Below are 57,045 nucleotides of genomic sequence, written 5' to 3'. Positions count from 1 at the left end.
CGAGCGAGACTATGAAGTCATCGTCGTCGAAAACCATTCCGACCGTTTGCTGGGCCGTGAGCGCGCCACCCAGCATGCGGGCAACGTGCGGTACTTCCACCGCAACGAAACCGAGCGTACGCCGGTCCATGCGATCAACTTCGGAGCCTCCCAGGCCCGAGGCAGCCACATCGCCATCATGATCGACGGTGCGCGCATGCTCTCTCCCGGTGTCCTGCGCCATGCACTGGACGCCTTCCGTCTCGACGCCGAGGCGGCCGTCTCCGTGCCCGGCTATCACATCGGTCACAAGCTCCAGCAGGTGGCGGTGAACGAGGGCTACAACGAGGATGCCGAGCAGGTCCTGCTGCACGGCATCGAGTGGCCGAGCAACGGCTATCGGCTGTTCGACATCGCGGTGCTCAGTGGCTCCTGCCAGGGTGGATTCTTCCAGGCCAACTACGAGAGCAACTTCATCGGCATGTCGATGCGCAAGTGGAAGGCGCTGGGCGGGGTGAACCCGCGCTACAACGACTTCGGCGGCGGCAACGCCAACCTGGATCTCTACAAGCGCTTGCTGGAGTACCCGAATACGCCGTTCTATCTGCTCTACAGCGAAGGGTCGTTCCACCAGTTCCATGGTGGCGTGACCACCGGCACCCTGCGCGAGGAGCGCGAGCGGGTCTACAAGCTGCTCGATGAACAGGACAAGCAGATTCGCGGAGACAACCGCACACCACCCAGCGTGCGGCCGATTTTGCTCGGTTCGGCGCATCCGCACATTTTCCGTTTCCTCAATCATTCGCTGAGTCGGGTGCAGGCTGTATGACTGCGTACCACGAGAAGCGTCCGCTGCTGTCGATCATCGTCATTGCCTATGACATGCCGCGCCAGGCGCTCAACACTTTGATCAGCCTGGCGCCTGACTACCAGCAGGGCGTCGATGCCGACGATTATGAAGTCATCCTGGTGGAGAACCGCTCCAAGCGAAACATGGATGCGGAGGCCATCGCCCGGCTGCCCGGCAATTTCCGTTACTTCCTGCGTGACGAAGCAGGCGTATCGCCCGCGCCGGCGATCAACTTCGGTTTCGCCCAGGCGCGTGGGCGCTTCATCGGTCTGATGATCGATGGTGCCCGATTGGTGACGCCTGGCGTAGTGAAGTACGCGCTGATGGCCTTCCGTATGACGCCCGATGCCATGGTAGTGGTGCCTGGTTACCATCTGGGGGAGAACGAGCAGCAGTTTCACCTGACCCACGGCTATTCCGAAGAGGCCGAGCAGCAACTGCTGGCGGATATCGGCTGGCCAGAGTCGGCCAATGGCTATCGGTTGTTCGATATTTCCTGCTGGAGCGGTGCCAACCCGAACGGCTATTTCCACCCTTTCATGGAAAGCAACTGCCTGTTCATCAATGCCCAGGTGTTCCGCGATATCGGCCGTGCCGACGAGCGTTTCGACATGCCTGGCGGCGGTGCGCTGAACCTTTATCTCTATCGCAAGGCTGCCATGCACCCACGTACGCAGTCGGTGATGTTGGTCGGAGAAGGTTCATTCCACCAGTTGCATGGCGGCGTCACCACTTCCGAGGTCGACGGACGCGAGGATCTGCTCAAGCGTCAGAGCGATCAGCTCTGCGCGCTGCTGGGGGAGCCCTTCCGCTCGCCGACCGTGGAGCCTATTCTGCTTGGCCAGGCCAAGGCGCCCAGCCTGCGTTATCTCGAACGCTCCGTGCAGCGCGGTATGGATCGCGTGCGCCGCTGCGCCGGGCGCCAGGAAGACCCGTTCGCCGACCAGGCCCTCAAGCCCGAATTTCGCCTCGCCCCGGTGCAGACACCGGTGCGGATCATTGCTTCCCGCCCCCCAGCTTCCGGAGAAGGCCAGATCATGAAGACCCTCTACATGCCCCCGTCGATCAAGCATTTCGAGCCGCTGCACATGGTCTTCAGCACTTGGGTCGATCACTTGCCGTTCGGCTACGACCTGGTCACCGCGCTGCGCCCCAAGATGCTCGTTGAACTGGGCACGCACAAGGGACTGTCCTACTTCACCTTCTGCCAGGCGATGAAGGAGAACGATATCGATGGTGTCTGCTACGCCGTGGATACCTTTGAGGGCGATGCGCACACCGACAAATACGACGAGTCGGTGTTCAACGCAGTCAACAACCATAATCGCCAGCACTACCATGGCTTCTCGTACCTGATGCGGATGTTCTTCGAGGACGCGCTCAAGCACTTCGACGACGACAGCATCGAGTTGCTGCACATCGATGGTTTCCATACCTACGAGGCAGTGAGCGCCGATTTCGCCAACTGGTATCCGAAGGTGAAGCCGGGCGGCATCATCCTGTTCCATGACGTCATGGCCCGCCTGCAGGACTTCGGCGCCTGGAAGTTCTGGGACGAGACACGTGGCCAGCACGAGACCTTCACCTTCAACCACGGCTTCGGCCTGGGAGTGCTGCGCAAGCCCGGCGGTGATCGCAGCAATGACCATCCGCTACTCAAGCTGCTGTTCGAGGATGCCAAGGCCGACGACGGTGCGGGGCTGCGTTCGTTCTACGTGCATGCCAGCAAGCACCTGGAGAACACTCGCAAGCTCAAGCGCCTGACGCAGGGCCAGCCGCAGCAGCAACCGGCCAGCTGAGTCGTGAGTGACGCCAGCGACGTCCGAGCGGGGCTGCGTCAGCCGGCCAGTTACCTGCCCGAACTGGAGTCACTGCGCGGCTGGGCGATCCTGCTGGTAGTGGGTTTTCACTATTTCGGCATCCTCGGCCTGGCCGAACGCTCGGACAATCCGATGTGGATGACTCTGCTGGGTGGCGGCAACACCGGCGTCACGTTGTTCTTCGTGCTCAGTGGTTTCCTGCTGTCGCGGCCCTTCCTGCAGGGGTTGCGTGATGGTCAGCAGGTGAGCATCCAGCGTTTTTACACTGCACGCTTCTTCCGCATCGTGCCGCTGTATTACGCCGCAGTACTGCTGGCCTGGGTGATGACGCAGAAGACGGTCACCTTCAAGGCCCTGCTATTCATTCCCATTGGATTCCAGGCCTTCCCGTTCAGCGTGCCCTGGTGGTCGCTGTGCACCGAAATCCAGTTCTACCTGGTGCTGCCCTGGGTGATGTGGCTGCTGCGCTTTGCCGCCGGGCGCTGGCTGGTGGCGGCTGCGCTGCTGGCATGGGGCGTGGCGCATGTCTGGCTGTTCCATTCACCGGGCTGGTTGGCGCCGACGAATTTTTGGGAAAACTCATTGTTCGGCCGCTTCGGCGCGTTTCTCGCAGGAGCGGCGTGTGCGGGGTTCAGTCTGAGCCGAAGCTACGCCTGGCTGCGCGAGCGTGCACTCGTCTGCTTCCTGTTGCTGATCGGTTGTCTGTTGGGGTTGGGGCGCCTATGGCTGTGGTTCTCCCTGAGTGGGGAGCGCAATGCCCTGCAGGCCCTGCCGATGTACCACAATATCGAGTCGCTGCTCTGGGGGGGAGCGATGCTCGGGCTGCTGGCGTTGAGCTGGCGGATAAAGGCGCTGCTGGCCAACCCGCTGCTGGATCACTTCGGGCGAATCTCCTACTCGCTCTACCTGATCCATGTCCCGGTACAGTTCTACTGCCTTTTCCCTCTGAAGGCCGCAGGAATGACGCTGGAAGCGAATGCCGACGCCTACCTGATGCGGATCGCTTTCAGCCTGTTACTGTCGTGGGGTCTGGCCTGGCTGAGCTATCGCCTGGTGGAGTTGCCCTTCCTGCGCCTGAAGGCACACCTGGCGACCTACTCGCGGCGCGCTCCCTGGGCGCGCCGCGCAGCTGACGCCTGAGGCCGTTCAGGCCGGGACGTCGCGCCAGTGGGTGGCGTAACCGGGCTGTGCTTCGCCCTCCGGGCGACCGTTGGTGTAGTAGTACAGCGCCAGGGAGCGACGGTAGACGCCATCGGGGCAGGTGAGAGGGTGTGGATGGCCGTGGAACGAGCTGGACGTGGTGCTGAATACCACGCAGCGGTTCGCGATCGGCAGCACGCGACGGGGTGGTCCGGCCATCTCCGGGTCCCACAGTTCGAGTTGGCCACCGTAGCTCTCGGGCCACTCCTCGTTGAGGTAGATCAGCACGTTGATCCGACGGTCCAGGCCGAAGTCGCGGTGGGTGGCGAAGTCGGTATGCACCTTGAGGAAGCCGCCGCGGGCAATCTGGTGAATCCCGGCACCGCGCAGGTTGGGGTCGGGAATCAGGTTGGCGATACCGGTCAGTTGCGCGAGATAGTCGAGGAAGGCGTGGGAGTTGAGCTCCCAGAACAGCTGGCGGTAGGTCGGCGGCATGCGCAGCGGGTCGCGGATGTTGCGCTTGTCCTTCTGCACGTACTCGCCGCTGGCCTTGTCGGTGTGCGTTGCGTTGTTCCACAGCGGGTCGTTCTGGTCGTGCGGATATTCCTCCAGCAGCCGGGCGAAGGTCGACGGGGGCAGAAAATCATCGATGACGATATGCGGGAAGGGGGCATTGCCGGCATAGTTCGGTGCCTGATCGGCCACCCTGGCCATCAGGGCGGGATAGTCCAGCAGCAGTCCATGGGACGGAGCGTTGGCCTCGCCGTTGTTCTTGGCGGTGAAAAGGTTCTTAAGCATTTTTCGGGAATTCACTGAATGTTGTTCTTTTCCACGCGAGCGACAGCTGCGCTCACGACCCGACTAGCCATTGCCTGGCTGATTCTGCTTGCCATGGTCCCTGTGAGCAATGCTCAGGATCAACACGCGAAACCGAATATCCTGTTCATCCTGACCGATGACCTGGGCGTCAACGACATCGGCGTCTGGGGCGATGGCAAGGCGCCAACGCCGACTCTGGATCAGCTGAGCAATCAGGCGTTGCGTTTCCGCCAGCACTATACCGACAGCACCTGCTCGGTCAGCCGGGCTGCGCTGATCACTGGCCGAGCGCCGGTCAGCATCGGTTTCGAGCCTAACGGACTGGGACTGTCGCCGGACCTGCAGACCCTGCCGGAATCCTTGAAAGGCCTGGGCTACAGTACCCATCACATTGGCAAGTGGCACGTCGGTGAGGCCATCGAGTACCTGCAGATCCGTCCCAACCACCATGGTTTCGATGATTGGTTCGGCATGCTCAACCACTTCGTGCTGCACGGACCGGACAAGGACGGCAAGCTGGTGAACGGGCCGCCGACCTTCATCAACCCCTGGTTGGAGACCGACGATGGTCCGCCGGTGCAGTATCAGGGGCACCTGGACGACATCCTTACCGACCGCGCCATCGACCTGATCGGCAAGGGTCGGCAAGGTGGCAAGCCCTGGTTCATCAACCTCTGGCTGTTCTCGCCGCACCACCCGTTCCAGCCTTCGGAGACTTTCCGCAGCCAGTTTCCCGATACCGACGAGGGCCGTTACCTTGCGGTGCTGAAACAGCTGGACCACAACGTCGCCCGGCTGCTCGACAGCCTGCGCACCAGCGGCCAGCTGGACAACACACTGGTGGTCTTCACCAGCGACAACGGCAGTCCGAACCTGACCCGCGACAGCAATTGGCCGCTGGCCGGGACCAAGATGACCTACCTCGAAGGCGGCGTGCGCACGCCGCTGCTGGTGCTCTGGCCCGGCCACCGAGGCAACGCCGACGTGACCGGCATCAGCCACATCACCGATCTCTATCCCACCCTGGTCGGCATGGCCGGCGGCAAGGCACCGGCCGGGCTGACCGGGCGTGACCTGTCCGGCTACATTGCCAAGGGCCAGCCATTGCCCAGGGTCGATGCGCTCTACTGGGCGGCGGATGTCATGACCTGGGGCATGACCTACGGCGGCCACCTGACTGGCCGCGGCCTGTTCTACCGGCCCACGCTGGGCAAGCTGGAGAGCCACCCGGTCACCGGCCCGCTGGGGGTGAGCGCGACCAAGGCCGAAGCCTTCGAGGCGATAGGTCGGGATGAAGCCCTGAGCCTGTTGCGCGCGTGGGAGCAGAAATACCGGCCCATCCCGCTGACCTGGCATCCCGCCGCCGGCAAGAAGCCGGCCTTCCTCAGCGGCCGCGACTACCAGCGCGCGCCGGTCCACGGCGCCTACAGCCTGGGGCTGGGTTTGGGCAAGGCACGAGTCGATGGCGCGCGGCAGGTCCTGGTTGAGCAGGAAGGGCTATGGGGCATGGCCATCGACAACGGGCGTGTGGAAGTGTGGCGTGGCCCGCTGCGCCTGCAGAGTGAGCCTGTGGCGCTGGAGGACCAGTGCAATGCTCTGGTGGCCAGCTTCAACGTGAAGCCCTATTCGAAATTTCCCTTCCCGGGGCCGGAAAAGGGCGCCCTGACGGTTTACCTCAACGGCAAGGTCATCCTGCAATCCCAGGAGCCGATGCCGCGGCCGGAAACCGCCGAGCCGCTGGCGCACCCGACCTACATCGGTGCTTCAGCCAGCGGAGGGGATCGTTTCGCCGGCAGGATCGCCAAGCCGCTGCTGGTGGACAAGTTCATGCTGCCGCAGCTCGATGGCTACGGCCTGGACGACATGCAGGCGACGATCTGCCCGGCCAGCACCGCCGCTCGCTGACGGGACTGGAGGCTTAGATGGCCTCCAGCTTCGCGTAACCCATCATCAGCCACTTGCTGCCCTCGCTGTCGAAGTTCACCTGCACCCGTGCCTGGGCGCCGGAGCCTTCGAAGTTGAGGATCACGCCGTCGCCGAACAGCGGGTGGCGCACGGACTGGCCGAGGCTGAACGGGGTGTCCGGCACGCTGGCGCCGCTGAACAGGTTGCCGCTGCGCTGGTTGCCCGAGAGCGGGCGGCTCACCGAGTTGGACAGGCGCACTTCCTGGATCAGGCTCGGCGGGATTTCCCGAACGAAGCGCGACACCTTGTTGTAGGTCTCGCTGCCGTACAGGCGGCGGGTTTCCGCGTAGGTCATGACCAGACGGTGCATGGCGCGGGTGATGCCGACGTAGGCCAGGCGGCGTTCTTCCTCAAGACGGCCGGGTTCTTCCAAGCTCATCTTGTGCGGGAACAGGCCTTCCTCCACGCCGGCGAGGAACACCAGCGGGAACTCCAGGCCCTTGGCGCTGTGCAGCGTCATCAGCTGCACGCTGTCCTCGAAGGCGTCGGCCTGGGTATCGCCGGACTCCAGCGCGGTGTGGTCGAGGAAGGCCACCAGCGGCGGGGTGTCCTCGTCGTCCGGATTCTCGAAGGCGCGGGCGGCGCTGACCAGTTCTTCCAGGTTTTCCACCCGGGCCTGGCCTTTCTCGCCCTTTTCTTCCTTGTGGTAGGTGATCAGGCCGGACTGCTCGATGACGATCTGGGTCATCTGGTGCAGCGGCAGGCCTTCGACCTTCACCGCGAGCAGGTCGACGGTTTCCAGGAAGCCGTTGAGCGCACTGGCGGCGCGGCCGGCCACGGCCTTGGCGGCAATCACGTCGTTGATCGCTCGCCACATGGAGGTGCCGTTCAGGCGCGCGGCATTGCGGATCGCCTCGACGGTCTTCTCGCCGATGCCGCGTGGCGGCACGTTGATCACCCGCTCCAGCGCAGCGTCGTCGTCGCGCAGGCGGATCAGGCGCAGGTAGGCGAGGGCGTTCTTGATCTCGGCCCGCTCGAAGAAGCGCTGGCCGCCGTAGATGCGATAGGGAATCTTCTCGCGCAGCAGCGCCTCTTCCAGTACGCGGGACTGGGCGTTGGAGCGGTAGAGGATGGCGATTTCGCTACGCTTCAAGCCGTCCTTGCGCAGGGCGTCCTCGATGGTCTCGACGATGTAGCGCGCCTCGTCGTGCTCGTTGAAGCCGGAATACAGGGTGATCGGGTCGCCGTCGACGCCGTCGGTCCACAGTTCCTTGCCCAGACGCCCGCTATTGTTGGCGATCAGCGCGTTGGCGGCCTTGAGGATGGTGCCGGTGGAGCGGTAGTTCTGCTCCAGGCGGATGTCCTCGGTGCCGGCGAAGTCATCGCCGAACTGCTGGATGTTCTCGATCTTCGCGCCGCGCCAGCCGTAGATCGACTGGTCGTCGTCGCCCACCACCATCAGGCTCTCGCCGCCCTTGCCGAGGAAGCGCAGCCAGGCGTATTGCACGGCGTTGGTGTCCTGGAACTCGTCCACCAGGATGTGGCGGAAGCGTCGCTGGTAGTGTTCCAGCAGGCTCGGACGGTCGCGCCAGAGGTCCAGCGAACGCAGCAGCAGTTCGGCGAAGTCGACGACGCCGGCACGGGCGCAGGCTTCTTCGTAGGCCTGGTAGACGCTGACCATGGTCGCCAGGTACAGGTCGCCGCCGGCCTGGATGTTCTGCGGGCGGTTGCCCTCGTCCTTCTGGCCGTTGATGAACCACTGCGCCTGGCGCGGCGGCCAGCGCTGCTCGTCGAGGCCCAGCTCGCGCACCACGCGCTTGACAAGGCGCAGCTGGTCGTCGCTGTCGAGGATCTGGAAGTTCTCCGGCAAACCGGCTTCCTGCCAGTGCGCACGCAGCAGGCGGTGCGCCAGGCCGTGGAAGGTGCCGACCCACATGCCGGCCGGGTTGATCCCCAGCAGCTGCTCGATCCGCGCGCGCATCTCGGCGGCGGCCTTGTTGGTGAAGGTCACGGCCAGGATGCTGTGCGGCGAGGCGTTCTCGACCTGGATCAGCCAGGCGATACGGTGTACCAGCACGCGGGTCTTGCCGGACCCGGCACCAGCGAGCACGCGCTGGCGCCCCAGCGGCGCGGCCACGGCCTGGCGCTGCGGGTCATTGAGGGAGTTGAGCAGGTAGGAGATGTCATCGTTCATGGGGCGGCATTCTACCGACGGGCGGTTTTCCCCGGCAAACCCGCCCGCCGTCCGGCGTCTTCCCGACGAAAGTTGGGCGGGCACGGAGCCAATTGCCATCATCCTGCTTGGGTGGGGCTACCTCCTCGGGTATGCTCCGCCGACGCCTAGGCCTGAAACCTACAAGAAAAACGCCTATGACCGCTTATGTAGAGCCTTCGGCGATCCCGGTGAGCCATGCCGAGATCCGCCAGCAGTACGCTCACGAAATTGCTGTCGAACGCACGCGCCTCCTTTATCAGGGCTCGCGCGTGCCGACCCTGCTCATGCTGCTCAATGGCCTGGCCTGCGCCGGGCTGCTGTGGGATTACGTGAAGCCGGGGCTGCTCGCCGGATGGCTGGTCTCGCTGGTCATGCTGGCCGTGCTGCGGCTGATCCAGGTCAGCGCCTTCAATGCCGCTTCCGCCGAACGCCAGGCCAGTCCGCACTGGCAGCGCACCTTCCTGTTCGGTGCTGGCGCTTCGGGGCTGACCCTCGCGTTCGCCGCCATCGCCCTGGTGCCGCCGGATGCCTTCCTCCAGCAATCCCTGGTATTCGGCCTGATCGCCGCGGCCATTCTGTCCGCCAGCGTCGCCTATGCGGTCAGCCTGCCGGCCTTCCTGACCTTCGCCTTGCCCTGCCTGTTTCCGTCAATTGCCTATTTATTGATCAGCGATAACCCGCTGCAGCAAGGCTGGGGCGTGCTCGGGGTTATCCTGCTGGCGGCGCTGCTGGTGGTGGCCTGGCAGATCCACCGGGTGGTGCATGTCGGCCTGCTGCGGCGCTTCCAGGCCCAGGCGCTGGTGGCGCACCTGGAGCGCGCCAAGGCACAGACCGAGGCGCTGAACCAGGACCTGGAACGGGAAGTCGAGCAGCGTCGCCGTGCCGAGCGTGAACTGTGCCGCGCCCGTGACGCCCTGCAGGAGCGGGTCGAGGCCGGCAGCGTGCAACTGACCCATACCGAGGCGCGCCTGGCCCTGGCCCTGGAGGCCAGCGAGCTGGGGCTGTGGGACTGGAACCTGCTGACTGACGAAGTGCACCACTCGCACCTGGAAGAGATCTTCGGGATCACCCAGGAGTCGGTGAAGAGCGTGCGCAACGACCTGCGTCCGCGCCTGCACCCGGATGACGTACCCTTGCTGCGCCGTGCGCTGGTCGAACACCTCAAGGGGCGCACTGACGGTTATCGCATCGAGTACCGCGTGCGCCACGCGGCGGGCCACTGGGTCTGGGTGGAAGACCGTGGCCGGGTGATGGAGCGCGACGGCCGCGGCCAGGTCACACGCATGGTCGGCACCCGCGCCGATATCTCCACCCGCAAGCTGCGCGAGGAAGAACAACGCCTGGCTGCCACGGTGTTCGAGGCGGCCAGCGAAGGCATCATCATCCTCGACCCGGACTACCGCCTGATCGCTATCAACGAGGCCTTCACCTCGCTGACCGGCTACCGCCGCGATGAGCTGCTCGGGCACAACGTCGCGCGGCTGATGGGCTCGGCGGAAAGCCTGCGCCGCTACCAGTCGATCCGTACCGAGCTGGAGCGCCAGGGCACTTGGCAGGGCGAGCTGATCGAGACTCGCAAGAACGGCGAGTTGTACCCGCAGTGGCTGCAACTCAACGTGGTGCGCGACAGCCGGGGAGAGGTGGCCCACGTGGTGGGCTTCTTCGCCGACCTCACCGCTCGTCGCGATGCCGAGGAGCGCTTGCGCTACCTGTCGCACTACGACGAACTCACCGGGCTGGCCAACCGCACGCTGTTCAAGGAGCGCCTGCACGAGGCCAGCCAGCGCGCGCGTCAGGAAGGCCGCACGGCGGCGCTGCTGCTGATCGACCTGGATCGCTTCAAGCTGCTCAATGACAGCCTCGGCCATGAAGTCGCCGACCAACTGCTGCGGCAGATGTCGCGACGCATGACCCAGACGGTACCGGAAGCCGACACCATTGCCCGCCTGTCCGGCGATGAGTTCGCCGTGCTGATCGACTCCTACGCCAGCCTCGCGGCGCTGGCGCGCCTGTCCAGCCGCCTACTGGCCAAGTTGCGCACGCCGATGACCGTGGGCGGCCACGAACTGGTGGTCAGCGCCTCGGTCGGCATCAGCCTGCTGCCGGACAACGCCTGGGAAATCTCTGCGCTGATGAGCCAGGCGAACATGGCCATGCAGCACGCCAAACACCTGGGAGGGAATACCTTCCAGTTCTTCACCGACAACCTGCAGGCCTGCACCCTGGAGCGCCTGCAACTGGAAACCCGACTGCGCAAGGCCATCGACGAGGGCCAGCTGAATGTGCACTACCAGCCCAAGCTGAACCTGGCCAACGAGCGCCTGGACAGTGCCGAGGCGCTGGTACGCTGGCAGCACCCGGAGATGGGCATGGTGCCGCCCAGCGACTTCATCGGCCTGGCCGAGGAAACCGGGCTGATCGGCGCCATCGGTGAGTTCGTCCTGCGCCGGGCCTGCCAGCAGGCCCGTGCCTGGCAACGCCTGGGGCGTGAGCTGCGGGTGTCGGTGAACCTCTCGGTGCACCAGCTGCGCACCGGCAACCTGGTCGATCTGGTGCGCGCAGTGCTGGAGGAAACCGGCCTGCCGTCGCACCTGCTGGAGCTGGAGCTCACCGAAAGCCAGCTGCTGGACAACGTCGAGAGCGTCACCACCACCTTCCGCCAATTGCGCGAGATGGGCGTGAAGCTGGCCATCGACGACTTCGGCACCGGCTATTCCTCGCTCAGCTACCTCAAGCGCTTCCCGGTGGATTACGTGAAGATCGACCAGACCTTCATTCGCGACCTGTCCGAGCGCGGCGAAGACGCGGCCATCACCCGGGCGATCATCGCCATGGCGCACAGCCTGGAACTGAAGGTGGTGGCCGAAGGCGTCGAGCACGCCGAGCAGCTGCGCTTCCTGCGCGCCCACGGCTGCGATGAGATCCAGGGCTACCTGATCAGCCAGCCGGTGCCGGCGGAGGCTTGCCTGGCGCTGCTGGAGAGAAGCGACCGGCTGGCTCAGTGATGCTGGTGGTCGCCGGACACGCCCTGCAGCACGCTCTGGTTGATTTCGCTGAAGCGCAGTACATGCCCTCCTTCGGCCGTGGCCATGCGATCGGCGTCCGCGCGGTCGGCGAAGGATGCGAGCGTGGCGCCCATGGCGCCGGGACGTTTCACGCCTACCACGTAGAAGGCGCTGGTGGCGTCGATCAGGTGGCGGTCATCGGGGTGGTTCCAGTCGCTGCGGGCCATGTCGTGCACGTACAGGTGCGCGCCGCTGTGCTGGTTTTCCGGCTGCAGCCACCAGCCCAGCAGCTCGGCGGTGGAGCAGAACTTGTGCACCGCGCCGGGAGCCACGGCTTCGCCTTTCGGCCCGGCGAAGTCGCTGATGATCATGCCGCACACGTGGCATTCCTCGCCGTTCTGGAACGGCACCGGAGCGAGATTGGCGCTTTGCCGGGCGCCATCGTCGCAGCCGCCGAGCAGCAGGGCGAGGAAGCCGGCGGTGAAACCCAGGCGAAGGGAGCGGGACAGCAGCATGGTGAAACTCCTCGAGTCAGATCGGGCGCCGGCGGAACAGCGCATAGGCCAGCGCCAGCGAGGCCAGGGTCCAGGCGCACAGCGCCAACCAGAGTGCCGCGACGGGAACGGCCAGATCTCGGCCGAGGGTCAGCACGCCGCCCAGTTCGGCACCGAAATCGGGCAGGTTGATCAGCCGGTAAAGGTCGGTCGGGTTGAGCAGCAGTAACCAGGGCAGCAGGTTGGCGCTGAGCTGGCCCTTGCCGATCACCAGCAGGGCGAGCAGCGCGAGGTCGAACAGCAGCACGAAGAAGAACCACACGCCCAGCGCCAGGCCGGCGGCGGTGGACTTCTCGCTGACCCGGCTGCTCGCCGCATAGGCCATGGCCAGGAAAGTCCAGCCGAGCAGGCACGACGACAGAATGAAGCGGGCAAAGGAGCCCAGCAGTTGCCCCAGCGGGATGCCCGGCACCAGCACGGCGATGGCCAGCGCGGCGGCGGAGAAGCCCAGCAACGTCGCCAAGCCGAGGATCAGGCCGTGGCCGAGGAACTTGCCGATCAGCAATTGCCCGCGTCCCAGTGGGTAGGTCAGCAGGAGCAGCAGGGTGCCGCCTTCCTCTTCGCCGACGATGGCGTCGTAGGCCAGCAGGAGGGCGATCAGCGGCATCAGGAAGGTGGCCAGGCTGGTCAGGCTGGCCAGCGTTGCCGGTAGCGAAGTGAAGCCCACCTGGCCACTGGCGGCGGCACCGAGCCAGGCGATGCCCACGGCCAGCAGGGCGAACAGCAGGCTGATGGCGAGCAGCCAGCGATTGCGCAGGCCGTCGGCGAGTTCCTTGCGGGCGATGTTCCAGATCGGCTTCATGCCGGGGCTCCCGCAGGTGTGCTTTGCATGTGGTGCCGATAGAGGTCTTCCAGCGACGGCGGCAACACCTCGAGCTCCTGCGCGTGCTCGGCGAGCAGCACGCTGAGTACTTCGTGCTGGCGCTCTTCGCCGACCCGCAGCTCCAGCCGGCGGCCATCCAGGGCGGTGACGCCATGGCCAGCCTCGCGCCAGTGTTGCGGCCAGTCGCCGTCGAGTCTGCCGGCGTAGCGGATGCGCACTGGCAGCCTGGCATCGCGGCGCAGGTCAGCGAGGCTGCCGGCGGTAAGCAGCCGGCCCTTGGCAAGGATCGCGGCGCGGTCGATGTGCGACTCCACGCCGGGCAGCACATGGGAACAGAGGATGATCCCGGTGCCCTGTGCGCGCAGGCGGTCCAGCCACTGGTAGAGCTCGATGGTGGCCAGCGGGTCGAGGCCGACGGTGGGTTCGTCGAGCAGCAGTAGTTGCGGCTGGCCGAGTAGCGCCTGGGCCAGGCCGAGGCGCTGGCGCATGCCCTTGGAGTAGGTCTTTACGCGGCGCTGCGCGGCGTGGCTGAGGCCGACCTGTTCGAGCAGCTCGTCCACTTCGGCGGGCCGTGCGCCCTTGAGCCGGGCGAAGTGCTGCAACGTCTCGCGGCCGCTGAGCTGCGGGTAAAAGGTCACGTTCTCCGGCAGGAAGCCGATGCGCCGACGCACCGCCGGGTCTCCCGGCGACCGGCCGAAGACGTGCACGCTGCCCCGTGTCGGACGCAACAGGCCGAGGATCAGCTTGATCGTGGTGGTCTTGCCTGCGCCGTTATGCCCCAGCAGGCCGAGGACTTCGCCGGCGCCCAGTTGCAGGTCGAGACCGTGCAGGGCGGTGAAGCCGCCGTAGTCCAGGGTTGCATTGCGGATATCCACGGGGTTCATGGGTGCGCCTCCAGATCAGGCGCGCGCATCAGCGGGAAGCTGTCGCGCACGCCGGGCGGACGGGTAACGGGAAACGCGCGCTGGACCCAGCGCAGCAGTTCGATGGCGGGGCTGGTCATCAGCAGTTGCACCTGCGGGTACATCCACAGCAACTGGTCGACCTTGTCGTTGGGTTCGTAGGCGACGTCGCCGACACCGTCGGCATTGCGGTCCCAGCCCAGGTAGTCGCTCCAGTAGTTGCCGCGCCCGTCAGCGGACCATTCCTGAGTGCGGCTGGCGACGTACTTGACCTGCTGGCGGTTGCCGATGAAGGCATTGCCGCTGATGCGGTTGTCCTCGGAGCCGGCGGTCAGATGGATACCCAGGGCGCTGCTTTCGAAGCGGTTGTTCTCGATGCGGTTGAACAGCGAGTTATAGATGAACAGGGCCTTGCCCTCGGCCCCGGCGATCATTGCGTCGCCGCCGCCATCGCCGCTGCGCACGGCTTCGACGCGATTGCCGGTGAGGGTGGAGTAGGTGATGTAGTTCATCAGAATGCCGTAGTTCTGGTCGTCCACCGAGCGGTTGCCGACCACGGTGAGCTTGCGGCTCTGCATCAGCGCATAGCCGGTGCGGGTGTGCCGGGTGGTGTTGCCGATGACGCGGCTGTTGTGGGTGAACATGTAGTGCACGCCGTAGCGCAGGTCTTCGAAGAGGTTGTCTTCGATGGCGCTGTCGTTGGAGGTGTCGATGTACACGCCGTCGCGGGTCTGGCGAACCTGGTTGCCGCGCACCAGGGCGTTCTTCACCGCATAGAGGTGGATGCCGTTGCCGCGGTCCTGGGAGCGCACGCTGGGGTCGCCCTGGATGCGGTTATCGAGCACCTGCACGTCCGCCGTGGCGTCGAGCCAGATGCCGAAGCCGGCGCCCTGCAGGTCATTACCGCGCACCACGGTGCCGTGTGCAGCCTTGTCGATGAAGATCGCCGCGTCCATGGCCGTCAGGTCGCGCCCCCAGTTGCGCAGGGTGCAGTTTTCGATGGTGACGCCGGGCACCCTCACGTGCAGCGTGCTGCCGGCACCCTGGCCGTCGATCAGCGCGCCGGGCGCACAGCGCAGGTGCAGTGGCTGGTCGAGGGTGAAATTGCCGGTGTAGGTGCCTGCGGGCAGGGTGCGGATGTCGCCATCGCCCTGCAGCGGCAACTGGTCGATGGCTTGTGGTTGCGCCTGGACGCTTGCCGCGATCAACAGCGACAGGGCAAGGCCAGGCCTGGTGAGTCCCATGCAACACCTTCTCGTCGATGCCCCGCCGGCGACTGCCGGCGGGGTCAGGGGCCTTCTCGTCAGGCCTTCTCCACCAGCATGCGGCCGACCATTTCCATGTGCAGCGCATGGCAGAACCAGCTGCAGTAGTACCAGTGCAGGCCGGGCTTGTCGGCGGTGAAGGTGATGGAGGAGGTCTGTTGCGGGCTGATCTCCATGCTCACGCCGTGGTTGACCACGACGAAGCCGTGGGAGACGTCCTCGATCTCGTCCAGGTTGGTGATGGTGACGGTGACTTCGTCGCCCTGCTTCACGGTGAACTCGGTGAGGCCATAGGCGGGAGCGGACGAGGTCATGTACACGCGAACCTTCTTGCCGTCGCGGATGACCTTGTTGTCCTGCATCAGGTCGATGCCGTCGCGCTTGGCGATTGCCACGGTCTCGGCGAAGAAGGGATCGTCGCGTGCCCAGATCTTGCGGGTCTTGATCTGGTCGCGGCGGGCCAGGATGCAGTCATGCGGCTCGGCGAAGGTGGGGCCGTCGTGCACCAGCTTCATCTCGTCGCCGGAAATGTCGATCAGCTGGTCGTTCTCCGGGTGCAGCGGGCCGGTGGGCAGGAAGCGGTCCTTGGAGAACTTGCTGAGCACGACGACCCACTTGCCGTCGGCTTCCTTGGTCTCGGTCAGCGTCGCGTGGTTGTGGCCAGGCTGGTAATGCACGTCGAGCTTCTGGCGGATGTAGTCGACCTTCTCGCCCTTGTAGGCGCGAATCGCATCATTGATGTTCCACTTCACCAACTGGCTGTCGATGAACAACGTGGTGTAGGCGTTGCCACGACCGTCGAAGGTGGTGTGCAGCGGACCCAGGCCCAGTTCCGGCTCGCCGACGATGACGTCGCGCTGGTCCTTGAGCTTGCCGGCGAAAAGATCGGGCAGCTTGTCGATGGCGATGATGCTGCAGGTGGGCGAGAGCTTGCCGTTGGCGATGAAGTACTTGCCGTCCGGCGAGGTGTTGAGGCCGTGGGGGTTCTTCGGTACCGGGATATAGCGGGTGACGACGCTGTCCTTGCCGTCCTTCTTGCGCCCGTCGACCACCGGCACCTTGCTGTCGCCCAGGGTGATGAAGCGCTTGGCCTTGATCTCCTTCTCGATTGCCGGGATGTCGAAGACCACCACCCAGTCGCGCTCGTTGCGCATCATGCCGGCCAGGTCGGTGGCCTTCTCCGAGTTGTAGCAGGTGGAGGCGGCGAAGCGGCCGGTGTAGTCCATGTCGCTGTTGTCGAGGTTGCCGTCGACTATTACCTGCCAGGCCACTTCCATGGTCTCGGCATCCAGCGCGTTGTACATCGTGAAGGCATTGTCGCCGGAGATGTCGAAGGTCGATCCGTCATTGGGATGCGGGATGATGAACTCGGCGTTGCAGAACACGTATTTGGTGTGCGGCACCTTCTGCAGGCGCAGGCCGTGGATGGCCTGGACGTTGGGGATGGTGGTGATTCGGTCGCACTTCATGATGTCCAGGCGGATGCGTGCGACGCGGCTGTTGGCCTTGTCGTTGATGAACAGGTACTTGCCGTCGTACTTGCCGTCGGTCATCGAGATGTGCGGGTGGTGACAGTCGCCGTTATGGAAGCGCGCGCTGTCACCGAGGATGCGCTTGCTCTCGTTGGTCAGACCCCAGCCAGTGGCGGAGTCGACGTTGAACACCGGGATGCGCATCAGCTCGCGCATCGACGGAATGCCCAGCACGCGCACTTCGCCCTGGTGGCCACCGCTCCAGAAACCGTAGTACTCGTCCAGCTCCCCGGGGGCGACGTGAATCTTGTCCTGCGCCGACTTCACCGCGTCGGCCCAGGCCTCGCGGGAGGTGAAGGCACCCATCGAGCCCGCCGTCACCAGCGCCGCTGCGCCGGTCACCGCGGAGGCACCGAGGAATCCCCGCCGGCTGAGCCCGGCGATCTCGTCCTGTTGCTGCTTCTTCTCAGTCATTTCCTGCTCCTTCCTGAAGGCAAATGGTCAGATCTGTTGCACCGCAATTCGCTGGTCGTCGTCGCTTGCGGGCGCGTGCTTGCTTCGCTTCTTGCGCTTGTTCACCAGCGGCGGGCACTTGTTCTCGTTGTGGTAGGTCATCTGGCAATCGAGGCAGTAGTGGCACTCGTTGGCGTTGATCCTTCCGTCGGGATGGATCGCCTGGATCTCGCACTCGTTGGCGCACAGCTGGCACGGCTGGCCGCATTCCTTGCGGCGCTTGAGCCAGTCGAACAGGCGGGCCTTGCCGGGGATCGCCAGCGCCGCGCCGAGCGGACAGAGGTAGCGGCAATAGACCTTGCGGGTGAACAGGTTGATGACCAGCAGCACCACCACGTAGGCGACGAACCACCACTGGCGGTCGAAGTGCAGGGTGATGGCGGTCTTGAACGGCTCGACCTCGGCGAAGCGCTCGGCGGTTCCGAGCGATTCCAGAGAGAGCCCGAACAGCACCAGCAGGACGATGTACTTGATCGCCCAGAGCCGTTCGTGGACGGCGAACGGCAACTCGTACTGCGGCACCTTGAGCTTGCGCGCCGCCTCGTTGAGCAGTTCCTGCAGGGCGCCGAACGGGCACAGCCAGCCGCAGAACACGCCGCGGCCCCAGAGCAGGATGCTGGCAGCGGTGAAGGTCCAGAGGATGAACAGCACCGGGTCGATGAGGAACAGCTCCCAGCGGAAGCCTTCGAACAGCGAGTGGACGAAGGTCAGTACGTTGACCACTGAGAGCTGCCCCAGGCAGTACCAGCCGATGTAGGTCAGGGTGAAGAGCAGGTAGCCACGGCGCAGCCAGTGCAACAACTGCGGTCGACGGGTCAGGTTGTCCTGCAGGAACAGGATGACTGCGAGCAGCCCAAGGGCGCTGAGCAGCACGCCGATCTGGAAGCTCTTCTGGTACCAGACGCGCAGCCACATCGGCCGCTTGGCATCTTCCAGGGCCTCCAGTTCCGCAGCGCTGGGCTGCGGCCGGTCGAGGTAGCCCTCCGGCGTCTGGTAGCCCAGGTCGAAGGTGGTGAACAGGCTGTCCACCGGTCCGGTCTGGCGCCGCACCAGCAGTTCCAGGTCGAAGGGTGTGCCGGGATCGAAGCGCTGGGCGGCGCGGACGATGAAGATCGCCATCTCGGCGAAGTGAGGCATGCCCTCGGCATAGGTGTCCGACAGGCGCTGGTAGTCGAGGTCGCGGAAGCTGAGGATGTCGCCGAACTGGCGAATCTGCACCCGGTCGAAGATGCCCCCGCGCACGTAGCCCGAGCCCTTGAACGAGTACTGGCCGTTGCCCAGCACGACCACCGCGTGCTCGCCGGGCTTCAGCGATTCGCGCAGTTCGTTGAATTGCCGTTCACCGAGCAGGTTGCGGCCGACGCTGGGGACATCGAGCAGCGCGGTATAGAGGTCGATGAACGTCTCCTCCCGCTGGCCGGTGTCCTGGGCCTGGTTGACCTTCTCGGCGGCGGTGCCCTTGAAGGCATCGTCGATCTGCCCGCGGGTCAGCTTCAGCTGGCGGATCGCGCCGTTGCCCAGCAATTCGTTCCAGCTCGCCGGCTGGTAGGCGTCCGCGCGCACGACAGCGGGCTTGGGCCGCACCTGCCCGTCGTCCTTGATCAGCTTGAGCGAGACGGCCACGGTGCGGGCGGCGCGCATGATGATCTCGTTGACCACCATGACCGTCACGGTGGCGCCGGCGACGGCATCCACGGTAACCGTCTGCGGATCGCCGGAACGTCCTACGGCGACCCGCTGGTCGGCGCGCAGCCCGGAGTAGCCGGCGGTGAAAGCGTGGAGTTTTTCTTCGGGGATGCCGATCAGCAGGATCGGCTCGTGGTGTTCGAGGACGTAGCTGTCGCGGATCACCGCCTGCGGATCGAGGATCACCTGGACGTTGATCGGCTTGCCGGAATAGGCGGGGATACGGGTGACGCGGATGCTCTGGAAGGCGTAGCCCAGCAGCTTGTCGCCGTGTGACAGGCGCCGCACGCCGTACTCTCCGTCGGGCTCGCCGATGCGGTCGACCTGGGGGAACACCTGCTGGATGCGTGTTCGCTCCAGGTCACTGAGTTCCCCACCCTGAGCCGCCAGGCCGGCCATCAACATCAGGCAGCCGACCAGGGACCTGAACCACTCGCGAACGCCCACCATGAGGCCTCCTTCCTCCATGCCCGAACGGGCAGAGCTGCGTCAGAAGGCGGTGGGCGCCCATCTCACGCTGCAGTTCACTTCAGGGTGACGATCCACTCGGCCAGGGTCTTGGCTTCTTCCGGGCTCACGGCGTTGGCCGGCATCGGTATCGGGCCCCAGTTGCCCTTGCTGCCGGTCTTGATGCTGTTGGTGATGTGGGCGACGCCATCGGCCTGTGGGCCGTACTTGGCGGCAACGTCATGGAAGGCGGGGCCGACGAGCTTCTTGTCGACCGAATGACAGGCCACGCAGGCCTTCGCCTTGAACAGCTCCTCGCCGGTGCTGGCCATCGCGGTTGTCTGGACCAACAGGCCGCCGAACAGCAGGGCTACCAGGGCTTTGTTCATGAACGTTTCTCCTCACAGGCTTGGCGCTTCGAGGCGCCGATCGTTTTCGCCGGCTTCCCGCCCGGCGTCTGTGGCGATTCTAGGAGCCGCCCCTGCGGCTTCCGCTTGATGCCAATCAAGAAGTTCCGGCGCCACGCTTGAGGCAATCCGTCGCGCTGGATAGCTTGCTAACCGAAACTTCCTACCGAGATTTGCCTGTCATGAATGCCCCTGCGCAGAACGATCCGCCGCTCTTCTACCAGCCGTCCGGCAACGAGGTGGCGCTGTTCACCCACGCGTCCGCGCAGGGCATGCCGGTGCTGATCAAGGGCCCGACCGGCTGCGGCAAGACGCGCTTCGTCCAGCACATGGCGCAGCGCCTGAATCTGCCGCTGTACACCGTGGCCTGCCACGACGACCTGTCGGCGGCGGACCTGGTCGGTCGCCACCTGATCGGCAGCGACGGCACCTGGTGGCAGGATGGTCCGCTGACCCGCGCGGTGCGCGAGGGCGGAATCTGCTACCTGGACGAGGTGGTGGAGGCGCGGCAGGACACCGTCGTGGTGCTGCACCCGCTGGCGGACGACCGCCGCGAGCTGTTCATCGAGCGCACCGGCGAATCCCTGGTGGCGCCGCCGGGCTTCATGCTGGTGGTGTCCTACAACCCCGGCTATCAGAACCTGCTGAAGGGCATGAAGCCCAGTACGCGGCAGCGCTTCGTCGCCCTGCGTTTCGATTACCCGACGCCGGACGTGGAAGCCGGCATCATCGCCCGCGAGGCCGGTGTTTCCTCCGAGCTGGCTCAGTGTCTGGCGCAATTGGGCGTAGCCCTGCGCCGCCTGGGTCGGCAGGAGCTGGAAGAGGTCTGCTCGACGCGCCTGCTGGTGCTCACCGCGCGCCTGCTGCAGGCCGGCGTGGCGCCGCGAGATGCGTGCCGCGCCGGGCTTGCCGAGCCGCTGTCGGACGACGAGGCCACGGTCGCCGCGCTGATGGACCTGGTCGATGTCCATTTCGCCTGAGGCGACGCTCGGTGCCCGGCGCCTGCCGGGCGACCTGGCGATGTGGTTGTTCATCCTCGCCGAGCTGACCGTCTTCGCCATCCTCATCATCGTCTTCGCCGTGACCCAGCACCTGGATATCGAAGGCTTCCGTGCCGGCCGCACTCAGCTGGACCTGTCCACGGCCCTGGCGCTCACCCTGACCCTGCTCACCGCCGGCTTCTGCGCGGCACTGGCGGTGGAGCAGGTGCGCCACGGCCGACAGCGCCGCGCAGCCGCCCTGCTGGGCGTTGCCGTGTTGCTGGGGCTGGCGCACGTGGTGCTCAAGTCCGGCGAGTACCATCATCTCGCTTCGCGCGGGCTGGACCTGGAATACAGCACCTTCTTCACCCTGTTCTGGCTGATCACCGGCTTCCACTTCCTGCATGTGCTGCTGGGGCTGGTGATCCTCGCCTGGATGACCCTGCGCTGCCTGCGCGGCGCGTACCGCAGCGACGCTCTTGGCGGGCTGGAGTCCGGCGCACTCTATTGGCATATGGTCGACCTGGTCTGGGTGGTGCTCTTCCCGCTGGTCTACGTGCTGGCGCCCGGTTCATGAAGACGCTGCTGTTCGCCTGGCTGGCGATGCTGCCGATGTCGGTGGTGGCGGTGTGGCTGGGCCACCACGTGCCCGACGTGCTGCTGCCGGTGGCGGCGATCCTGCTGCTGGGCCTGGGCAAGGCCTGGCTCATCGTGTTGCGTTTCATGGAGCTGAACCACGGCCCGCGGCTGTGGCAAGCGCTGCTGCTCGGCTGGCCGCTGGTGATCACCAGCGTGATTCTGGTCCTGCACGCAACCCACTGATTTTCCTTTGGAAAAATACCTGACTGAAAGCATTGGTCTTTCTTGATTGCCATCAAGCGAGACGTCCTAGGACGCTTCCTACAATGACGCCGACCGTGACCTAGGAGGGCCCCATGTCAGAGACATTTACCAAAGGGATGGCGAGGAACATCTACCTGGGAGGAGGCGTTTTCTTCTTCCTGGTGTTCCTCGCGCTGACCTATCACACCGAAACCACCTTCCCCCAGCGCACCAACCAGAGTGAGCTCACCGAATCGGTGGTGCGCGGCAAGCTGGTGTGGGAGCAGAACAACTGCGTGGGTTGCCACTCGATCCTCGGTGAAGGCGCCTATTTCGCGCCGGAGCTTGGCAACGTCGCGATCCGCCGTGGCGGTGATGCGGCCTTCGGCAGCTTCCTCGCGGCCTGGATGAAGATGCAGCCGCTGGGGGTACCCGGTCGCCGGCAGATGCCGCAGTTCCACCTGAGCGACCAGGAGGTCACTGACCTGGCGGCGTTCCTGCTGTGGACCTCGAAGATCGATACCAACAAATGGCCGCCGAACAAGGAGGGTTGATCATGAACCCGGGCAATCCCTATCTGAAATTCGCTTCGCAGTCGGTGGCCAAGCCGTACTTCGTGTTCGCCCTGATGCTCTTCGTCGGGCAGATCGTCTTCGGTCTGATCATGGGCATGCAGTACGTGGTCGGTGACTTCCTGTTCCCGGCGATCCCCTTCAACGTCGCACGGATGGTGCACACCAACCTGCTGATCGTCTGGCTGCTGTTCGCTTTCATGGGCGCGGCCTACTACCTGATCCCCGAGGAGGCCGACCGCGAGCTGTACAGCCCGAAACTGGCCATCGTGCTGTTCTGGGTATTCGCCATCGCCGGCGTGCTGACCATCCTGGGCTACCTGCTGGTGCCCTACGCGGGGTTGGCCAAGCTGACCCACAACGAGCTGCTGCCGACCATGGGCCGGGAGTTCCTCGAACAGCCGACGATCACCAAGATGGGCATCGTGGTGGTGGCGCTGGGCTTCCTCTTCAATATCGGCATGACCATGCTCAAGGGCCGCAAGACCGCCGTCAGCGTGGTGATGATGACCGGCCTGGTGGGCCTGGCGGTGTTCTTCCTGTTCTCCTTCTACAACCCGGAGAACCTTTCGCGCGACAAGTACTACTGGTGGTGGGTCGTGCACCTGTGGGTGGAAGGCGTGTGGGAACTGATCATGGGCGCGATGCTGGCCTTCGTGCTGATCAAGATCACCGGCGTCGACCGTGAGGTGGTGGAGAAATGGCTCTATGTGATCATCGCCATGGCCCTGATCACCGGCATCATCGGCACCGGCCACCACTTCTTCTGGATCGGCGCACCGCAAGTCTGGCTGTGGTTGGGTTCGATCTTCTCCGCGCTGGAACCGCTGCCGTTCTTCGCCATGGTGCTGTTCGCCTTCAACATGGTGAACCGCCGTCGCCGCGAGCACCCGAACAAGGCCGCCGCGCTGTGGGCCCTGGGCACCACCGTGACCGCCTTCCTCGGCGCCGGCGTGTGGGGCTTCCTGCACACCCTGGCTCCGGTGAACTACTACACCCACGGCTCGCAGCTCACCGCCGCCCACGGTCACCTGGCCTTCTACGGCGCCTACGCAATGATCGTCATGACCATGATCAGCTACGCCATGCCGCGCCTGCGGGGTATCGGCGAAGCGCCTGACGCCAGGGCGCAGAGCCTGGAGATCTGGGGCTTCTGGCTGATGACCATCTCCATGCTGCTGATCACCCTGATGCTCACCGCCGCCGGCATCGTCCAGGTCTGGCTGCAACGCATGCCCGCCGATGGCGCCGCCATGCCGTTCATGGCCACGGTCGACCAGCTGAAGATCTTCTTCTGGTTGCGGCTGTACTCCGGCATCGGCTTCTTCATCGGGCTGATCTGCTACCTGCTCAGCTTCCGCCAGCGCGGCCGGGTGGCCGTCGTCTCCGGTGCGGCCCAGGTGAGCTGATCGATACCGTCCAACCGGGCCCGTCCGCTTTGCGGCGGGCCCTTTTGACGTTTACGGAGCCTGTCGGATGACTGCGAGATGACCGGCAGTGCTTTTAGCTCCCTCTCCCTTCTGGGAGAGGGCGGGGGGAGAGGGCATAGCCCAGTGCTGGAGTAGCCGGTGGCACCCTCTCCCTGACCCTCTCCCTGAAGGGAGAGGGGACTGGGTCGGTGTTCTGTTGGGACGCCGAGCCCTGTTCCTTCTCTCTGCGCTCCGGAGGCGCCATGACCATCCACCTCGAAATCGAAGAAGGCTTCGGCCGCGCCTGGCACCGCTTCATCACCCGCCGTGCCAGCCCGGAGTTCGAGGAGGCGGCGGTCAACCTGGATGAAGTGCGGCGCAGCCTGCTGCTGTTGTTCCGCGGCACCGGCGGCGAGGCCGGTGTCGGCGTGGAGGCGGCCAGTGCCCGCGAACTGCTGGTGCGCCGCAGCCTGCTGCAGCAGGTGGCCGGTACCTGCCAGCAATTACCGGTGGCCTGGTTCGATGCCGATTCCCTGCGCCTGCCCGCGCAGCTGGCGGTGTATCCCGACGCCGAGCTGAACCGCGAGCTTTACCGCTGGCTGGCGCTGCTCGCCGCCCACAGCCAGCCGATGCGCCACTGGGCGCGCGACAACCAGGCCTGGACTGGCGCCGTGCTGGAGCGCTACCCGCTGCTGCGTTCGCGTTACCGTCGGCTGGTGGACGCACTGCTGAGCCTGCGCCCTGATCCCGAGGATCTGCCGCCCGCCGAGGCAGAACTGGAGCGGGCGCTGCAACAGGCGCTGCGCGATCCGGGCAGCGTCGAGCGTCTACCCCGAAGCGAAAAGGCGCCCTGGCCGATGCCGCTGTGGCTCTATCCGCCGCAACGGTTGGCTGCGCCGCAGCACTCCGACCTGATCGACGGCGATGAGCAAGGCCGCTCCGCCCACAGCGAAGCCAAGGGACTGGCGCGCAAGCGTGCCGAGCGGGTCGAGCAGGACCCCGGCCGGGGTGGCCTGCTGCTGTTCCGCCTGGAGAACCTGTTCAGCTGGTCCGAGCACATCGAACTGGACCGCGCCGGCGACGACAGCGAGGACCTGGACGCGGCCAAGGTCGCCGACGACCTCGATCACCTGAGCCTGTCCCGGCAACGGCAGAAGAAAGGCGGCGGGCTGAAGCTCGACCTCGACCTGCCGGCCGCCGACTTCGACGACGTGCCGCTGGGCGAGGGGATTCGCCTGCCGGAATGGGATTACCGTCGCCAGCAACTGATCGATGACCATGTCTGCCTGCAACCGATGCTGCCCCGCGACGCCGTGCCAGCGCCGCTGCCTGACTCCCTGGCGCCCATTGCGCGACGCCTGCGCCGGCAATTCGAGAGCCTGCGCCAGCAGCCCCAATGGCTGCGCCGACAACCCCAGGGCGCAGAACTGGACCTGGAAGCCTGGCTGGATTTCAGCGTCGAAAGGCGCCTTGGCGCGTGCAGTGAGCCGGGGCTGTTCCTCGAACGCCGGCAGACTCGTCGCGATCTCGCGTGCCTGCTGCTGGCGGACCTGTCGATGTCCACCGACGCGCACATCGACAACGACCACCGGGTGATCGACCTGATCAGCGACAGCCTGCTGCTGTTCGGCGAGGCACTGCAGGCGGTGGGAGATCGTTTCGCGCTGTACGGCTTCTCCTCGCTGCGTCGCCAGCAGGTGCGCCTGACCCAGCTGAAGACCTTCGATGAGCGCCACAACGATGTCGTGCGCGGACGCATCCGCGCGTTGCGTCCGGGCTACTACACGCGCATGGGCGCGGCGATTCGTCGGGCCACGCAGTTGCTGCTGGAGCGCAAGGAGCGCCAGCGCGTGCTGCTGATCCTCACCGACGGCAAGCCCAATGACCTGGATCTGTATGAGGGGCGCTACGGTGTCGAGGATACTCGCCAGGCCGTGCTGGAGGCCCGCCGCGCCGGGCTGGTGCCGTTCTGCATCACCATTGACCGCGAGGCGGCGGACTACCTGCCGCACCTGTTCGGCAGCCAGGGCTATCTGCTGATCAACGATCCGGCGCAGCTGCCGGTACAGTTGCCGCAGCTCTACCGGCAGCTCACCCGTCGCCAGGGATAATGGCTGTAGGAGCGAGCTTGCTCGCGAACCAAATCCCTCAGCGGGGCAAGTTCGCGAGCAAGCTCGCTCCTACGAAGAGCAAAAGCGGACTTGAGCGGGGCTTAGATACGTAGGATGGGTGGAGCGAAGCGATACCCATCAAGGCGTTGGTGAAAGGGCCGATGGGTATCGCAAGCTCCATCCATCCTGCGAAGAGCATTCGGGTGCAGGGCTCAACGCGGCAGCCAGACCATCATCACCCCGCAGAACACTGCAAGAAGCGCGCAATACCAAGTGAAACGCCGCAGCCGGCGCTGCTTCGCCAGCGCCTGGTCCACCGGCAGGGGCATCCCGCACTGCGGGCAATCCGCAGCGTCCCCGGGGCTCTCGTGCTGGCAGTACAGGCACTGGCGCATGGCTTACTCGAACTGTTCCAGCCGCGCGACGTCGAGCACCTGCACGGTGCGGCCGTTGAGGTCGATGATGTCTTCGTCGATCAGCCGCCGTAGTACGCGAGAGAAAGTCTCCGGCTGGATCGACAGGTGCCCGGCGACCAGTTGCTTGGCCATCGGCAGCTCGAAACGACCCTTCTCGTTGCCATGGCGGTTCAGCTGGGTGATCAGGTAGCGCACCACGCGGTGGGTGGAGTTCTTCAGCGACAGCGTCTCGATCTCGTTGATCCGCCGGTGCAGGCGTACGCAGAGGGTGGCGAGCAGGGAGAAGGGCAGCTGCGGATTGCTGTGCAGCAGCTCCATGTAGGTGCGGTTGGCGAAGCGGTAGACCTGCGTGGGCTCTAGCGCCTGCGCCGAGGCGACGTAGTCGGAGGTGTCCATCAGCATCATGGCTTCGGCGAAGGTCTGCCGGCTGCCGACGACCTCCAGCACCTTTTCCTGCCCCTCCGGTGTCAGGCGGTAGATCTTCACCGCCCCGGAAATCACGAAGTAGAAGCAATGGGCCGGCTCACCCTGGAGGAACAGCTTGTCGCCTTTCTCCAGGTTGAGCAGCGTGCTGGTGGCGAGCAGCTGCTCCAGCTGTTCTTCGTTGAGCACGTTGAACAGATGGTGGCCGCACAGAATCTGGTGGTGGACGCGATGCGCGAGCATGGCGGAGCGCTCCTGGGCGGGGACAATCCCGCCAGTATGTGCGATGCCGCCGGGCAGCGTGGTGAGACAAGCTGTCACTGGTCGCCCTCCTGGCTTGCGGTCCGGCACTCAGGCCGGGTGATTGGCGCCGAGGAACAGCAGGTTGTTTTCCAGGTGGATGTGCTGCATCAGGTCGCGGCGCAGCTCCTCCAGGCCGCTGTAGAGACGGCGCCAGCTGTTGCAGCCGTCCGCCGGCACGGTGAGGTCGTCGGTCAGGTCGGCCAGTGCGGCGAGGGACTGCGAGTGCTCGTCGTGCTCATGGCGCATCACGCCGATCGGGCCCTGCACGTGGGACAGCGGGATGCCCTGGCGTAACCAGGGGAACAGCACGCTTTCCTCCTTGCACATGTGCCACTCCAGTTCTTCCTGCATCTTCTTCAGGTGCGCGGTCAGCCCGGCGGGGCATTGCGGATGCCCGGCGTGGGTCTTCTCGACGCGCTCGGCCAGCGGGATCAGCGCCGGCAGTTGCTCGCGGTGGACCTTGTGGTAGCGCTCGAGGATGTGGTCGATCAACTGGTCGTTGCTGGTCAGGCGCCAGTCGGTCTGATCATTGGCCGGCGGCAGCGCTTGCAGTTCGTCGGCGATGCGCTGGGCGTCGAGGCCCTGTTCGCTGGCGGCTTCGCCCAGGCTGCGCTGGCCGTCGCAGCAGAAGTCGAGTTTGTAGTCGTGGAACAACGCGGAGCTGCCCGGCAGGCTGAAGGCCAGGTCGCTCAGGGTGCGTTCGGTGAGGTGGTCGGTCATGGCGGGCCTCGGGTGGAGTGGGGCACGGCGGCCGCAGTCGTGGCCGTCAATCTGGGGAGGGTGACGGCCAGTCTAGGGAACGAGGCGCGCCCGCCTCCTTGATTGCAGTCAAGCGTGCTCGACCGCCGCTTCCCGCTCGTCGCCGCCGGCCACCCGCATCAGTTGCTGCGGGTCGCGCACCAGCAGCTTCTGCCGGCCGCCGACCACCAGGCCGCGGTCTTCCCAGGCGCTGAGGATGCGCGAGACGGTGTGCAGGGTGGTGCCGGTCATCTCGGCGATGTCCTGGCGGGTGACCGGAAAGTCGATGCGGATGCCGTCGGCCTCCGGTCGGCCGGACTGCTGCACCAGGCGCAGCACGGTGTGGGCGACGCGCCGCTCGACCTCTTCGGTGGCCAGTTCGCAGAAGCGCACGTGGGCTTCCTGCAGGCGCTCGCCGATGGCCTGTACGGTGTTCAGGGCGAAGCCGGGGTGGCAGGCGAGCAGTGGTTCCCACTGGCTGGTGGGCCAGGCCAGCACCAGGCTGTCCTGGCTGGCCGTGGCGGTCGCGGGATAGTCGCGCCGGCCGAGCGCGCGGACGAAGCCGAACAGGTCGCCCGGGTTGACCACGCGCACCAGCACGCGCTGGCCGTCGCCGGTGAGCTGGGTGGCTTTCAGTCGGCCGTGCACCAGCAGGTAGAAGCGGGTCGCCGGCGCACCCTGCTCGAACACGGGCACGCCGCTGTTCAGGCGCAGGATGCTGGCCTGGCGGAGGATATCGTCCTGTTCCTCGCGGCTGCTGTTGGCGAAGGGCGGCAAGCTGCCCAGCCAGGCGCGGTTGAGGGAGAGATCGGCGGTCACGTCAATGATTCCCCTGGGTCCCGCCGCAGCATAACGGTTATGTGCCGCGGCGGAACTTGAGGGGAATCAAGGGATGTCCCTGACCAGGCGGAAACCCAGGTTGTCCGGCGGCTGCCCGGCGCTGCAGCCACCGCCGCGGGCATCGCGGACAAAATCGTTGATCGCCGCGCGGTGACGCCCCTCGGCGATGCGGATCGAGCAGTACTCGGCGCGATGGGTCTGGGCGCCCTGGGCGTCGAGATTGACCCGCTGGTGGCAGCTCTGGGTCCATTCCCAGACATTGCCGCCCAGGTCGGCCACGCCGTACTCGTTCAGCCCGTGATTGCCGCGCGTCTGGGGCAGCGCCGAGGCGCTGGTGCGGGTTTCCGCTTCCAGGCGGTAGCGCGCCAGCCAGCGTCGGGCGGGGTTGCTGCCATCGTCGTCGTCGATGCGCAGGGCATCGTCGGCCCAGCGCGAACCGGCGAAGAAGGCCCACTCGCGGTCGGTCGGCAGCCGCCAGGGCTGGCCGGTGCGTTTGGACAGCCAATCGGCATAGAGCTGCGCATCCAGCAGGCTGGCGCCGGTGAGGGGCAGGTCGTCGCGGGGGGCGTTGTTGTCCAGTGCCAGGCAATCGCCTTCGGCCACGCAGCGGGCGTATTCGCCCTGGCTGACCTGGAATTTCATGACTTCGAAGCGCGGGGCCAGGTGCTCACGCTGCGACGGCGCATCCACGGCCTGCTTCTCCAGCCAGTAGTCGCCCGCCGGGCGGAAATCGAAGTCGCGGGGTTCGAGCCTCACGGTTTGAGGCGCGAGCTCCGGTTCGTGGTGTGGTCGCAGCAGGAGAAAGGCCCCGCCCAGCAGCAGCGCGACGGGGACGCCGATCAGAATGGTCTTGCGCATGGTCTGTCCGGTCGCCGGTATCGTTTAGTGGGAAAGGGCCGACCCGGATGGGCCGGCCCCGGGGCTTACTTGATCGCGGTCGGCGGCTGGATCTGGCTCATCAGGTCGTTGTTCCATTGGCCTTCGACCTGGATGTGCGCCGCGGCGCCCAGCAGCACAGCCTCGATGAGGTTGTGGTTGAGGTAGGTGTACAGGCCCGGCTGCAGGAAGGTGTACAGCGCGGCACCGGCTGCACCACCCGGGATGAACCAGGTTTCCAGGTCTTCCTCCGGCGGGTTGTGGAACTTGCCGGTGGCCCAGACGTGGTCGCCATGGCCGCCGATGAGGTGCGGGCGGGTGTCGCGGTTGGCCTGGGAGTGGACGATCAGCAGGGTCTCGCCGACGTTGGCCTTGAGCGCGTTCTTGCCGGTCAGGGCGCCGGCCTTGCCGTTGAACACGATGTGGCTGGGAACCAGCCCCTTCATGACCTGCTGCATGTCGTTGTAGCTTTCCATGGGCGTTGCGTAGCGCTTGAAGTTGCCGTCCTTGTCGCGCGGGACGTAGTAGTCCTGTTCGCCGATATAGACCACCTTGTCGTACTTCAGCGACTTGCCTTCGCGGTCCTTCAGGCCATCGCGCGGCAACACCATGATCGCGCCGTTCATGCCCGAGACCACGTGCCACGGAATCATCGCGCCGCCCGGAGCGCAGTGGTAGACGAACACGCCGGGGCGGGTCGCGCGGAAACGCAGCTTCACTTCCTCGCCGGGCTGGATGAGGGTCAGCGCGCCGCCGCCCAGGGCACCGGTGGAGGCATGGAAGTCGATGTTGTGGGTCAGGGTATTGGTCGCCGGGTTGACCAGGGTGAGCTCCAGGTAGTCGTCCTGATGCACCACCATCATCGGTCCGGGCACCGAGCCGTTGAAGGTCATGGCGTGGATCTCGGTGCCGTCGTCGTCGATGACCAGCTTCTTTTCCTCGATCACCATGCGGAACTGCACGACCTTGGGCTTGCCCTTGGCGCGCTGTTCGTGGGCATGGACGAAGGGCGGAGCGACCAGCTCGACCTGGACGTGCTCCAGCTTCGAGAGATCCACGGCCGGACCCATGTTCTTCGGTGCTGCCTCCCCGTCGGCCATGGCCTTGCCGCTGCCGAGCATGGTGCCGGTCACGCCCAGTACCACAGCGCCGGCCAGCAGGGTCCGGCGGGAAAGCGAAATCTCTTCCTGGTCAAGCATGGGTAACTCTCCGTAATCGACGAACTGTCGTTGGTTACAGAAATACCCGGTCGGCAAATTCCTTCTTTGAGCCGGAACAAAGAAGAATCCAGCTGGACAACGTGTCGCAGGGGCTGTTGTGCGGTAGATCGCGTTTACAGTCTTGTGCCCATGCAGGCGGGCAAGACCGGGCGCGGCAAGGTAAGATTCTTCCTGCTCTGAATTCCGGCCCCGCGTGCGGGCTGCAACGGACAAGGATCCTTCATGCGTCTGTACGGACTGACCCTGCTGGCCCTGATCACCGGCTGCCTTGGCGTGCAGGAGGCGCGCGCGAGCAGCGACGACTCCTGCTACCCGAGCTGGAACCTCAAGCGCGACACGCTGGACGTGTGCAACAGCCTGCCGTTCCTCAGTCCGGGCAACGACAGCCGGGTCAACCTGCAGCTGCTGCTGGCCGACGCCGGCCAGGCCAGCATTCCCAATCGCGCGCTGACCGACGACGAGCAGCAGCTGGGCTACGGCCAGGTACCTTTTCCGCTGGCGCGCTGGCTGGAAGGTGCGGCACCTGGGGATTCGACCGACAGCTCCAGCGCGGCCAGCACTGCGCCGCTGGCCGACCTCGCCGCGCGCATCGGCCTGCCGGCGGATGCCGTGCAGTCTTCCACCGACAGCTTTGCCAGCGGCGAAGGCAGCCGTTGCCGCAGCAACAACCCAGGCACCGCGCAGGACTTCCTCTCCCAGCTGCTGTTGGTCGACAGCCTTTCAGCCGACGAGCGCCAGGGCCTGGCCCGTGCGCGCCTGACCCTGCTGGGCGCCTGCCAGTGGGACGAAACCCAGCTCAGCGTGCTGTTGCCCAATGACCTGCAGAGCGCACCGGCCAAGGCCTATCGCAGTTACCTCAAGGGCGCCGCGGACTTCTATAGCGGCCGCTTCGGCGACGCGCTGAAATCCTTCCGTTCCCTGCAGGACAGCGACCAGGCCTGGTTGAAGGAAACCTCGCGCTACATGGTCGCCCGCGCCCTGCTGAACCAGGCGCAACAGAACGCCTTCGACGAGATGGGCTACCCGGACCTGCGCAAGGTCGACAAGAAGATCCTCGCCCAGGCGGAAACCGCGCTGGGCGACTACCTCAAGGCTTATCCACAGGGCCGCTACAGCGCTTCGGCCAAGGGGCTTACGCGTCGCGTCTACTGGCTGATGAGCGATGAGAGCCGGCTGGCCGGCGAGTACGCCGAACTGTTCGCCCGCGAGGATGCTGACGATCTCGCCCAACTGGTGCAGGAAGTCGACAACAAGCTGCTGGTCACCGCACACCCGGCCGACGTGCGCGACGCACGCCTGCTGGCGGTGCTCGACCTGATGCAGATGCGCCATCACGAACCCAACGAGCCCCGCGCTCTCGATGCCGCCGGCCTGGCAGCGCAGAAGGACCTGTTCGCGAAGTCCCCCGGCCTGCACGACTACCTGACAGCGGCCTACCAGCTGTACGTCGAGGAAAAGCCCGCCGAGGCACTGAAAACCCTTCCCGAGGAGCTGCCGGCCAAGCTCGACTACCTTGCCTTCAGCCAGCAGACTCTGCGGGGCTTCGCCCTGGAGGCCGGCAACGACTGGATCGCCGCCGAGAAGCTCTGGCTGCGCCTGCTGCCCCTTGCCGAGCAGCCGCTGCAGCGCGAGCAGCTGGAGCTGGCGCTGGCCTTCAACTACGAGCGCAGCGACCGCCTGGTCAAGGTCTTCGCCGAAGGCTCGCCGGTGCATACGCCGATCATCCGCGAGATTCTCCTGCGCCACGTCGCCGGCCCCGATCTGCTGCGCCAGCAGGCGAAATCCACCAGCGTGTCGGTGGAGGAGCGCGATACCGCGCTGTTCGCGCTGCTCTACAAGGACCTGCTGCACGGCCAGTACCAGGCCTATATCGACGACCTCGCGCTGCTGCCCACCGACGGCAGCGGCAAGCCACTGGGCGCCAGCATCGGCTACCTCTACGGCAGCATGCCGCTGTCGCTGTTCCAGTGGCCGGGCGGCAAGAACGACAGCGGCTACGAATGCCCGGCCATCGTCGACGTCGCCCGCGACCTGCTGCAGAGTCCGCAGCCGCCCAAAGCGCTGAACTGCCTGGGCGAATTCATCCTGCGCAATGGACTGGACGGCTTCCCGCTGGACACCCAGCCCAGCGAGCGCGAGCTGGGTGGCGGCGAGTCGCTGTTCCCCGGCACGCCCTACTCGCGCATGGACGGTTACCTCAAGGTCATCGCCGACAAGCAGGCTGAGGAAGAGGACCGCGCCTACGCGCTGTTCCGCGCCGTCAACTGCTTCGCACCCAGCGGCTATAACGGCTGCGGCAGCCAGGACATCGCCCCGTCGCAGCGCAAGCAGTGGTTCCGCACCCTCAAGGGCCAGTACTCCGCCACGCCCTGGGCGAAGTCCCTGAAGTACTACTGGTAGACCCCATGCGGCGCGTTGTGGTCCTGACGCTGGCGTTGCTCGCAGGCAACGCTTCGGCGGCCGGCGTGGATGCCGCGGACCACGACGCCTTCTGGCTCTGGAGCGGCGTCGCCGCGCAACCGGTGCTGGCTCAGGCTCGCACCCTCTATGTGCTACAGGGACAGATCAGCGCGCCGCGCTACAGCGATGGCCGCGCCCGGCTGATCGCCCAGGGCATCGCCATCCCGCGTCTGAAGCAGGGCGAGGTGTGGGTGGTCTACCGCGCGCACACCCTGCGCTGGAACGAGGACATCTACCGTACCCTGCTCTCGCAGCTGCGCCGCTGGCGCGCCGCGGGCAATCCGGTGGTCGGCGTGCAGATCGACTTCGATGCGCGCACGCGCTACCTGCACGAGTACGTCGACTTCCTGCAGGACCTGCGCACGCGCCTGCCCGAAGGCTGCAAGCTGAGCATCACCGGGCTGATGGACTGGGGCAGCAACGCCGCGCCGGAAACCATCAACCGCCTGGCCGGCGTGGTGGACGAAGTGGTGGTGCAGACCTACCAGGGCCGCCAGACCATCCCCAACTACCAGGCGTACCTGCCGCGCGTGGCCCGTTTGCAGTTGCCCTTCCGCATTGGGTTGGCGCAATACGGAGAGTGGCAGGCGCCCGACTACCTGGCGAAGAGCCGGTGGTTCAGGGGGTATGTGGTGTTCCTGCAGAACCCTTGAGCCCGGTTGGACCGGGCACGGAGCGCCTTTGTAGGATGGGTATCGCTTCGCTCCACCCATCCTACGGTCGTGTCGACGGTTGTTCCGGTAGCTGAGCAGGGCACATAACCCGTTCCGGGTTATGTGCCCTGCGGAGTCGGTGAGCCAATCGCGGACAGAGCACTCAGCTACCGCCACACCCGCACTTGCCGCAATCGCTCCCGCAACCGCCGGCTGTGGCCGAATTCCGTGTGTCACGTGTGGTGCCGCCTTGCAGATTGCGCATCAGCAGGGCGTATTGCAGGTCCAGCCCCTCGGGTACCGGGATATGGACGACGTGGCTGTCGCCCGGCGCAACGCCGATAGACTCGCCACGGGCGTTCTCCATGGCGTGCAGGCGGAAGGTGCGGTTGCCCGCCGGGGTCATCAGCTCGACGCTATCGCCGACCTCGAAGCGGTTCTTCACCCGCACCTCGGCCAGGCCCTGGCGGCGCTCGCCGGTGAACTCGCCGACGAACTGCTGGCGCTCGGACAGCGAGTGGCCGTACTGGTAGTTCTGGTACTCGTCGTGCACGTGGCGGCGCAGGAAGCCTTCGGTGTAGCCGCGGTGGGCGAGGGACTCCAGGGTGTCCATCAGGCCGAGGTCGAAGGCGCGCCCCGCGACGGCGTCGTCGATGGCCTTGCGGTAGGCCTGGGCGGTACGCGCGACGTAGTAGTGGGATTTGGTCCGACCCTCGATCTTCAGCGAATGCACGCCCATCTGCGTCAAACGTTGCACGTGCTGGATGGCGCGCAGGTCCTTGGAATTCATGATGTAGGTGCCATGCTCGTCCTCGAAGGCCTCCATCAGCTCGCCAGGGCGGTTGCTTTCTTCGAGCAGGACGATTTCCTGGGTCGGCGCGCCGATACCCAGGGTCGGTTCGACGTTGCGCACCGCGTGGCCCAGTTCGTCCTCGTGGGCGGCGTGGGTCTGGTATTCCCAGCGGCAGGCGTTGGTGCAGGTGCCCTGGTTGGGGTCGCGGCGGTTGATGTAGCCCGACAACAGGCAGCGCCCGGAGTAGGCCATGCACAGCGCGCCGTGGACGAAGACTTCCAGCTCCATGCCCGGCACGCGCTCGCGAATCTCGCCGATCTCTTCCAGCGACAGCTCGCGGGACAGGATTACCCGCTTGAGCCCCTGCTGGCGCCAGAACTCGACGCTGGCCCAGTTCACCGCGTTGGCCTGCACCGAAAGGTGGATATCAACCTCGGGGAAATGCTGGCGAACCAGCATGATCAGGCCGGGATCGGACATGATCAGCGCATCGGGGCCCAGGGCGATCACCGACTCGACGTCCTGCAGGAAGGTCTTCAGCTTGGCGTTGTGCGGGGCGATGTTGACCACCACGTACAAGCGCTTGCCCAGGGCGTGGGCTTCGTTGATGCCGGTGGCGAGGTTGGCGTGGTCGAACTCGTTGTTGCGCACCCGCAGGCTGTAGCGCGGCTGGCCGGCGTAGACGGCATCGGCGCCGTAGGCGAAGGCGTGGCGCAGGCTTTTCAGCGAACCGGCGGGGCAGAGCAGTTCGGGGGAGAACGGAGTGGGGGACATGGCGGCGTGGCAGACAGTGGGAAAAAGGCTGCCACTCTAGGAAATCCGGGGCCTGCGCGTGCTGAGCGAGGTCAACGGATGCTCTGTCCGCTCCCTTAGACCTTATGCCCGTCCTGCTCTTCGTAGGATGGGTGGAGTTCATCCGGCGAAATCGGCGCGGTGCATCACTCCAGCCAGCGGCGTCCTTGCAGCTCCAGCAACGTCTGCGCCTGCTCCGGCCCGTTGCTGCCGGCAGGGTAGGGGCGCGGGCTCAGGTAATGCTCGTGCCAGCCCTTGATGATCGGGTCGACCCAGCTCCACGCCGCTTCCACCTCGTCGCGGCGCATGAACAGCGTCGAGTCGCCCTCGATCACGTCCAGCAGCAAGCGTTCGTAGGCGTCCCAGCGGCGCTTTTGGGTACTGAAGGCCTGGGCGAGGTTGAGGTCCAGTTCCACCGGCTCCAACTGCATGCCCTTGCCGGGGGCCTTGGCCATCAGTTGAACGCTGATGCGCTCCTCGGGCTGCAGTCTTATCCACAGGCGGTTGGCCGCACCGGCGCCGTTGCCGATCAAGCTGTTGGGCACCGGCTTGAACTGGATGACGATCTCCGAGCACTTCTTCGCCATGCGCTTGCCGGTGCGCAGGTAGAACGGCACACCGGCCCAGCGCCAGTTGTCGATCTCTGCCTGGACGGCGACGAAGGTCTCCGTATCGCTGTCGTTGTCGACATTTTTCTCGAACCAGTAGGCCGGCACCTCCTGCCCGCCGATGTGCCCGGCGGTGTATTGGCCGCGTACGGTCTTGTCCTGCACGTCCTGCCCGGAAATCGGCCCGAGCGCCTGGAGGATCTTCACCTTCTCGTTGCGCACCGCCTCGGCGTCGAAGCGCACCGGCGCCTCCATGGTCACCAGGCAGAGCAGTTGCAGCAGGTGGTTCTGCACCATGTCGCGCATGGCCCCGGCATGGTCGTAGTAGCTACCGCGGTTTTCCACGCCCAGGGTTTCGCTGACGGTGATCTGAACATGGTCGATGTGCCCGTTGCGCCACACCGGCTCGAACAGGGTGTTGGCAAAGCGCAGGGCCATCAGGTTCTGCACGGTTTCCTTGCCCAGGTAGTGGTCGATGCGGAACACCCGCGATTCGTCGAACACTTCGCCGATCGCCTGGTTGATTGTCACCGCCGACTCCAGCGAGTGCCCCAGCGGCTTCTCCAGCACGATGCGCGCCAGTGGCCCGGCGAGGCCGGCGATCTTCAGGTTCTGTGCAATGGGCGCGAACAGGCTGGGTGCGGTCGCGAGGTAGTGCACCAGCACGCGGCCCTCCGTGCGCTTGAGGGCCTTGGCCACCCGGCCGAAGTCGGCGCTCTGCGAGGCGTCCATCGCCACGTATTCCACACGTTGGGCGAAACTGCGCCAGGCCTCGGCGGAAAAATCGCTGCGCGCCACCTGCGCGCGGCAGTTGCGTTCCGCCAGGGCGAGGTAGGACGCGTTGTCGCGCTGGCTGCGGGCGAGGGCGAAGATCCGCGTATCGGCCGGCAGGCGGTTCTCCCGATGCAGGTGGTAGAGCGCCGGCAACAGTTTATGTAGCGCCAGATCCCCGCTGCCGCCGAAAACCAGAATGTCGCAAGAGCTCGGCAGGCCGAGGCTCGCAGGCGTATCCACAGACTTATTCCCTGGGCGTGAAGGAAAGATTTGTAGTATAACTACAACAAGACTACATAAATTCAGACAACTATCACCGAGCCTATCCCTGTGAACCTTTTGCAGCACATTGCCCAGTCGCGTCATCTGCTCCGCAAGTCGGAGCTCAAGGTTGCCGATCACGTGATGCAGGATCCTGCATCGGTCATGCACAGCTCCATGGCCGACCTCGCCCACAGCGTGGGCGTCAGCGAGCCGACCATCGTGCGCTTCTGCCGCGCCATCGGCTGCACCGGCTTCCAGGACCTCAAGCTCAAGCTGGCGCAGAGCCTGGCCGCCGGCGCCAGTTTCGGCCAGTTCTCGATCAACGAGAGCGACTCGGTGGCGGACTTCAGCCTGAAGATCTTCGACACCACCCTGCACTCGCTGATGGAAGTGCGCGAGAACCTCGATACCCACGCCCTGGAGCGCGCCATCGCGGCCATCGCCCACGCCCAGCGCGTAGAGTTCTACGGCTTTGGGGCCTCCGGCGCAGTGGCGGCGGATGCCCAGCACAAATTCTTCCGTCTGCTGCTGTCGGCGGCGGCGTACTCCGACCCGCACATGCAGGCCATGTCGGCGGTGACCCTGAAGCCCTCGGACGTAGCGATCTGCATCTCCCAGTCTGGCCGCTCCAAGGACCTGCTGGTGACTGCCAACCTGGTACGTGAAGCGGGCGCCACCCTGATCACCCTGTGCCCCAGCCAGACGCCGCTGGCGGACCTGGCCACCGTGAACCTGGCGGTGGACGTGCACGAAGACACCGATATCTACACCCCGCTGACGTCGCGTATCGCCCACCTGGTGGTGATCGACGTGCTGGCAATGGGTGTGGCCATGGCCCGTGGTCCGGATCTGGTGAATCACCTCAAGAGCGTGAAGCGCAGTCTGCGCAGCCTGCGGTTGTCGCCGAAGGTGGTGAAGAACCACGAAGAGCGCCCGGAAGAGGCGTCCTGAGCGCCTTTCGTTTTTCGTAGGAGCGAGGGGGACGCCCAGTTCTTGCTCGCGAACAGAGCTAGCCGGGTGCTCCAGAGTTGAGCGGTTCGCGAGCAAGCTCGCTCCTACAAGAGAGACCTCGCGACCGCCCGTCGGCGTCACCGGCGCTTCACCACCGCGTCGTCAAACGGTCATCCGTCGTCAGCATGCTGGCGTCTCCAGCCCTTAGGCCTTGGGAGATGCGAGATGCCCCGCCATATCGACGACACCCAGCTCCAAGTGGACAGCAAGACCCGCCGCAAGCTCGAAGACCAGCGACGCATGCAATTCCGTCGCGCCATCGAGGACCGCATGGAGGCCCAGCGCCTCGCCCTCGAAACCTCCGATTACCCCGACCTGATCGCGGCCGCCTACCTCACTTCGGCGAAGGCGGGCCGGCGAAGCGTTCGGCCAGCTGGCTGATCAGCGCCCGCTCTTCACGGATGAAGGCGACGAACGCCTGGGCCACCGGGCTCAGGCGTTTGCCGCGGGCGTGCACCAGACACCAGCTGCGGTAGAGCGGCAGCTCTTCCACCGGCAGCTCGTGCAGCAGCCCGGACTGCAGTTCGCGGCTCACCGCATGGCGCGGCAGCAGCGCCAGTCCCAGACCCGCCAGCACCCCTTCCCGTGACCCTTCCAGCGAGGCGAACTCCAGCGTCTGCGGGAAGTGCGCGCGCTTCTGCTGGAAGTGCTCCTCGCAGGCCTTGCGCGTACCCGAGCCGGGCTCGCGGATCAGCAGCGGATAGGGTTCCAGGTCCTTCAGCGAGAGCTTGGCGGCGTTGCACAGCGGGTGGTCCGGCGGCGCCACGGCGACGATCGGATTGTTCAGGAAGGGCAGGAATTCCAGCGCCATGTCCTGCGGCACCAGGGACATGATCACCAGGTCGTCGCGGTTGTCCGACAGGCGCTTGATCACCTGGGCGCGGTTGACCACGGTGAGGTTCAGGCTGACGTCCGGGTGCTGCGCGTGGAAGGCGGCGAACAGGTGCGGGGTGATGTACTTGGCGCTGGACTCCACCGCCAGGCGCAGCTGCCCCTGCAGCGAGCCCTTGAGGTCGGAGAGGTTCATGTCCAGCACTTCCAGGCGCTGGAAGATGTCGTTGGTGGCACGCAGCAGCGCGTCGGCGGCATCGGTCTGGTAGAGCTTCTTGCCGATGTATTCGAACAGCGGCTGGCCGACCAGTTCTTCCAGCTGACGGATCTGCAGGCTGACCGCTGGTTGGGTCAGCGCCATTTCCTCTGCGGCGCGGCTGTAGGAACGGCTTTCGCACACCGCACGAAAAACTTGCAGCTGGCGAAGGGTCATACGCATCAATGACTTACGCATAGAACTCGGCCTGATCGCGACATTTCGGATCAACTATAAATCATTCTTTATGGCTACCCCAATAATTATTGATTTTGGTTAATCCTCCCTCCCGCGCTAGGGTAAAAACACGCCGGAACCCGCTCCGGTCGAGCAATATCCACAAGAGAGTCCAGCTGCCGTGTCCGGGGCTGCCGATGGGTTTTTACGCCGGGGTCCACAAGGCCCGGGCCGAGGGAAAGCCGCAGTGATCAAGAAAATCCTGATCGCCAACCGTGGGGAGATCGCTGTCCGGATCGTGCGCGCCTGCGCCGAGATGGGCATCCGTTCGGTGGCCGTCTATTCCGATGCTGACCGTCACGCCCTGCACGTCAAGCGCGCCGACGAAGCCCACAGCCTGGGCGCCGATCCGCTGGCGGGTTACCTCAACCCCCGTGCCCTGGTGAACCTGGCGGTGGAAACCGGCTGCGACGCACTGCACCCGGGCTACGGCTTCCTCTCCGAGAACGCCGAGCTGGCCGATATCTGCGCCGAGCGCGGGATCAAGTTCATCGGCCCGTCGGCGGAAGTCATTCGCCGCATGGGTGACAAGACCGAGGCACGCCGCAGCATGATCGCCGCCGGCGTACCCTGCACCCCCGGCACCGAAGGCAACGTCGCCGACCTGGCCGAAGCCATTTCCGAAGCCGAGCGCATCGGCTACCCGGTGATGCTCAAGGCTACTTCCGGTGGTGGCGGCCGCGGCATCCGTCGCTGCAACAGCCGCGAAGAGCTGGAGCAGAACTTCCCCCGCGTCATCTCCGAAGCCACCAAGGCCTTCGGCAGCGCGGAAGTCTTCCTCGAGAAGTGCATCGTCAACCCGAAGCACATCGAAGCCCAGGTGCTGGCCGACTCCTTCGGCAACACGGTGCACCTGTTCGAGCGCGACTGCTCGATCCAGCGCCGCAACCAGAAGCTCATCGAGATCGCCCCCAGCCCGCAACTCACGCCCGAGCAGCGCGCCTACATCGGTGACCTGTCGGTGCGCGCGGCCAAGGCCGTGGGCTACGAGAACGCCGGCACCGTGGAGTTCCTGCTCGCCGATGGCGAGGTGTACTTCATGGAGATGAACACCCGCGTGCAGGTGGAACACACCATCACCGAGGAAATCACCGGCATCGACATCGTCCGCGAGCAGATCCGCGTGGCCTCCGGCCTGCCGCTCTCGGTCAAGCAGGAAGACATCATCCACCGTGGCTTCGCGCTGCAGTTCCGGATCAACGCCGAAGACCCGAAGAACAACTTCCTGCCGTCCTTCGGCAAGATCACCCGCTACTACGCGCCCGGTGGCCCCGGCGTGCGCACCGACACGGCGATCTACACCGGCTACACCATCCCGCCGTACTACGACTCGATGTGCCTGAAGCTGGTGGTCTGGGCGCTGACCTGGGAAGAGGCGCTGGACCGCGGCCTGCGTGCGCTGGACGACATGCGCGTGCAGGGCGTGAAGACCACCGCGGCCTACTACCAGGAAATCCTCAAGAACCCGGAATTCCGTAACGGCCAGTTCAACACCAGCTTCGTCGAAAGCCACCCGGAACTGACCCAGTACTCCATCAAGCGCACCCCGTCGCACCTGGCCATCGCCATCGCTACCGCCATTGCCGCCCACGCTGGCCTGTGAGGAATTCGTTCATGACCGTTTCCAAGAAAGTCACCGTCACCGATACCATCCTGCGCGACGCCCACCAGTCGCTGCTGGCGACCCGGATGCGCACCGAAGACATGCTGCCGATCTGCGACAAGCTCGACCAGGTCGGCTACTGGTCGCTGGAAGTCTGGGGCGGCGCCACCTTCGACGCCTGCGTGCGCTTCCTCAAGGAAGACCCGTGGGAGCGCCTGCGCAAGCTCAAGGCTGCGCTGCCCAACACTCGCCTGCAGATGCTCCTGCGCGGGCAGAACCTGCTGGGCTACCGCCACTACAGCGACGACGTGGTCCGCGCCTTCGTCGCCAAGGCCGCAGTGAACGGCATCGATGTGTTCCGCATCTTCGACGCGATGAACGACGTGCGTAACCTGCGCGTCTCCATCGAGGCTGTGAAGGCCGCCGGCAAGCACGCCCAGGGCACCATCGCCTACACCACCAGCCCGGTGCACACCATCGACGCCTTCGTCGCCCAGGGCAAAGCCATGGCCGACATGGGCGTGGACTCCATCGCCATCAAGGACATGGCCGGCCTGCTGACTCCGTACGCCACCGGCCAACTGGTCAAGGCGCTGAAGGACGCGCTGCCGCTGGACGTGGTGGTGCACTCCCACGACACCGCCGGCGTGGCCAGCATGTGCCAGCTCAAGGCTGTGGAAAACGGCGCCGACCGCATCGACACCGCCATCTCCAGCATGGCCTGGGGCACCAGCCACCCGGGTACCGAATCCATGGTCGCCGCCCTGCGCGACACCCCGTTCGACACCGGCCTGGACCTGGAGCTGATCCAGGAAATCGGCATGTACTTCCACGCCGTGCGCAAGAAGTACCACCAGTTCGAGAGCGAGTTCACCGGCGTGGATACCCGTGTGCAGGTCAACCAGGTGCCGGGCGGGATGATTTCCAACCTGGCCAACCAGCTCAAGGAACAGGGTGCGCTGAACCGCATGCCCGAAGTGCTGGCGGAAATCCCCCGTGTGCGCGAAGACCTCGGCTTCCCGCCCCTGGTTACCCCGACCTCGCAGATCGTCGGCACCCAGGCATTCTTCAACGTGCTGGCCGGCGAGCGCTACAAGACCATCACCAACGAAGTGAAGCTGTACCTGCAGGGCCGCTACGGCAAGGCGCCGGGCAAGATCAACGAGCAGCTGCGTCGCCAGGCCATCGGTAACGAGGAAGTCATCGACGTGCGCCCGGCCGATCTGATCAAGCCGGAGCTGAACAAGCTGCGCGAAGAGATCGGCAGCCTGGCCAAGTCCGAAGAGGACGTGCTGACCTTTGCCATGTTCCCGGACATCGGTCGCAAGTTCCTCGAAGAGCGCGCCGCCGGCACCCTGAAACCCGAAGAGCTGCTGCCGATCCCCAACGGCAAGGGCGTAGCTGCTGCCGGTGGTGAAGGCGTACCGACCGAGTTCGTGGTCGACGTGCACGGCGAGAGCTACCGCGTGGACATCACCGGCGTCGGCGTGAAGACCGATGGCAAGCGCCACTTCTACCTGTCGGTGGATGGCATGCCCGAAGAGGTGGTGTTCGAGCCGCTCAACGAGTTCGTCGGCGGTGGCGGCAACAAGCGCAAGCACGCCAGCGAACCGGGCCATGTCACCACCACCATGCCGGGCAACATCGTCGATGTGCTGGTGAAGGAAGGCGACAGCGTGAAGGCCGGCCAGGCCGTGCTGATCACCGAAGCGATGAAGATGGAGACCGAAGTGCAGGCGGGCATCGCCGGCACCGTGAAGGCCATCCACGTAGCCAAGGGCGACCGGGTCAATCCCGGTGAGATCCTGGTTGAAATTGAAGGCTGACCAAGGACAGACGGGTCTTTAAGGTTCAGTCCCACGGGGGAGCACGATGCTCCCCCTTTTTTTTGCGCGCCCGTTCACTTCTGCTCGAACCGAATGGTTGATCCAGGTCGGAAATTTCCTTCAGAAACTCATTAGCGTCGATGCTGGGAAAACTGACCAGGGTATGGCGATGGGAAGAGTCGTTCTGTTGTGGGTGCTGCTGTGCGCGACGGCGCAGGCATCGGAGATGATGGATCGGCTCGCCGCGCTGGAGAAAGATCCCGCCAAGCGTGAGCAAGCGTATGCGGCCGCCGAGGAGCGCATCCTGCTGTGCAGCAAGTGCCACGGCAAGGATGGCAACAGCAAGCGCGACTACATCCCCAACCTGGCCGGGCAGAACCCGCAGTACCTGTTCGATGCCTTCGAGAAATACGTCGACGGCCAGCGCACCGACTTCGTGATGAACCAGGCGGCCAAGCTGCTGACCATCAACGAGCGGGTCAACATCGCCTACTACTTCAGCCAGCAGAAGGTCGTGCCACGTTCAGAGGCGGCGCCGGACCCGGCGCTGGTGGAGCAGGGCGGCCAACGCTATGCCACCGTCTGCGTCACCTGCCATGGCGCTGGGGCCATGGGGCACGACGGCTTCCCGCGCATCGCCGGGCAATCGCGGGCTTACCTGACCCACGCCTTGCAGCGCTACCGGGACAAGGACCCGAGTCGGGCCGGCTCGCCGATGCTGGCGGTGGCGGGGTTGCTCAGTGACGAGGACATCACCGCGCTGACGGCCTACCTCAGCCAGTTGCAGCCCTGAATGCAGCCAGCCGCCCGAGGGCGGCTGGCCGGTACGTATCGCCGGTGGCGCGCAGGCGCCGGTAAGCGATCGCTTACGGCTGCTTGTCGTCGGCCGGCTTGGCGGCTTCCGCGGCCGGTTGAGCCGGGGCGGCGGTTTCGGCCGGAGCGGCCTGTTCTGCTGGCTTGGATTCCGGTTGAGCCGCCGGCTTGGCTTCCTGCTGGATGGCAGCGGCGGGGACGGCGGTCTTTGAGGTTTGTTCTTCTTTCTTGTCGCAGGCCGCGAGAACGGCGCAGGCAGCGATCAGGATGCAAAGCTTTTTCATGGGAGTGCTCACTCATCGAGGTTGGGCGGATACCGGTCGGCTGACCGGGGCGGCAAGCTTTGCCGCCGGAGCTCGATGAGGCCATGTGTTGGGCCCCGAGACTGATCGCGAATTTTCCGAATCTCTCGTCTTATCAACCCCCAAGAAAAAGCCCGGCTTTCGCCGGGCCCCTTCGCCGCTGGATGGGGATCAGAATGCCATCTGCCACTGGGCGATCAGCGCGTGGTTCTGCGCGTTGCTGCCCATCTGGCCGCTGTAGCCGATGCCGAGGGTATTGCGTGCCGACACACCGACATCGAAGCCGACGTCCAGCAGCAGACTGTTGCGGTCCAGTGCGGTGCCCTGGACGCTGAAGGCGTCGCCGCCGGCGAGGAAGGATTGGCGGGTTTCACTGTCGATGTCGCCGAAGGTGTGGCGCCAGCCAAGGCCAAGGCGCGGGGTGAAGCTCATGCCGTTGCTCAGGGTATCGAGGCGGGCGATGCGCAGGCCGAGGGTGCTGCTCAGGTTGTCCTGGTCCTGGGAATCGACGTGCAACGCGGCGGCGCCACCCTTTTCATCGTACGAGTCGCGCTCGTAGCGCTGGTAGTCCAGGCGTGCGTAGGGCTCGGCGCTCAGGCGGCCGCTGCCCATGGCGTAGCCGGTCTCGGCGAAGGCCTGCCAGCTGTCGGCGTCGTAGTCGCCCTTGGGGCGATCAGTGAAGCCGTCGAACTCCACCCGGCGTTTGCTCTCGCCGTCATGGCTGCTGTAGGCCGCGCCCAGGCGAACCGCCAGGGGGCCGCTCTGGTGCAGTGCGTAGGCGCCCAGGTGCCAGCTGTCGATGTCGCCGGAAACGCCGCCGCTGCCGTCCAGGTCGGTGTGCGAGTAGCCGCCGAGCACGCCCAGACGCCAGTCCGGGGTCAGTGCCCAGTCGGCGCCGAGCAGGGTGCCGCCGGTGTTCTGCTGCAGGTCGCCGCTGTTGTCGTGTTCGTCGAGCTTGCCGTGGCTGCCGATGCCTTGCACCCACAGGCGGCCGGCGGCGTTCGGGTCGTTGAGGTTGCGCGCTTCGCTGGGCACGCCGGTGGCGGCGAGCATCGGTGTGTCGTTGCGTTCGGTGGCCGCCAGCAGGCTGCTGCTGCCCAGCTGGCGCACGGCGTTGAGCATGGCGCTGCCGACCTGCTGGCTACCGGCGAGGGTCGCCGCAGCGAGGCTGGCGTTGCTGGCGCCGGCCAACTGCTCCAGGGCAGAAGTGGCGTTGCCCGCGTCGCTGGTGATCAGTGCGTTGTAAAGCGCGCCGCCGCTCTGGCTCTGCAGGGCGGAGGCAGCGTTGCGGCCGTTGCTGCTGCTGGCGAGGTCGCCGAACTGTACGTCGTTGCGCGTCAGTTGCAGGTCGACGCTGTTGGCGCTGTAGCTCAGGGTCGGGGTGAGGAAGGCGAAGTTGCTTTTCACGTCGGCGAACTGGCCGCTGACGCCGCCGGTGGAGCTGATTACCTGCACGCTGCTCTGCCACGGCCAATTGCCGCTGCCGGCCTGCACGGCGAGGTGCGAGCCATCGATGCTGGTCTTGCCGTCCACCTGCACGGTGGCGTGGGCGCCGCTGGGCTCCACACCGAAGGACAGGGTCGAGCCGCTCAACAGGCTCAGGTTGCCGGTTACATGGGCGGCGCCGGTTGCCGGCGAGGCGATCAGGGTGCCGGCGACGTTCAGCCCGCCAACGCTGCCGCTGCCCGAGTAGGTGGCGCCCTGGTCGATCTGCAGGGTGCCGAGGAGGCTGCCGGTGTTGCTCAGGCTGGCGCCGCCGAAGATTTCGCCGCCTTCGCTGAAATCGTTCGTGCTGGCGAGTGTCCAGCTGCCCTGTTTCACGTCCAGCCACTCGAAGTTGGCGCTGTTGCCGAAGCTGCCGCCGGAAGCGTCGTCGAGGGTGACGCTATCGCGGCCGCTGCCGCCGTCCACCAGGCCTTCGAAGCGGCTGCCGGAGAGCAGAATCAGCGAGTCGTTGCCGCCGCCCATTTCCAGGGCGACGCCGTTGCCGCCGTGGATCAGGCCGTCGTTGATCACGGTGTCGTCGAGGTCGCCGGAGAGGGTCACGCCGGAGAGTCTTTCGCCGGAAATCGTGCCGTGGTTTTCCAGGTAGGTCTTGCCGAAGCCGCTGTTGCCGTTGCCGTCGTCGACCAGGATGCCGCGGTCGACGCTGCGGATGATCGCGCCGGCGTAGTTGATGATGGTGCCGCCACCCATGGCGATGCCTTCGCTGCCGTTGGGCGAGCCGTCCTTCGAGCCGGCGGCGCCGGTGCCTTCGATGATGCCGTGGTTCTCGATGTGGCCGCTGTAGTCGATGTCCACGCCATCGCCGTCGCCGTCCGGCACCAGGCCGTTGTAGGAGCCGGTGATGCGTCCGTAGTTGATCACCGTGCCATCGCCGTCGGAGCCGAAGCCCGAGCCGTTGCGGCCGATGATCACGCCATCCGCGTAGTTGATCAGGGTGGCGCCGACGTCGGTGGTGATGCCGTGGCGGCCGCCGCTGATCAGGCCGTGGTTCTCCACCTGGCCGCCCGCGGCGCCCTGGAAGTCGATGCCGTCGTTCTTGGTGTCGGCAGTGATCATGTCCGAACTGCTGATCTCACCGTAGTTGGTGATCGTTGCGTTGCCGCCGGGACGGATGGCGTCGTTGCCGTCGCTGTGGATCACACCGCTGGCGCGGTTGATGATCGTGACGGTTGCGGCGCTTTGCAGCTTGTCCAGGTCCAGCGCCTGGCCGGTGGCGGAGGTGATGCTGCCAGCGTTGTCGATCAGCAGGCTGCCGGCGCTGAACGGATTGTTCATGCGAATGGCGTCGTCGTAGCCGAGGATGCGCCCGCCTTCGCGGTTGATGATCTGGTAGAAGCGCGTGGTGCTGTCGCTGCCGGAGGTGTCGACTACGCGGCCGGTGGTGGACTGCATCAGACCGCTGTTGTCGATGACCACGCCAGTGCCGGTGGCCGCGCCCTTGAGGTCGACGCTCTTGCCGCTGGTGACCAGGCTGCCGGTGCTGGTGACCGTCAGGGTGTCCTGGTTGGCCAGGGTGCGACTGCTGGTCTGGGCGTTGTCGATGATCGGCGAGACCGGCAGGGCCTGGGCGGTTTCGGCGGCGAGGCTCGCCAGCGTGCCGAGCGAGAGCGCAATGCTCAGCGCGAGCGGGTTGGGCTTGTGCAGCATGGCGTGGCGTCCTTTTTCTTATCGAAGTGGCCGCCTGTTATAGCGATGGATTATGAAGCTTCTGTAACGGTAGTGGCGTAGTGCCTTGCCTACGGGCCCAGCGGGAAGGCGAGAAACCTTATATACTCTGCGGTCTTTTTACCGTTTCCACTGTGAGAACCGCCGTGAGCCAGCTGCCGCCCTGCCCCAAATGCAACTCCGAATACACCTACGAAGACGGCGCCCAGCTGGTCTGCCCCGAGTGCGCCCACGAATGGTCCGCTGACGGTTCGAGCGAGGGCGACAGCGATGCCCGCGTGATCAAGGACTCGGTCGGCAACCTGCTGCAGGACGGGGATACCGTCACCGTGATCAAGGACCTCAAGGTCAAGGGCTCGTCCCTGGTGGTGAAGGTCGGCACCAAGGTGAAGAACATTCGCCTGGTGGACGGCGACCATGACATCGACTGCAAGATCGACGGCATCGGCGCGATGAAGCTGAAGTCGGAGTTCGTGAAGAAGGTCTGAGCCTTCCTCGCCCTCAATAAAAAGCCCGGCCATGTGCCGGGCTTTTTCATGCGGCTCTTTTCGCCGCAGGGAAGGGGCGAGAGTGAGCACCTACGTAGGATGGGTGGAGCTTGCGATACCCATCGCTCGCTGTTACAGGAATTGATGGGTATCGCTTCGCTCCACGCCATCCTGCGAAGAGCGAAGCGGCTTATTCCTTGTAGTAAACGATCTGGTTGCTGGTCGCCAGCAGCGCACCGGATTCGCTCCACAGCTGCGCGCTCTGGTCGAAGAAGCCGTTGCGGAATTCCTGCGCGCGGGCGTCACCCAGCAGGTAGCCGCTGCCGACCTCGGCCAGTTGTGCGGCGTCGGTGTGGAAATAGGTGGTGATCGACACGGTGCCGGCTGGCACCGGGGTGGCGCGGCGCAGCCAGACGCGCGGGTAGAAGATGTCGCTCATCGCCGCCAGGGACAGGAAGTCCAGCGGGCGGTCCTGGGCGTCGCGCAGCCAGAGCTGGCTGCGGCTGGTTTCGCCGCTGCCGTCCCATTTCGTCGGAAAGGCGCCGGACACCGGGCGCATCTCGTACTGCTTGGGCCAGGCCACGCCCTTGGCGGCGGGGCTCATCGGCTCGAAGTCGCTGGCCGGAGAGAGGTTCGGGAAGGGCAGGTCGGTCAGGCTCCAGGTCTCGCGGCGCAACGCGGTGACCAGGGTGGCGGTGGTGGTCACCTGCTGCTCGCCGGTTTCATCGGCCTGGGTCAATTGCAGCAGCCAGTGCTGGGTGGAGCGGTTGGTGCGCACCGGGATGGCTTCGACCTGGAAGGCGCCGGCCACGACGGCGGCGGCGTAGTTCACCGTCAGCGACACCGGGCTGCCGAGCAGCTGCGGATGGCGCAGCGCGCCTTGCAGCAGGACCGCGGCGGTCACGCCACCGAAGGGGCCGACCATGTTCCAGTAGTCCTGGCTGGTGTGGCCCTCGTAGAGGTTGGGCTGGCCGGCCACGGGTTGCAGGGCCACGGCGCGGTCGAACGGGTGCAAGGCAGTATCGGTCATGACTCTCTCGGCGCTTTTTGTTCTCGGGAGAGGCTCTATGTAGAGGAAAGCGCCGAGTCGGGTCAAGGATACCGAGTGGTCAGGGCGTGACCTCGAAGCGCAGCGTGCCGATCACCTGGCCGGCCTCGGTGAGTACCTGCACCTGCCACTTGCCGCTCGGGTCGGTGGGGAAGTTCTGCTTGTGCGTCCAGGCGCGGTAGCCGGCCTCGCGGCCGCCCTTGATGTCCAGGGCGATGCGGTCGACTTCCTGGCCGTCCTTGCGCCAGGCGTGATAGATGCGCTCGTTCAGACCGCGTGGTGCGTTGATCGCGGTGTAGGCGTAGAGACCTTGGGCTTTGATCTGCGCGACGCTGACCGTCTCCAGGCTGTCGCCAGGGGTGCGCTGGGCGTTGTCGAAGCTCTCGGTCACCGCCATCTCGGTCATCCACAGGGTTGACGGCGGCACCCAGGCGCGGGCGAACCAGCCGACCGAGCCGATGGACAGCGTCAGGCCGACGAGGGCGAACCAGCGCCACCATTTGTGGATCTTCACCGTCACCGCCAGGCTCGGGAACGACAGCAGCACGGCGATACCGAGCGCCGCCTGGTAGCTCTGCGGGGTGCTCAGGTGGAGGATGATCGGCAGCGCGGTGAGCAGCACCGCGAACAGCGTCAGGGTGTGGTAGCCGAGGAAGGTCCAGCGCCGCACCGAGAGGAACTTGTAGTACACCGGGTCGGTGATCGCAGCGAGCCCGGCCAGCGTCAGCACGCCGGTGAACAGCGCCTGGCCGCTGTTCCAGGTGGTGGTGACGAAGAAGAACGGCAGGCAGAAGAACAGGCTTTCCTGGTGGATCAGCTGGGTCGCGTAGCGCAGCAGGCCCGGCGGCACCTCCCAGCCGAAACGGCGCTTGAAGCGGTCGGTGAGCAGGTTCTCCAGCATCAGCCAGATCCAGCTGACCAGCATGACGATGGCCATGGCGCGGGCGAAGCCGGCGCGGTGGCGGTCCACCATGATGAAGCTGAAGACGCCGGAGCAGAAGCCGAACAGGGCGATCACGCGCGGGTAGCGTTGCAGCAGGCCGAGGATGAGGGTGATGAGGCGCTGCACGCGCTCTTTCCAGATCAGCATGGGGCGGGGTATGACGAAAACGAAAGGGGGCGAGATTGTAACGCCGGATGTCGGTGGGAGGCACGGGGAGTGACGGGAGGGGCTCGGAACTCGGGCGTGGACCCTCTCCCTAACCCTGGCTGCGCGCCCCGCTCCGAAGGGAGAGGGGACCGTTCCGAGCGCGCTGAGGCATTAGTGCTCGCCGGTTGACTGTGAAGTGAGCCGTTGCAGAGGACTGCTCCCTCTCCCTTCAGGGAGAGGGCGGGGGAGAGGGTCCCCACCGCGCCTAAGCTGGTTCGCGAGCAAGCTCGCTCCTACAAGAAGAGCAGGCGTCAGTGCTTCCCGCTCAATTCCTCTCGCGCATAGTCGACGAACAGCTGCGCCGGCTTGGTCAGCTGGGCGCGCTTGAGCCAGGCGGCGACCAGGCCGGAGGCGCTGACGTCCTCGGCGATGTTCACCATCACCACCTTCTTGCCGTCGTAGGTGCACTCCGAGTGCGGGCGGGTCACCAGCACCGAGAAGCCGAAACCCTGGCCGACCATGCCGCGCACCATCTCGATCGACGGCGAGCTGAAGGCAATGTGCGGGTTCAGCCCCAGTTCCTCGAAGATGCGCACGAAGTAGGTACGGCTGGGCTGCACGTCCAGCAGGATCATCGGCTCCAGCACCAGGTCGCGCAGGGACACCTTGTCCTGCTTGGCGAAGCGGTGGTTCTCCGGCAGCAGCGCGTAGGGGCGCTGGGCGGGCATCAGCGGGTCGGTGGAAATGGTCGCGTCGAGGTCGTGCTCGTAGAGCAGCGCCAGGTCGAAGCGGCCGCCGGTGAGGCCCTGCACCAGCTCCTGCTGCTCGCCGTCGCTGATGCGGATTTCCACGCCCGGGTAGCGCTCGCGGAAGCCCGAGATCAGCCGCGGCAGGTAGAGCGGGGCGACCGTCTCGAAGCAGCCGATGTCGATCTGCCCGGCCACCACGTCGTTGTCGGCCAGGGCGTTCTGCTCGAATTCGTGGGCCATGCGCAGCAGTTCCTGCGCCTTGCGGTAGAAGCGCGCGCCACTGGGAGTGAGCGACACGCCCTGGGCGTGGTGGCGGATGAACAGCTGCACGCCGAAGCTTTCTTCCAGCCCCTTGATCGCCGTGGAAATGGACGGCTGCGCGATGTACAGCTTGCGCGACGCCTCGGCCACGCTGCCGCATTCCACGGTGGTCACGAAATACTTCAATTGCCGCAAGGTATAGGAAGCCACTGCACGCCTCGTTGATGCTTTTTTATACAAGATACCGCGTTGGGCCGGCCGGCGGGGGCGGCCCATGGCGAAGATTTTCCTCGCCGGGGACCACATTTTTCATGGCCTCGGCCGCCTGCTGCGACCCTCCGGGCGCGGGCATACTCCAGCGCAGCCCGTGAAGACACCCTGCAAATCCCGTACACGCAGCCTGGAGTAAAGCTCATGCGCATGGCCCTTTGGCAGACCTGCGGCCTCCCCGGCGATGTTGCCGGCAATCTCGACCAACTGGAGCGCCAGGCCGGCGCCGCGGCCGCCGCCGGTGCGCAGCTGCTGCTGTGCCCGGAGCTGTGGCTGGGCGGCTACAACGTGCCGCAACAAATGAACGAGCTGGCCGAGGCGGCGGACGGGCCGTCGGCCGCGCGCATTGGCGAACTGGCGCAGCGCTTCGGGCTGGCCATCGCCTACGGCTACGCCGAACGCCATCCCCAGGGCGGCAAGCCTTACAACTCGGTGCAGGTGATCGGCCCGACCGGCGCAGCGCTCGGGCACTACCGCAAGGCGCACCTGTTCGGTGCCATGGAGCGGGAAGTGTTCAGTGCCGGCGACGTGCTGGAAACGCCGTTCGACTACGCCGGATGGCGCATTGGCCTGCTGATCTGCTTCGACGTGGAGTACCCCGAAGCGGTACGCACTCACGCCCTCAATGGCGCCGGGCTGATCCTGATTCCCACCGCGCTGACCCCGGAATACGGCGCGGTGCCGGGCGTGATCGTCCCGGCGCGGGCGGTGGAGAACCAGTTGTTCGTCGCCTACTGCAACCACTGCGGCGTGGAAGACGGGCTGGCCTTCCTCGGTGGCTCCTGCATCGTCGCGCCCGACGGCGAGCGCCTGGCTGCCGCCGGGCCCGCGGAGAGTCTGCTGATCGTTGACCTGGACCCCGAGCAGCGTGCCCGCCAGGCCGAGACTTTCCCCTACCTGGCTTGCCGTCGCCCCGAGCTGTACGGTGCGTTGACCCGCTGAATACGGGCCCTGCAGCGGTGCGCAGGCCTGCACCGCGATGGCGCGTCATGCTCCGCTCTGGTGCGAGGCTGCCCAGCTTTTTCATATAGGCCGAAGACAAATTTAATAATTTTCCTTGGCAAGGCCATGGGCGACCATCCAATCCACATTCGAACAACAACGTCCCTCGAGGGCGAGCGAAGCAGGAGTGCCCTGGTGTACGAGCTCAACGATTGGCGGCAGCGTGCTGCCCGGCAGACCTTCATCGACAGCGCGCTGATCGGCGGCCGCCGCGTGGCCGCGCAGGATGGTGCGACTTTCGCGTCCATCGCCCCGGCGACCAATCGCCTGCTGGCCAATGTCGCCGCCTGTGGCGCGGCCGAGATCGATGCCGCCGTGCGTGTCGCTCGCCAGGCTTTCGAGACCGGCCCCTGGGCGCGCATGGCGCCGCGTGAGCGCAAGGCCGTGCTGCAGAAGCTCGCTGAGCTGATGATGACCCACCGCGACGAGCTGGCCCTGCTCGACACCCTGAACATGGGCAAGCCGGTGATGGACGCCTGGAACATCGACGTGCCCGGCGCCGCTGGCGTCTTCTCCTGGTACGCCGAAAGCCTCGACAAGCTCTACGACCAGGTCGCCCCGACCGCGCAGAACGCCCTGGCCACCATCACCCGCACGCCGCTGGGCGTGATCGGCGCCGTGGTGCCGTGGAACTTCCCCCTCGACATGGCCGCCTGGAAGCTGGCGCCCGCACTGGCCGCCGGTAACTCCGTGGTGCTCAAGCCCGCCGAGCAGTCGCCGTTCTCCGCCCTGCGCCTGGCCGAGCTGGCGCTGGAAGCCGGCATCCCCGAAGGCGTGCTGAACGTCGTGCCGGGCCTGGGCGAAGCCGCCGGCAAGGCGCTGGGCCTGCACCCGGACGTGGACGCCCTGGTGTTCACCGGCTCGACCCAGGTCGGCAAGTACTTCATGCAGTATTCCGCGCAGTCCAACCTCAAGCAGGTCTGGCTGGAGTGCGGTGGCAAGAGCCCGAACCTGGTGTTCGCCGACTGCCGCGACCTCGACCTGGCCGCTGAAAAAGCCGCCTTCGGCATCTTCTTCAACCAGGGCGAAGTCTGCTCGGCCAACTCGCGCCTGCTGGTGGAGCGTTCGATCCACGACGAATTCGTCGAACGCCTGATCGCCAAGGCCCGCGACTGGACGCCGGGCGACCCGCTGGACCCGGCCAGCCGCGCCGGCTCCATCGTCGACAACAAGCAGACCGCCGGCATCATGGCCTGCATCGATCGCGCCCAGAGCGACGGCGCGCAGCTCGCCTGTGGTGGCCGCCAGCTGAGCTTCAATGGCTCGGACAACTTCATCGAACCGACCATCTTCACCGGCGTGCGCCCGGAACAGTCCCTGGCCCGCGACGAAGTGTTCGGCCCGGTGCTTGCAGTCATCCCCTTCGACAGCGAAGAAGAAGCCGTGCGCCTGGCCAACGACAGCATCTACGGCCTCGCCGCTTCCCTGTGGAGCGATGACTTGCACCGCGCTCACCGCGTAGCGCGCAAGCTCAATGCTGGCACCGTGTCGGTGAACACCGTGGACGCGCTGGACCCGGCGATTCCCTTCGGCGGCGGCAAGCAGTCCGGCTTCGGCCGCGACCTCTCGCTGCACTCGTTCGACAAGTACACCCAGCTGAAGACCACCTGGTTCCAGCTGCGCGATTGAAGACAACACAGGCCGCCGGGGTCGAATCCGGCGCCTGAGCAACACCCCGATTGCTAACCGAACCGTTCGAGACGGCCGGTGAGACTGCCCAGGTAAGTCCGTCGCCCTCGATCCCCTGAAGACCCCTCAGGCCGGCTGCCGGAGCACCGCCGAGGGATAGAGGAGAAAGTCGATGACCGACAACACCCGCGCCCCGCGCGACACCCGTGAATACCAGAAAGCGGATGCGGCCCACCACATCCACGCCTTCCTCGACCAGAAGGCGCTGAACGCCGAAGGCCCGCGCGTGATGGTGCGCGGCGAAGGCCTGCACCTCTGGGACAACGACGGCAACAAGTACCTCGACGGCATGTCCGGCCTGTGGTGCACCAACCTGGGCTATGGCCGCAAGGACCTGACCGCCGCCGCCACCGCCCAGCTCGACGAACTGCCGTACTACAACATGTTCTTCCACACCACCCACCCGGCGGTGATCGAGCTCTCCGAGACCCTCTTCAGCCTGCTGCCCGACCACTACAGCCACGCGATCTACACCAACTCCGGCTCCGAGGCCAACGAGGTGCTGATCCGTACCGTGCGCCGCTTCTGGCAGATCGAAGGCAAGCCGCAGAAGAAGATCATGATCGGCCGCTGGAACGGCTACCACGGCTCCACCCTGGCGGCCACGGCGCTGGGCGGCATGAAGTTCATGCACGAGATGGGCGGCCTGATCCCGGACATCGCGCACATCGACGAACCCTACTTCTTCGCTGCCGGCGGCGACCTGACACCGGCCGAGTTCGGCCGTCGCTGCGCGCTGCAACTGGAAGAGAAGATCCTCGAACTGGGCGCCGACAACGTCGCCGGCTTCATTGCCGAGCCGTTCCAGGGCGCTGGCGGCATGATCTTCCCGCCGGAAAGCTACTGGCCGGAAATCCAGCGCATCTGCCGTCAGTACGACGTGCTGCTGTGCGCCGACGAAGTGATCGGCGGCTTCGGCCGTACCGGCGAGTGGTTCGCCCACCAGCACTTCGGCTTCCAGCCCGACACCCTGTCCATCGCCAAGGGCCTGACCTCCGGCTACATCCCCATGGGCGGCCTGGTGCTGAGCAAGCGCATTGCCCAGGCGCTGGTGGAAGAGGGCGGCGTGTTCGCCCACGGCCTGACCTACTCCGGCCACCCGGTGGCCGCCGCCGTCGCCGTTGCCAACCTGCGCGCGCTGCGCGACGAGGGCTGGGTGAACGCGGTGAAGAACGACACCGGCCCGTACCTGCAACAGTGCCTGCGCGAAGTCTTCGGCAACCACCCGCTGGTGGGCGACATCCAGGGCACTGGCTTTGTCGCCGCCCTGCAGTTCGTCCAGGACAAGGCCACCCGCAAGCGCTTCGACAACGAGAACGACATCGCCTGGCGCTGCCGCACCATTGGCTTCGAGGAGGGCGTGATCATCCGTTCCACCCTCGGCCGCATGATCATGGCCCCGGCGCTGGTCGCCGGACGTGCCGAGATCGACGAGCTGGTCGACAAGACCCGCCGCGCGGTCGACCGTACGGCCCAGGAAATCGGCGTGCTGTAACCGCACGGCCTGTAGGAGCGAGCTTGCTCGCGAACAGACTCCGCAGCGGGGCTGGTTCGCGAGCAAGCTCGCTCCTACCAAAAGAACACCAACAACAACGCCGCGAGCGCAAAGACGCCCGCGCGATGGAACCCTTTTGCCCGGCTTCTGGCCGGGGCTACTGCCCAGCAACACAACAACGCCAATCCGGCTGTGGGAGTCGTTCCATGAAAGTGTCCTTGCTCACGCGCATCTCCATCACCTGTGCCCTTGCTGCCGCTGTCGGCAGCGTTCAAGCACAGTCCCAAAGCATCACCGTCATCTCCTTCGGCGGCGCCACCAAGGCGGCCCAGGAGCAGGCCTACTTCAAGCCCTTCGAGGCCAGCGGCGCCGGCAAGATCGTCGCCGGCGAATACAACGGCGAGATGGCCAAGGTGAAAGCCATGGTCGACGTCGGCAAGGTCACCTGGGACGTGGTCGAGGTGGAAAGCCCCGAGCTGCTGCGCGGCTGCGAGGAAGGCCTGTTCGAGCGCATCGACCCCGCCGCCATCGGCAACGAATCGCAGTTCGTCCCCGGCACCCTAAGCGAGTGCGGCGTGGCCACCTACGTCTGGTCCATGGTCATGGCCTACAACGGCGCCAAGGTCGCCAAGGCCCCGCAATCCTGGGCCGATTTCTGGAACACCGCTGAATATCCGGGCAAGCGCGGCCTGCGCAAGGGCGCCAAGTACACCCTGGAAATCGCCCTGCTGGCCGACGGCGTGAAGCAGGAAGACCTCTACAAGGTGCTCGGCACGAAAGAGGGCGTCGATCGTGCCTTCGCCAAGCTCGACCAGCTCAAGGGCAACATCCAGTGGTGGGAAGCCGGCGCGCAGCCGCCGCAGTGGCTGGCCGCCGGTGACGTGGTGATGAGCGCCGCCTACAACGGCCGCATCGCCGCCGCGCAGAAGGAAGGCGTGAAGCTGGGCATCGTCTGGCCGGGCAGCCTGTACGACCCGGAATACTGGGCCGTGGTGAAGGGCACGCCGAACAAGGCGCTGGCCGAGAAGTTCATCGCCTTCGCCAGCCAGCCGCAAACCCAGAAGACCTTCTCCGAGAACATCCCCTACGGCCCGGTGCACAAGGGCACGCTGGACCTGCTGCCGGCGGACGTGCGCGACGCACTGCCCACCGCACCGGCCAACCTCGAAGGCGCCCGCTCGGTGGACGCGGCCTTCTGGGTCGACCACGGCGAAGAGCTGGAACAGCGCTTCAACGCCTGGGCCGCCCGCTGATCCTTTCCTGATCCAAGCCCGGCGCTCGCGCCGGGCCTGCCTTGCCAACGACGCGTGAGAAACACAATGACAACGACGCAAAACCAGGCGACGACGCTGGAGCTGAGCACCATCCAGCCCATCGCCGCACACGAACGACACGGCCGCGCCCGTGACCTCTTCACCATCTGGTTCGGCAGCAACATCATGCTGCTGACCGTGGTTACCGGCGCCCTGGCGGTCACCGTGTTCAAGCTGCCGTTCTTCGCCGCCGTGCTGGCGCTGGTGCTCGGCAACCTGGTGGGTGGCGTGTTCATGGCCCTGCACTCGGCCCAGGGCCCGCAGCTGGGCGTGCCGCAGATGGTGCAGACCCGCGGCCAGTTCGGCTCCTTCGGCTCCTTGCTGGTGGTCGCCCTGGTGGTGATCATGTACCTGGGCTTCTTCGCCTCCAACCTGGTGCTCGGCGGCCAGGCGCTGCACGCGCGCTTCGAGGTGATCGGCACCAACACCGGCATCCTGCTGGTGGGCGCGATCAGTGTGATCGCCACGGTGTTCGGCTACCGCCTGATCCACGGCTACACCCGCGTGATGTCCTGGCTGTCCGGCGCGGTGCTGCTGATCAGCTTCGTCTGGCTGGTGTTCGTCCACGGCCTGCCGGCGGACCTGCTGCAGCGCAATGAGAACAACATCCCCGGCTTCCTCGGCGCGCTGTCCATCGCCGCGCTGTGGCAATTGGCGTATGCGCCCTACGTCTCCGACTACTCGCGCTACATGCCGCAGGGCACTGGTGCGCGCACTGCGTTCTGGTCGAGCTA

47 protein-coding genes and 1 pseudogene (2 of these 48 cut by a window edge) are annotated in these 57,045 nt (G+C 65.7%); 25 read left to right on the top strand and 23 right to left on the bottom strand.

Translation table 11 applies throughout. From position 1 onward, the window contains the following. The 3 genes in view from FAS41_RS14370 to FAS41_RS14355 are tightly spaced (at most 3 nt apart) and all read left to right on the top strand, a layout consistent with a single transcriptional unit that may run on beyond the window. Positions 1-808, top strand: the 3' portion of a protein-coding gene (locus FAS41_RS14370; protein ID WP_138523303.1) for a glycosyltransferase family 2 protein. It extends 116 nt beyond the left edge of the window; only the last 808 of its 924 coding nucleotides appear in the window; its start codon lies beyond the left edge, outside the window; it ends in the stop codon at positions 806-808. After that, positions 805-2,628, top strand: coding sequence for a class I SAM-dependent methyltransferase (locus tag FAS41_RS31175; RefSeq protein WP_246084877.1), 1,824 nt, complete (start codon positions 805-807; stop codon positions 2,626-2,628). The genes FAS41_RS14370 and FAS41_RS31175 overlap by 4 nt, the downstream gene beginning before the upstream one ends. Before the next feature lie 3 nt (positions 2,629-2,631). Beyond that, on the top strand, positions 2,632-3,789 hold the full coding sequence (locus FAS41_RS14355; protein ID WP_138523301.1) for an acyltransferase family protein: 1,158 nt from the start codon (positions 2,632-2,634) through the stop codon (positions 3,787-3,789). Between the two features lie 6 nt (positions 3,790-3,795). On the opposite strand, the gene FAS41_RS14350 is transcribed toward FAS41_RS14355, so the two are convergent. After that, complete coding sequence (locus FAS41_RS14350) at positions 3,796-4,587, bottom strand: 2OG-Fe(II) oxygenase (RefSeq protein WP_218939113.1); 792 nt, start codon at positions 4,585-4,587, stop codon at positions 3,796-3,798. Positions 4,588-4,605: 18 nt separating this feature from the next. Here FAS41_RS14350 and FAS41_RS14345 point away from each other — a divergent pair, with 18 nt between their 5' ends. Beyond that, positions 4,606-6,513, top strand: coding sequence for a sulfatase family protein (locus FAS41_RS14345; protein ID WP_246084876.1), 1,908 nt, complete (start codon positions 4,606-4,608; stop codon positions 6,511-6,513). 13 nt (positions 6,514-6,526) lie between these two features. On the opposite strand, the gene uvrD is transcribed toward FAS41_RS14345, so the two are convergent. Then, positions 6,527-8,707: a DNA helicase II gene (gene uvrD / locus FAS41_RS14340; protein WP_138523297.1), complete on the bottom strand. Its 2,181-nt coding sequence runs from the start codon at positions 8,705-8,707 to the stop codon at positions 6,527-6,529. Between the two features lie 176 nt (positions 8,708-8,883). Here uvrD and FAS41_RS14335 point away from each other — a divergent pair, with 176 nt between their 5' ends. Continuing rightward, entirely contained in the window at positions 8,884-11,733 is a 2,850-nt protein-coding gene (locus tag FAS41_RS14335) for an EAL domain-containing protein (RefSeq protein ID WP_138523295.1), read from the top strand. On the opposite strand, the gene FAS41_RS14330 is transcribed toward FAS41_RS14335, so the two are convergent. The 7 genes from FAS41_RS14330 to FAS41_RS14300 all read right to left on the bottom strand — a co-directional run bounded on the left by FAS41_RS14330 (position 11,727) and on the right by FAS41_RS14300 (position 19,784). After that, positions 11,727-12,248, bottom strand: a complete 522-nt coding sequence (locus FAS41_RS14330) for a nitrous oxide reductase accessory protein NosL (protein ID WP_138523293.1) — start codon at positions 12,246-12,248, stop codon at positions 11,727-11,729. The two genes, FAS41_RS14335 and FAS41_RS14330, sit on opposite strands and share 7 nt — an antisense overlap. A gap of 16 nt (positions 12,249-12,264) precedes the next feature. Further along, positions 12,265-13,089, bottom strand: a complete 825-nt coding sequence (locus tag FAS41_RS14325; RefSeq protein ID WP_138523291.1) for an ABC transporter permease — start codon at positions 13,087-13,089, stop codon at positions 12,265-12,267. Then, entirely contained in the window at positions 13,086-13,994 is a 909-nt protein-coding gene (locus FAS41_RS14320) for an ABC transporter ATP-binding protein (RefSeq protein WP_138523289.1), read from the bottom strand. Before FAS41_RS14320 ends, FAS41_RS14325 begins: the two co-directional genes overlap by 4 nt. Continuing rightward, positions 13,991-15,256 (bottom strand): nitrous oxide reductase family maturation protein NosD, encoded by a 1,266-nt coding sequence (locus tag FAS41_RS14315; RefSeq protein WP_138523287.1) that lies wholly within the window; start codon positions 15,254-15,256, stop codon positions 13,991-13,993. Before FAS41_RS14315 ends, FAS41_RS14320 begins: the two co-directional genes overlap by 4 nt. Positions 15,257-15,315: 59 nt before the next feature. Beyond that, the gene (nosZ, locus tag FAS41_RS14310) at positions 15,316-17,223 is read right to left on the bottom strand and encodes a TAT-dependent nitrous-oxide reductase (RefSeq protein ID WP_138523285.1); all 1,908 of its coding nucleotides are present in this window, start codon (positions 17,221-17,223) and stop codon (positions 15,316-15,318) included. 27 nt (positions 17,224-17,250) lie between these two features. Further along, on the bottom strand, positions 17,251-19,398 hold the full coding sequence (gene nosR, locus FAS41_RS14305; RefSeq protein ID WP_138523283.1) for a transcriptional regulator NosR: 2,148 nt from the start codon (positions 19,396-19,398) through the stop codon (positions 17,251-17,253). 74 nt (positions 19,399-19,472) lie between these two features. Beyond that, positions 19,473-19,784, bottom strand: coding sequence for a c-type cytochrome (locus FAS41_RS14300; protein ID WP_054910310.1), 312 nt, complete (start codon positions 19,782-19,784; stop codon positions 19,473-19,475). A gap of 200 nt (positions 19,785-19,984) precedes the next feature. Between FAS41_RS14300 and FAS41_RS14295 the strand changes: the two genes are divergently transcribed. From FAS41_RS14295 to FAS41_RS14270, 6 genes are all read left to right on the top strand, one after another. Further along, positions 19,985-20,782 (top strand): CbbQ/NirQ/NorQ/GpvN family protein, encoded by a 798-nt coding sequence (locus FAS41_RS14295; RefSeq protein WP_138523281.1) that lies wholly within the window; start codon positions 19,985-19,987, stop codon positions 20,780-20,782. After that, on the top strand, positions 20,766-21,359 hold the full coding sequence (locus FAS41_RS14290) for a cytochrome c oxidase subunit 3 (protein WP_138523279.1): 594 nt from the start codon (positions 20,766-20,768) through the stop codon (positions 21,357-21,359). The genes FAS41_RS14295 and FAS41_RS14290 overlap by 17 nt, the downstream gene beginning before the upstream one ends. Beyond that, positions 21,356-21,604 (top strand): cytochrome C oxidase subunit IV family protein, encoded by a 249-nt coding sequence (locus FAS41_RS14285; RefSeq protein WP_138523277.1) that lies wholly within the window; start codon positions 21,356-21,358, stop codon positions 21,602-21,604. The genes FAS41_RS14290 and FAS41_RS14285 overlap by 4 nt, the downstream gene beginning before the upstream one ends. A gap of 113 nt (positions 21,605-21,717) precedes the next feature. Beyond that, entirely contained in the window at positions 21,718-22,158 is a 441-nt protein-coding gene (locus FAS41_RS14280) for a c-type cytochrome (protein WP_088420795.1), read from the top strand. Beyond that, complete coding sequence (locus FAS41_RS14275) at positions 22,158-23,585, top strand: cbb3-type cytochrome c oxidase subunit I (protein WP_171049489.1); 1,428 nt, start codon at positions 22,158-22,160, stop codon at positions 23,583-23,585. Before FAS41_RS14280 ends, FAS41_RS14275 begins: the two co-directional genes overlap by 1 nt. 263 nt (positions 23,586-23,848) lie before the next feature. Continuing rightward, entirely contained in the window at positions 23,849-25,696 is a 1,848-nt protein-coding gene (locus FAS41_RS14270) for a nitric oxide reductase activation protein NorD (protein ID WP_138523273.1), read from the top strand. Between the two features lie 212 nt (positions 25,697-25,908). Here the strand turns inward: FAS41_RS14270 and FAS41_RS14265 are convergent, their stop codons facing one another. The 6 genes from FAS41_RS14265 to nirK all read right to left on the bottom strand — a co-directional run bounded on the left by FAS41_RS14265 (position 25,909) and on the right by nirK (position 30,392). Continuing rightward, the gene (locus FAS41_RS14265) at positions 25,909-26,091 is read right to left on the bottom strand and encodes a protein DnrP (protein ID WP_138523271.1); all 183 of its coding nucleotides are present in this window, start codon (positions 26,089-26,091) and stop codon (positions 25,909-25,911) included. Positions 26,092-26,094: 3 nt separating this feature from the next. After that, positions 26,095-26,778, bottom strand: coding sequence for a Crp/Fnr family transcriptional regulator (locus FAS41_RS14260; protein ID WP_138523269.1), 684 nt, complete (start codon positions 26,776-26,778; stop codon positions 26,095-26,097). A gap of 108 nt (positions 26,779-26,886) precedes the next feature. Next, the gene (ytfE, locus tag FAS41_RS14255) at positions 26,887-27,558 is read right to left on the bottom strand and encodes an iron-sulfur cluster repair protein YtfE (protein WP_138523267.1); all 672 of its coding nucleotides are present in this window, start codon (positions 27,556-27,558) and stop codon (positions 26,887-26,889) included. Positions 27,559-27,666: 108 nt separating this feature from the next. Beyond that, positions 27,667-28,395, bottom strand: a complete 729-nt coding sequence (locus FAS41_RS14250; RefSeq protein WP_138523265.1) for a Crp/Fnr family transcriptional regulator — start codon at positions 28,393-28,395, stop codon at positions 27,667-27,669. A 66-nt stretch (positions 28,396-28,461) separates the two neighbouring features. Beyond that, complete coding sequence (locus tag FAS41_RS14245) at positions 28,462-29,274, bottom strand: SUMF1/EgtB/PvdO family nonheme iron enzyme (RefSeq protein ID WP_138523263.1); 813 nt, start codon at positions 29,272-29,274, stop codon at positions 28,462-28,464. A 65-nt stretch (positions 29,275-29,339) separates the two neighbouring features. Continuing rightward, complete coding sequence (gene nirK, locus FAS41_RS14240) at positions 29,340-30,392, bottom strand: copper-containing nitrite reductase (RefSeq protein ID WP_246084880.1); 1,053 nt, start codon at positions 30,390-30,392, stop codon at positions 29,340-29,342. Between the two features lie 342 nt (positions 30,393-30,734). Here nirK and FAS41_RS14235 point away from each other — a divergent pair, with 342 nt between their 5' ends. Both FAS41_RS14235 and FAS41_RS14230 read left to right on the top strand, forming a co-directional pair. Further along, positions 30,735-32,912 carry a PA5441 family protein gene (locus FAS41_RS14235; RefSeq protein WP_138523259.1) on the top strand — a complete coding sequence of 726 codons (2,178 nt, stop codon included), beginning with the start codon at positions 30,735-30,737 and terminating at the stop codon, positions 32,910-32,912. A gap of 5 nt (positions 32,913-32,917) precedes the next feature. Next, positions 32,918-33,625 (top strand): DUF3142 domain-containing protein, encoded by a 708-nt coding sequence (locus tag FAS41_RS14230; RefSeq protein WP_138523257.1) that lies wholly within the window; start codon positions 32,918-32,920, stop codon positions 33,623-33,625. Positions 33,626-33,788: 163 nt separating this feature from the next. Here FAS41_RS14230 and trhP read toward each other — a convergent pair whose 3' ends face one another. Then, complete coding sequence (gene trhP / locus FAS41_RS14225) at positions 33,789-35,192, bottom strand: prephenate-dependent tRNA uridine(34) hydroxylase TrhP (protein WP_138523255.1); 1,404 nt, start codon at positions 35,190-35,192, stop codon at positions 33,789-33,791. A 164-nt stretch (positions 35,193-35,356) separates the two neighbouring features. Then, the gene (gene zwf / locus FAS41_RS14220) at positions 35,357-36,832 is read right to left on the bottom strand and encodes a glucose-6-phosphate dehydrogenase (RefSeq protein WP_138523253.1); all 1,476 of its coding nucleotides are present in this window, start codon (positions 36,830-36,832) and stop codon (positions 35,357-35,359) included. A 90-nt stretch (positions 36,833-36,922) separates the two neighbouring features. Here zwf and hexR point away from each other — a divergent pair, with 90 nt between their 5' ends. Then, a complete protein-coding gene (hexR, locus tag FAS41_RS14215) occupies positions 36,923-37,807 on the top strand; it encodes a transcriptional regulator HexR (protein ID WP_045214017.1) in 885 nt (294 codons plus the stop codon). A gap of 225 nt (positions 37,808-38,032) precedes the next feature. Further along, positions 38,033-38,248 (top strand): PA3496 family putative envelope integrity protein, encoded by a 216-nt coding sequence (locus FAS41_RS14210; RefSeq protein WP_081519099.1) that lies wholly within the window; start codon positions 38,033-38,035, stop codon positions 38,246-38,248. On the opposite strand, the gene FAS41_RS14205 is transcribed toward FAS41_RS14210, so the two are convergent. Next, positions 38,202-39,137: a LysR family transcriptional regulator gene (locus FAS41_RS14205; RefSeq protein WP_138523251.1), complete on the bottom strand. Its 936-nt coding sequence runs from the start codon at positions 39,135-39,137 to the stop codon at positions 38,202-38,204. The genes FAS41_RS14210 and FAS41_RS14205 overlap by 47 nt on opposite strands. Positions 39,138-39,378: 241 nt before the next feature. Between FAS41_RS14205 and FAS41_RS14200 the strand changes: the two genes are divergently transcribed. From FAS41_RS14200 to FAS41_RS14190, 3 genes are all read left to right on the top strand, one after another. After that, entirely contained in the window at positions 39,379-40,794 is a 1,416-nt protein-coding gene (locus FAS41_RS14200; protein WP_138523249.1) for an acetyl-CoA carboxylase biotin carboxylase subunit, read from the top strand. A gap of 11 nt (positions 40,795-40,805) precedes the next feature. Further along, positions 40,806-42,620: a sodium-extruding oxaloacetate decarboxylase subunit alpha gene (gene oadA / locus FAS41_RS14195; protein WP_138523247.1), complete on the top strand. Its 1,815-nt coding sequence runs from the start codon at positions 40,806-40,808 to the stop codon at positions 42,618-42,620. A gap of 169 nt (positions 42,621-42,789) precedes the next feature. After that, the gene (locus FAS41_RS14190) at positions 42,790-43,413 is read left to right on the top strand and encodes a c-type cytochrome (RefSeq protein WP_246084875.1); all 624 of its coding nucleotides are present in this window, start codon (positions 42,790-42,792) and stop codon (positions 43,411-43,413) included. A 73-nt stretch (positions 43,414-43,486) separates the two neighbouring features. On the opposite strand, the gene FAS41_RS14185 is transcribed toward FAS41_RS14190, so the two are convergent. Next, positions 43,487-43,717, bottom strand: a complete 231-nt coding sequence (locus FAS41_RS14185; RefSeq protein WP_138523245.1) for a hypothetical protein — start codon at positions 43,715-43,717, stop codon at positions 43,487-43,489. Positions 43,718-43,906: 189 nt separating this feature from the next. Continuing rightward, positions 43,907-46,888, bottom strand: a complete 2,982-nt coding sequence (locus FAS41_RS14180; RefSeq protein WP_138523243.1) for an autotransporter family protein — start codon at positions 46,886-46,888, stop codon at positions 43,907-43,909. Positions 46,889-47,052: 164 nt separating this feature from the next. On the opposite strand from FAS41_RS14180, the gene FAS41_RS14175 reads away from it, so the two are divergent. Further along, on the top strand, positions 47,053-47,394 hold the full coding sequence (locus FAS41_RS14175; protein WP_138523241.1) for a zinc ribbon domain-containing protein YjdM: 342 nt from the start codon (positions 47,053-47,055) through the stop codon (positions 47,392-47,394). Between the two features lie 190 nt (positions 47,395-47,584). On the opposite strand, the gene FAS41_RS14170 is transcribed toward FAS41_RS14175, so the two are convergent. From FAS41_RS14170 to FAS41_RS14160, 3 genes are all read right to left on the bottom strand, one after another. Next, positions 47,585-48,424 (bottom strand): acyl-CoA thioesterase, encoded by an 840-nt coding sequence (locus FAS41_RS14170; RefSeq protein WP_138523239.1) that lies wholly within the window; start codon positions 48,422-48,424, stop codon positions 47,585-47,587. A gap of 79 nt (positions 48,425-48,503) precedes the next feature. Then, positions 48,504-49,532: a DUF5924 family protein gene (locus FAS41_RS14165; protein ID WP_138523237.1), complete on the bottom strand. Its 1,029-nt coding sequence runs from the start codon at positions 49,530-49,532 to the stop codon at positions 48,504-48,506. Between the two features lie 311 nt (positions 49,533-49,843). Continuing rightward, on the bottom strand, positions 49,844-50,752 hold the full coding sequence (locus FAS41_RS14160; RefSeq protein WP_138523235.1) for a LysR substrate-binding domain-containing protein: 909 nt from the start codon (positions 50,750-50,752) through the stop codon (positions 49,844-49,846). 204 nt (positions 50,753-50,956) lie between these two features. On the opposite strand from FAS41_RS14160, the gene FAS41_RS14155 reads away from it, so the two are divergent. The 6 genes and pseudogenes from FAS41_RS14155 to FAS41_RS14135 form a co-directional block, all read left to right on the top strand. Then, positions 50,957-51,754 carry a carbon-nitrogen hydrolase family protein gene (locus tag FAS41_RS14155; protein WP_138523233.1) on the top strand — a complete coding sequence of 266 codons (798 nt, stop codon included), beginning with the start codon at positions 50,957-50,959 and terminating at the stop codon, positions 51,752-51,754. Between the two features lie 195 nt (positions 51,755-51,949). Further along, a complete protein-coding gene (locus tag FAS41_RS14150) occupies positions 51,950-53,443 on the top strand; it encodes an aldehyde dehydrogenase (RefSeq protein ID WP_138523231.1) in 1,494 nt (497 codons plus the stop codon). Positions 53,444-53,502: 59 nt separating this feature from the next. Next, positions 53,503-53,603, top strand: a pseudogene (locus tag FAS41_RS31445) (hypothetical protein); the annotation flags it as partial. A gap of 12 nt (positions 53,604-53,615) precedes the next feature. Continuing rightward, complete coding sequence (locus tag FAS41_RS14145; RefSeq protein WP_138523229.1) at positions 53,616-54,998, top strand: aspartate aminotransferase family protein; 1,383 nt, start codon at positions 53,616-53,618, stop codon at positions 54,996-54,998. Positions 54,999-55,204: 206 nt separating this feature from the next. Next, positions 55,205-56,251: an ABC transporter substrate-binding protein gene (locus tag FAS41_RS14140; RefSeq protein WP_138523227.1), complete on the top strand. Its 1,047-nt coding sequence runs from the start codon at positions 55,205-55,207 to the stop codon at positions 56,249-56,251. A gap of 66 nt (positions 56,252-56,317) precedes the next feature. Next, positions 56,318-57,045, top strand: the 5' portion of a protein-coding gene (locus FAS41_RS14135) for a purine-cytosine permease family protein (RefSeq protein WP_138523225.1). 664 nt of this gene lie beyond the right edge of the window; 728 of the gene's 1,392 nt are visible here — the first part of the coding sequence; the start codon lies at positions 56,318-56,320; its stop codon lies beyond the right edge, outside the window.

The sequence above is a fragment of the Pseudomonas nicosulfuronedens genome (assembly GCF_005877905.1).
GTDB classification, from domain to species: domain Bacteria; phylum Pseudomonadota; class Gammaproteobacteria; order Pseudomonadales; family Pseudomonadaceae; genus Pseudomonas; species Pseudomonas nicosulfuronedens.
The sequence above is the reverse complement of the archived record's forward strand: the minus strand, read 5'-3'. Positions and strand labels throughout refer to the sequence as shown.

Excerpts from the sequence above, each read along its gene's own strand:
- FAS41_RS31175 (WP_246084877.1), top strand. The coding sequence starts at position 805 with ATGACTGCGTACCACGAGAAGCGTCCGCTGCTGTCGATCATCGTCATT.
- FAS41_RS14350 (WP_218939113.1), bottom strand. The coding sequence starts at position 4,587 with ATGCTTAAGAACCTTTTCACCGCCAAGAACAACGGCGAGGCCAACGCT.
- FAS41_RS14345 (WP_246084876.1), top strand. The coding sequence starts at position 4,606 with ATGTTGTTCTTTTCCACGCGAGCGACAGCTGCGCTCACGACCCGACTA.
- uvrD (WP_138523297.1), bottom strand. The coding sequence starts at position 8,707 with ATGAACGATGACATCTCCTACCTGCTCAACTCCCTCAATGACCCGCAG.
- FAS41_RS14335 (WP_138523295.1), top strand. The coding sequence starts at position 8,884 with ATGACCGCTTATGTAGAGCCTTCGGCGATCCCGGTGAGCCATGCCGAG.
- FAS41_RS14330 (WP_138523293.1), bottom strand. The coding sequence starts at position 12,248 with ATGCTGCTGTCCCGCTCCCTTCGCCTGGGTTTCACCGCCGGCTTCCTC.
- FAS41_RS14325 (WP_138523291.1), bottom strand. The coding sequence starts at position 13,089 with ATGAAGCCGATCTGGAACATCGCCCGCAAGGAACTCGCCGACGGCCTG.
- FAS41_RS14320 (WP_138523289.1), bottom strand. The coding sequence starts at position 13,994 with ATGAACCCCGTGGATATCCGCAATGCAACCCTGGACTACGGCGGCTTC.
- FAS41_RS14315 (WP_138523287.1), bottom strand. The coding sequence starts at position 15,256 with ATGGGACTCACCAGGCCTGGCCTTGCCCTGTCGCTGTTGATCGCGGCA.
- nosZ (WP_138523285.1), bottom strand. The coding sequence starts at position 17,223 with ATGACTGAGAAGAAGCAGCAACAGGACGAGATCGCCGGGCTCAGCCGG.
- nosR (WP_138523283.1), bottom strand. The coding sequence starts at position 19,398 with ATGGTGGGCGTTCGCGAGTGGTTCAGGTCCCTGGTCGGCTGCCTGATG.
- FAS41_RS14300 (WP_054910310.1), bottom strand. The coding sequence starts at position 19,784 with ATGAACAAAGCCCTGGTAGCCCTGCTGTTCGGCGGCCTGTTGGTCCAG.
- FAS41_RS14295 (WP_138523281.1), top strand. The coding sequence starts at position 19,985 with ATGAATGCCCCTGCGCAGAACGATCCGCCGCTCTTCTACCAGCCGTCC.
- FAS41_RS14290 (WP_138523279.1), top strand. The coding sequence starts at position 20,766 with ATGTCCATTTCGCCTGAGGCGACGCTCGGTGCCCGGCGCCTGCCGGGC.
- FAS41_RS14285 (WP_138523277.1), top strand. The coding sequence starts at position 21,356 with ATGAAGACGCTGCTGTTCGCCTGGCTGGCGATGCTGCCGATGTCGGTG.
- FAS41_RS14280 (WP_088420795.1), top strand. The coding sequence starts at position 21,718 with ATGTCAGAGACATTTACCAAAGGGATGGCGAGGAACATCTACCTGGGA.
- FAS41_RS14270 (WP_138523273.1), top strand. The coding sequence starts at position 23,849 with ATGACCATCCACCTCGAAATCGAAGAAGGCTTCGGCCGCGCCTGGCAC.
- FAS41_RS14265 (WP_138523271.1), bottom strand. The coding sequence starts at position 26,091 with ATGCGCCAGTGCCTGTACTGCCAGCACGAGAGCCCCGGGGACGCTGCG.
- FAS41_RS14260 (WP_138523269.1), bottom strand. The coding sequence starts at position 26,778 with ATGCTCGCGCATCGCGTCCACCACCAGATTCTGTGCGGCCACCATCTG.
- ytfE (WP_138523267.1), bottom strand. The coding sequence starts at position 27,558 with ATGACCGACCACCTCACCGAACGCACCCTGAGCGACCTGGCCTTCAGC.
- FAS41_RS14245 (WP_138523263.1), bottom strand. The coding sequence starts at position 29,274 with ATGCGCAAGACCATTCTGATCGGCGTCCCCGTCGCGCTGCTGCTGGGC.
- nirK (WP_246084880.1), bottom strand. The coding sequence starts at position 30,392 with ATGGCCGACGGGGAGGCAGCACCGAAGAACATGGGTCCGGCCGTGGAT.
- FAS41_RS14235 (WP_138523259.1), top strand. The coding sequence starts at position 30,735 with ATGCGTCTGTACGGACTGACCCTGCTGGCCCTGATCACCGGCTGCCTT.
- FAS41_RS14230 (WP_138523257.1), top strand. The coding sequence starts at position 32,918 with ATGCGGCGCGTTGTGGTCCTGACGCTGGCGTTGCTCGCAGGCAACGCT.
- trhP (WP_138523255.1), bottom strand. The coding sequence starts at position 35,192 with ATGTCCCCCACTCCGTTCTCCCCCGAACTGCTCTGCCCCGCCGGTTCG.
- FAS41_RS14210 (WP_081519099.1), top strand. The coding sequence starts at position 38,033 with ATGCCCCGCCATATCGACGACACCCAGCTCCAAGTGGACAGCAAGACC.
- FAS41_RS14205 (WP_138523251.1), bottom strand. The coding sequence starts at position 39,137 with ATGCGTATGACCCTTCGCCAGCTGCAAGTTTTTCGTGCGGTGTGCGAA.
- oadA (WP_138523247.1), top strand. The coding sequence starts at position 40,806 with ATGACCGTTTCCAAGAAAGTCACCGTCACCGATACCATCCTGCGCGAC.
- FAS41_RS14190 (WP_246084875.1), top strand. The coding sequence starts at position 42,790 with ATGGGAAGAGTCGTTCTGTTGTGGGTGCTGCTGTGCGCGACGGCGCAG.
- FAS41_RS14185 (WP_138523245.1), bottom strand. The coding sequence starts at position 43,717 with ATGAAAAAGCTTTGCATCCTGATCGCTGCCTGCGCCGTTCTCGCGGCC.
- FAS41_RS14180 (WP_138523243.1), bottom strand. The coding sequence starts at position 46,888 with ATGCTGCACAAGCCCAACCCGCTCGCGCTGAGCATTGCGCTCTCGCTC.
- FAS41_RS14170 (WP_138523239.1), bottom strand. The coding sequence starts at position 48,424 with ATGACCGATACTGCCTTGCACCCGTTCGACCGCGCCGTGGCCCTGCAA.
- FAS41_RS14165 (WP_138523237.1), bottom strand. The coding sequence starts at position 49,532 with ATGCTGATCTGGAAAGAGCGCGTGCAGCGCCTCATCACCCTCATCCTC.
- FAS41_RS14155 (WP_138523233.1), top strand. The coding sequence starts at position 50,957 with ATGCGCATGGCCCTTTGGCAGACCTGCGGCCTCCCCGGCGATGTTGCC.
- FAS41_RS14145 (WP_138523229.1), top strand. The coding sequence starts at position 53,616 with ATGACCGACAACACCCGCGCCCCGCGCGACACCCGTGAATACCAGAAA.
- FAS41_RS14140 (WP_138523227.1), top strand. The coding sequence starts at position 55,205 with ATGAAAGTGTCCTTGCTCACGCGCATCTCCATCACCTGTGCCCTTGCT.